The 57,671-nt window shown below is 69.1% G+C and carries 47 protein-coding genes and 2 tRNA genes (2 of these 49 cut by a window edge); 18 read left to right on the plus strand and 31 right to left on the minus strand.

Going from position 1 to position 57,671, the window contains the following annotated elements; all coding sequences use genetic code 11:
• A protein-coding gene (locus tag QHF85_RS25115) for an isochorismatase family cysteine hydrolase (protein WP_281329838.1) crosses the window boundary here: on the minus strand, nt 1–106 show its beginning. The gene continues 392 nt to the left of window position 1, outside the view; only the first 106 of its 498 coding nucleotides appear in the window; the start codon lies at nt 104–106; its stop codon lies off the left edge, out of view.
• Nucleotides 107–292: 186 nt separating this feature from the next.
• Between QHF85_RS25115 and QHF85_RS25120 the strand changes: the two genes are divergently transcribed.
• Nucleotides 293–1,687: an AarF/ABC1/UbiB kinase family protein gene (locus QHF85_RS25120; protein ID WP_281329839.1), complete on the plus strand. Its 1,395-nt coding sequence runs from the start codon at nt 293–295 to the stop codon at nt 1,685–1,687.
• Nucleotides 1,688–1,698: 11 nt separating this feature from the next.
• A complete protein-coding gene (gene selD, locus QHF85_RS25125; RefSeq protein WP_281329840.1) occupies nt 1,699–2,751 on the plus strand; it encodes a selenide, water dikinase SelD in 1,053 nt (350 codons plus the stop codon).
• Here the strand turns inward: selD and QHF85_RS25130 are convergent.
• The 3 genes from QHF85_RS25130 to QHF85_RS25140 form a co-directional block, all read right to left on the minus strand.
• Complete coding sequence (locus QHF85_RS25130) at nt 2,729–4,222, minus strand: SBBP repeat-containing protein (RefSeq protein ID WP_281329841.1); 1,494 nt, start codon at nt 4,220–4,222, stop codon at nt 2,729–2,731. The two genes, selD and QHF85_RS25130, sit on opposite strands and share 23 nt — an antisense overlap.
• Nucleotides 4,222–5,181 carry a hypothetical protein gene (locus QHF85_RS25135; protein ID WP_281329842.1) on the minus strand — a complete coding sequence of 320 codons (960 nt, stop codon included), beginning with the start codon at nt 5,179–5,181 and terminating at the stop codon, nt 4,222–4,224. The genes QHF85_RS25130 and QHF85_RS25135 overlap by 1 nt, the downstream gene beginning before the upstream one ends.
• A 94-nt stretch (nt 5,182–5,275) precedes the next feature.
• Nucleotides 5,276–6,772, minus strand: a complete 1,497-nt coding sequence (locus QHF85_RS25140; RefSeq protein ID WP_281329843.1) for a serine/threonine-protein kinase — start codon at nt 6,770–6,772, stop codon at nt 5,276–5,278.
• Nucleotides 6,773–7,008: 236 nt separating this feature from the next.
• Here QHF85_RS25140 and guaB point away from each other — a divergent pair, with 236 nt between their 5' ends.
• Nucleotides 7,009–8,460, plus strand: a complete 1,452-nt coding sequence (gene guaB, locus QHF85_RS25145) for an IMP dehydrogenase (RefSeq protein WP_281329844.1) — start codon at nt 7,009–7,011, stop codon at nt 8,458–8,460.
• Here guaB and QHF85_RS25150 read toward each other — a convergent pair.
• Nucleotides 8,448–9,242 (minus strand): hypothetical protein, encoded by a 795-nt coding sequence (locus tag QHF85_RS25150; protein WP_281329845.1) that lies wholly within the window; start codon nt 9,240–9,242, stop codon nt 8,448–8,450. The genes guaB and QHF85_RS25150 overlap by 13 nt on opposite strands.
• 86 nt (nt 9,243–9,328) lie before the next feature.
• Between QHF85_RS25150 and QHF85_RS25155 the strand changes: the two genes are divergently transcribed.
• Both QHF85_RS25155 and QHF85_RS25160 read left to right on the plus strand, forming a co-directional pair.
• Nucleotides 9,329–9,415, plus strand: a tRNA-Ser gene (locus QHF85_RS25155).
• A gap of 69 nt (nt 9,416–9,484) precedes the next feature.
• Nucleotides 9,485–9,569 (plus strand) — tRNA-Ser (locus QHF85_RS25160).
• A gap of 81 nt (nt 9,570–9,650) precedes the next feature.
• Here QHF85_RS25160 and QHF85_RS25165 read toward each other — a convergent pair.
• Entirely contained in the window at nt 9,651–10,874 is a 1,224-nt protein-coding gene (locus QHF85_RS25165; RefSeq protein ID WP_281329846.1) for an acyl-CoA dehydrogenase family protein, read from the minus strand.
• 22 nt (nt 10,875–10,896) lie between these two features.
• On the minus strand, nt 10,897–12,120 hold the full coding sequence (locus QHF85_RS25170) for an acyl-CoA dehydrogenase family protein (RefSeq protein WP_281329847.1): 1,224 nt from the start codon (nt 12,118–12,120) through the stop codon (nt 10,897–10,899).
• 193 nt (nt 12,121–12,313) lie between these two features.
• On the opposite strand from QHF85_RS25170, the gene rplM reads away from it, so the two are divergent.
• Together rplM and rpsI are read left to right on the plus strand one after the other, a co-directional pair.
• Nucleotides 12,314–12,757, plus strand: coding sequence for a 50S ribosomal protein L13 (gene rplM / locus QHF85_RS25175; protein WP_281329848.1), 444 nt, complete (start codon nt 12,314–12,316; stop codon nt 12,755–12,757).
• Between the two features lie 14 nt (nt 12,758–12,771).
• Nucleotides 12,772–13,167, plus strand: coding sequence for a 30S ribosomal protein S9 (rpsI, locus tag QHF85_RS25180; RefSeq protein ID WP_153820979.1), 396 nt, complete (start codon nt 12,772–12,774; stop codon nt 13,165–13,167).
• Nucleotides 13,168–13,282: 115 nt separating this feature from the next.
• On the opposite strand, the gene QHF85_RS25185 is transcribed toward rpsI, so the two are convergent.
• Nucleotides 13,283–13,720: a hypothetical protein gene (locus tag QHF85_RS25185; protein WP_281329849.1), complete on the minus strand. Its 438-nt coding sequence runs from the start codon at nt 13,718–13,720 to the stop codon at nt 13,283–13,285.
• A 16-nt stretch (nt 13,721–13,736) separates the two neighbouring features.
• On the minus strand, nt 13,737–15,752 hold the full coding sequence (locus QHF85_RS25190) for a M23 family metallopeptidase (protein ID WP_281329850.1): 2,016 nt from the start codon (nt 15,750–15,752) through the stop codon (nt 13,737–13,739).
• Nucleotides 15,753–15,853: 101 nt separating this feature from the next.
• Here QHF85_RS25190 and QHF85_RS25195 point away from each other — a divergent pair, with 101 nt between their 5' ends.
• The 5 genes from QHF85_RS25195 (at nt 15,854) to QHF85_RS25215 (ending at nt 21,221) form a co-directional block, all read left to right on the plus strand.
• Entirely contained in the window at nt 15,854–16,609 is a 756-nt protein-coding gene (locus QHF85_RS25195; protein WP_281329851.1) for a tetratricopeptide repeat protein, read from the plus strand.
• A gap of 3 nt (nt 16,610–16,612) precedes the next feature.
• A complete protein-coding gene (locus tag QHF85_RS25200) occupies nt 16,613–17,824 on the plus strand; it encodes a DUF2062 domain-containing protein (RefSeq protein WP_281329852.1) in 1,212 nt (403 codons plus the stop codon).
• Nucleotides 17,825–17,890: 66 nt separating this feature from the next.
• The gene (locus QHF85_RS25205; protein WP_281329853.1) at nt 17,891–19,516 is read left to right on the plus strand and encodes an amidohydrolase; all 1,626 of its coding nucleotides are present in this window, start codon (nt 17,891–17,893) and stop codon (nt 19,514–19,516) included.
• Nucleotides 19,513–20,856 carry an amidohydrolase family protein gene (locus QHF85_RS25210; protein ID WP_281329854.1) on the plus strand — a complete coding sequence of 448 codons (1,344 nt, stop codon included), beginning with the start codon at nt 19,513–19,515 and terminating at the stop codon, nt 20,854–20,856. The genes QHF85_RS25205 and QHF85_RS25210 overlap by 4 nt, the downstream gene beginning before the upstream one ends.
• On the plus strand, nt 20,853–21,221 hold the full coding sequence (locus tag QHF85_RS25215; protein ID WP_281329855.1) for a hypothetical protein: 369 nt from the start codon (nt 20,853–20,855) through the stop codon (nt 21,219–21,221). Before QHF85_RS25210 ends, QHF85_RS25215 begins: the two co-directional genes overlap by 4 nt.
• 6 nt (nt 21,222–21,227) lie before the next feature.
• On the opposite strand, the gene QHF85_RS25220 is transcribed toward QHF85_RS25215, so the two are convergent.
• Nucleotides 21,228–22,466, minus strand: coding sequence for a hypothetical protein (locus tag QHF85_RS25220; protein WP_281329856.1), 1,239 nt, complete (start codon nt 22,464–22,466; stop codon nt 21,228–21,230).
• A gap of 31 nt (nt 22,467–22,497) precedes the next feature.
• Here QHF85_RS25220 and QHF85_RS25225 point away from each other — a divergent pair, with 31 nt between their 5' ends.
• Nucleotides 22,498–23,094, plus strand: a complete 597-nt coding sequence (locus tag QHF85_RS25225) for a DUF938 domain-containing protein (RefSeq protein ID WP_281329857.1) — start codon at nt 22,498–22,500, stop codon at nt 23,092–23,094.
• Between the two features lie 4 nt (nt 23,095–23,098).
• Here the strand turns inward: QHF85_RS25225 and QHF85_RS25230 are convergent, their stop codons facing one another.
• The 5 genes from QHF85_RS25230 to QHF85_RS25250 all read right to left on the minus strand — a co-directional run bounded on the left by QHF85_RS25230 (nt 23,099) and on the right by QHF85_RS25250 (nt 29,670).
• Nucleotides 23,099–24,820 (minus strand): amidohydrolase family protein, encoded by a 1,722-nt coding sequence (locus QHF85_RS25230; RefSeq protein ID WP_281329858.1) that lies wholly within the window; start codon nt 24,818–24,820, stop codon nt 23,099–23,101.
• A 71-nt stretch (nt 24,821–24,891) separates the two neighbouring features.
• Entirely contained in the window at nt 24,892–25,878 is a 987-nt protein-coding gene (locus QHF85_RS25235; protein WP_281329859.1) for a hypothetical protein, read from the minus strand.
• A gap of 126 nt (nt 25,879–26,004) precedes the next feature.
• Complete coding sequence (locus QHF85_RS25240) at nt 26,005–26,748, minus strand: hypothetical protein (RefSeq protein WP_281329860.1); 744 nt, start codon at nt 26,746–26,748, stop codon at nt 26,005–26,007.
• Nucleotides 26,749–26,835: 87 nt separating this feature from the next.
• Entirely contained in the window at nt 26,836–28,719 is a 1,884-nt protein-coding gene (locus tag QHF85_RS25245) for an ABC transporter transmembrane domain-containing protein (protein WP_281329861.1), read from the minus strand.
• Between the two features lie 54 nt (nt 28,720–28,773).
• Nucleotides 28,774–29,670 (minus strand): Ku protein, encoded by an 897-nt coding sequence (locus tag QHF85_RS25250; RefSeq protein WP_281329862.1) that lies wholly within the window; start codon nt 29,668–29,670, stop codon nt 28,774–28,776.
• Between the two features lie 30 nt (nt 29,671–29,700).
• Here QHF85_RS25250 and ligD point away from each other — a divergent pair, with 30 nt between their 5' ends.
• The gene (gene ligD, locus QHF85_RS25255) at nt 29,701–32,280 is read left to right on the plus strand and encodes a DNA ligase D (protein WP_281329863.1); all 2,580 of its coding nucleotides are present in this window, start codon (nt 29,701–29,703) and stop codon (nt 32,278–32,280) included.
• A gap of 6 nt (nt 32,281–32,286) precedes the next feature.
• On the opposite strand, the gene QHF85_RS25260 is transcribed toward ligD, so the two are convergent.
• The gene (locus QHF85_RS25260) at nt 32,287–33,249 is read right to left on the minus strand and encodes a LysR family transcriptional regulator (RefSeq protein ID WP_281329864.1); all 963 of its coding nucleotides are present in this window, start codon (nt 33,247–33,249) and stop codon (nt 32,287–32,289) included.
• Between the two features lie 77 nt (nt 33,250–33,326).
• Here QHF85_RS25260 and QHF85_RS25265 point away from each other — a divergent pair, with 77 nt between their 5' ends.
• Nucleotides 33,327–34,169 carry a type 1 glutamine amidotransferase domain-containing protein gene (locus QHF85_RS25265; protein ID WP_281329865.1) on the plus strand — a complete coding sequence of 281 codons (843 nt, stop codon included), beginning with the start codon at nt 33,327–33,329 and terminating at the stop codon, nt 34,167–34,169.
• Nucleotides 34,170–34,175: 6 nt separating this feature from the next.
• Here QHF85_RS25265 and QHF85_RS25270 read toward each other — a convergent pair whose 3' ends face one another.
• From QHF85_RS25270 to QHF85_RS25280, 3 genes are all read right to left on the minus strand, one after another.
• Nucleotides 34,176–34,790, minus strand: coding sequence for a hypothetical protein (locus tag QHF85_RS25270; protein WP_281329866.1), 615 nt, complete (start codon nt 34,788–34,790; stop codon nt 34,176–34,178).
• 13 nt (nt 34,791–34,803) lie between these two features.
• Nucleotides 34,804–35,238, minus strand: coding sequence for an STAS/SEC14 domain-containing protein (locus QHF85_RS25275; protein ID WP_281329867.1), 435 nt, complete (start codon nt 35,236–35,238; stop codon nt 34,804–34,806).
• Nucleotides 35,239–35,363: 125 nt separating this feature from the next.
• The gene (locus QHF85_RS25280) at nt 35,364–35,810 is read right to left on the minus strand and encodes a hypothetical protein (RefSeq protein WP_281329868.1); all 447 of its coding nucleotides are present in this window, start codon (nt 35,808–35,810) and stop codon (nt 35,364–35,366) included.
• 175 nt (nt 35,811–35,985) lie between these two features.
• Between QHF85_RS25280 and QHF85_RS25285 the strand changes: the two genes are divergently transcribed.
• Together QHF85_RS25285 and QHF85_RS25290 are read left to right on the plus strand one after the other, a co-directional pair.
• On the plus strand, nt 35,986–36,219 hold the full coding sequence (locus QHF85_RS25285; protein ID WP_281329869.1) for a hypothetical protein: 234 nt from the start codon (nt 35,986–35,988) through the stop codon (nt 36,217–36,219).
• A gap of 450 nt (nt 36,220–36,669) precedes the next feature.
• Nucleotides 36,670–37,611 carry a hypothetical protein gene (locus QHF85_RS25290; RefSeq protein WP_281329870.1) on the plus strand — a complete coding sequence of 314 codons (942 nt, stop codon included), beginning with the start codon at nt 36,670–36,672 and terminating at the stop codon, nt 37,609–37,611.
• A gap of 25 nt (nt 37,612–37,636) precedes the next feature.
• On the opposite strand, the gene QHF85_RS25295 is transcribed toward QHF85_RS25290, so the two are convergent.
• From QHF85_RS25295 to QHF85_RS25350, 12 genes are all read right to left on the minus strand, one after another.
• Nucleotides 37,637–38,236, minus strand: coding sequence for an SRPBCC family protein (locus tag QHF85_RS25295; RefSeq protein ID WP_281329871.1), 600 nt, complete (start codon nt 38,234–38,236; stop codon nt 37,637–37,639).
• Between the two features lie 140 nt (nt 38,237–38,376).
• The gene (hemH, locus tag QHF85_RS25300) at nt 38,377–39,270 is read right to left on the minus strand and encodes a ferrochelatase (RefSeq protein WP_281329872.1); all 894 of its coding nucleotides are present in this window, start codon (nt 39,268–39,270) and stop codon (nt 38,377–38,379) included.
• Nucleotides 39,271–39,329: 59 nt separating this feature from the next.
• Complete coding sequence (locus QHF85_RS25305; protein WP_348652761.1) at nt 39,330–40,874, minus strand: DUF2330 domain-containing protein; 1,545 nt, start codon at nt 40,872–40,874, stop codon at nt 39,330–39,332.
• A gap of 41 nt (nt 40,875–40,915) precedes the next feature.
• Entirely contained in the window at nt 40,916–42,835 is a 1,920-nt protein-coding gene (gene cysN / locus QHF85_RS25310; protein WP_281329874.1) for a sulfate adenylyltransferase subunit CysN, read from the minus strand.
• 1 nt (nt 42,836) lies between these two features.
• Complete coding sequence (gene cysD / locus QHF85_RS25315; protein ID WP_348652762.1) at nt 42,837–43,748, minus strand: sulfate adenylyltransferase subunit CysD; 912 nt, start codon at nt 43,746–43,748, stop codon at nt 42,837–42,839.
• 99 nt (nt 43,749–43,847) lie between these two features.
• On the minus strand, nt 43,848–44,966 hold the full coding sequence (locus QHF85_RS25320; RefSeq protein ID WP_281329876.1) for a hypothetical protein: 1,119 nt from the start codon (nt 44,964–44,966) through the stop codon (nt 43,848–43,850).
• A 396-nt stretch (nt 44,967–45,362) separates the two neighbouring features.
• Complete coding sequence (locus tag QHF85_RS25325) at nt 45,363–47,951, minus strand: hypothetical protein (protein WP_281329877.1); 2,589 nt, start codon at nt 47,949–47,951, stop codon at nt 45,363–45,365.
• The gene (locus QHF85_RS25330; protein ID WP_281329878.1) at nt 47,948–50,596 is read right to left on the minus strand and encodes an AAA family ATPase; all 2,649 of its coding nucleotides are present in this window, start codon (nt 50,594–50,596) and stop codon (nt 47,948–47,950) included. Before QHF85_RS25330 ends, QHF85_RS25325 begins: the two co-directional genes overlap by 4 nt.
• A gap of 42 nt (nt 50,597–50,638) precedes the next feature.
• Nucleotides 50,639–51,385, minus strand: coding sequence for a hypothetical protein (locus QHF85_RS25335; RefSeq protein ID WP_281329879.1), 747 nt, complete (start codon nt 51,383–51,385; stop codon nt 50,639–50,641).
• A gap of 8 nt (nt 51,386–51,393) precedes the next feature.
• Nucleotides 51,394–54,156: an OmpA family protein gene (locus QHF85_RS25340; RefSeq protein WP_281329880.1), complete on the minus strand. Its 2,763-nt coding sequence runs from the start codon at nt 54,154–54,156 to the stop codon at nt 51,394–51,396.
• 4 nt (nt 54,157–54,160) lie between these two features.
• On the minus strand, nt 54,161–54,568 hold the full coding sequence (locus tag QHF85_RS25345; protein WP_281329881.1) for a hypothetical protein: 408 nt from the start codon (nt 54,566–54,568) through the stop codon (nt 54,161–54,163).
• 19 nt (nt 54,569–54,587) lie between these two features.
• A complete protein-coding gene (locus QHF85_RS25350; RefSeq protein WP_281329882.1) occupies nt 54,588–56,204 on the minus strand; it encodes a hypothetical protein in 1,617 nt (538 codons plus the stop codon).
• A gap of 214 nt (nt 56,205–56,418) precedes the next feature.
• On the opposite strand from QHF85_RS25350, the gene QHF85_RS25355 reads away from it, so the two are divergent.
• Nucleotides 56,419–57,671 carry the 5' portion of a choice-of-anchor L domain-containing protein gene (locus QHF85_RS25355; RefSeq protein ID WP_281329883.1) on the plus strand. Its footprint extends 70 nt past the window's final position, so 1,253 of the gene's 1,323 nt are visible here — the first part of the coding sequence; it begins with the start codon at nt 56,419–56,421; its stop codon lies off the right edge, out of view.

The following is a 57,671-nucleotide window of genomic DNA, read 5'->3' on the forward strand; positions in this document are numbered from 1 at the left end:
TCGCCGCATTGATGTACTCGATCGCGCTCGTCAGCGAGCGAGCCGTCTCGGGGCTCTCGTCGAAAAATTGCTTCTGTACGTCGATGACCAGGAGGGCAGGTTTCATCGTGGGGTCCTCATCCGCAGGCTCGCTCGTGCACGCCCGCTCACGCGAGGCGCGACGGTAGCGCGGCGGGCCGACAGCCGTCTACGTCACGATTTCCTCGATGCGAGGGGCCATGTCCCTTGACGATGCTGGTCGACCAAGCCCAAGTAACGGTGCGGCAACCAAGGCGCCGCGCCCCGCCCCCGCATGGCCGACGACAAGCCCAAGGACAAGCCGCCGACCTCCCGGCTCGGCCGGATCGCGAGGCTCGCGAGCCTCGCCCCGCGCTCGATCCCCTTCGCCCTCGAAGGCGCGAAACGCGCGCTCTCGAAGAGCCCTCGCACCGAGGACGAGGAGGCCGCCGCGAAAGAACGCATGGCCGTCGAGGTCAAGAAGACCGCCGAGGCCATGCTGAAGACGCTCGGCGAGATGAAAGGCCTGCCCCTGAAGCTCGGCCAGATGGCGAGCTACATCGACGGCCTCGCCCCGCCCGGCCACGAAGACAAATTCCAGGCGGCGCTGAAGAAGCTGCAAGACAAGGCGCCGCCGCTCTCGGCCGAGTCCGCCGCGCAGATGATCCAGACCGAGCTCGGCGCGCCGCCCGAGGAGGTCTTCGCGAAGTGGGAGCGCGAGCCGTTCGCCGCAGCGAGCATCGGTCAGGTGCACCGCGCCGTCACGAAGGACGGCGCGCGCGTCGCCGTGAAGGTGCAATACCCCGGGATCGACAAGGCGATCGAGAACGACCTGAAGAGCATCTCGCTGCTCGAGACGATGATCAAGCCGCTGTCGCGCAAGCTCAACGCGACGCAGACGCTCGACGAGATCCGGCAGGTCTTCATGGCCGAGCTCGACTACGGGCGCGAGGCCGAGATGGCCGACCTCTTCCGCCGCCTCAACGAAGGCGAGCCGGACATCCTGATCCCCGAGGTCCACCACTCGCTCACGACGAGGCGCGTGATCACGACGAGCTTCGCCGACGGCGCGCCGTACGGCGACTTCTGCAAGGAAGGCAGCCAGGAGGCGCGCAACCGCGCCGGCGAGGCGATCTGGCGCTTCACGTTCCGGTCGATGCTCCGCTACGGCGCGCTCTACGCCGACCCGCATCCGGGCAACTACCGTTTCCTGCCCGACGGGCGCGTCTGGTTCCTGGATTTCGGCTGCGTGAAGATGCTGCCGCCCGACCTCGTGAACGACATGAAGCGGTACATGCGCGCCGCGCTCGACGGAGACTGGGTCGAGTTCGATCGCGCGTGCATCGAGGTGCTCGGCTACGACCCGAACGACGAGACCTGGGATCTCTACCGGAGCTACACGATGGAGCTCATGATGCCGCTCACGACGAAGGGCACGTGGGTCTGCTCGCGCGAGAAATCACGCGAGACCGTGCAGTTCCTGGCGCGCGGCATCAAGAGCCTGGCCTTCAAGGAGGGCGAGGCGATCCCGAACATCCCGCACGTGCCGAAGATGCCGCAGGACTTCACGTTCGTGAACCGCCTGCAATGGGGCCTCGCCTCGGTGATGGCCGGGCTCGGCACGGAGGCGTCGTTCCGCACCATCAGCGAGGGCTGGATCCGCGACGGCGTTCACCCCATTCCCGCGTAGAGGGACGAACCATGACCGTACGGCTCACCCAGGTCGCCAAGCGCGCCGGCTGCGCGGCCAAACATCCGCCCGGCTACCTCTTCCCGCTCCTCCGAGGTCTGCCGCCGATCACCGATCCGAACGTGATGATCGGGACGAGCACCGCAGACGACGCGGCCGTCTACCGGCTCTCGGCGGACACGGCGCTCGTGCTCACGACAGACTTCTTCACGCCTGTCGTCGATGATCCGTACGACTTCGGCGCGGTCGCCGCGACGAACGCGCTCAGCGACGTGTACGCGATGGGCGGCAAGCCGCTGACGGCGCTGAACCTCGTGGGCTTCCCCGACGACACGCTCGACGCCTCGATCCTCGCGGAGATCCTGCGCGGCGGCGCCGAGAAGGCCCGCGAGGCAGGGATCGATCTCGTTGGAGGTCACACGATCAAAACGGACGAGCCGATCTACGGCCTCGCCGTGACGGGCGTGGTGCACCCCGATCGCGTGGTGTCGAACGCCGGAGGTCGTCCGGGCGATCTGCTCGTGCTGACGAAGCCGCTCGGGATCGGGATCCTGACGACGGCGGCCAAGCAGAACAAGGATGCGCTCGGTGCGATCGGCAAGGCGATCCGGCTCATGTCGACGCTGAACCGCGGCGCGTGCGAGGCGATGACGGCCATCGGCGCGCACGCAGCGACGGACGTGACGGGCTTCGGGCTGCTCGGGCACCTGCGGAACGTGGTGGCCGCGAGCGGATGCGGCGCGACGGTGTGGCTCGACGCGGTGCCCGTCGTGGAGGAAGCGTGGACCTACGTGAAGGAAGGCATCGCGCCCGGTGGGACACACGCGAACTGGCGCTTCCTGAAGGATCACGTGAGCTACGAGGACGGGATCGACAAACCCGCCGAGCTCGTGCTCTCCGACGCGCAGACCTCGGGCGGGCTGCTCATCGCGGTGGAGCCGTCACGCGTGGACGCGCTCATCGCCGAGCTCGAAGCGCGTGGCACGCCGGCGCGTGCGATCGTGGGCAGGCTCGACGACGGGCCGGCCGGAAAGATTCGCGTCACGGCGCGAGCGACAGGATGAACCCGTCGGCGTCGCCCGTGCCCGGCAGCGCCTGAGCGCCGCTCGGCAAGAGCTGGTTCTCGTACCAGCCCGCCACGACGGCGCTGCCATCCGAGAGGGCCGCGATGGCCGAGGGGACTTGCTGCTGCGGTCCGCTCAAGCTCACGGCCCAGACGACCGAACCCGTCGGATCGAGCTTCGTCGTGAACCCGTCCCACGCCGAGTCGGCGAGGTCGACGTTCACGAACGCGTTCTCCCCGAAGAACTCGAGCGCGCCGGCGTAGAGGCCCGTCACGAGGACGTTGCCTTCGCCGTCGATCGCGACGCCGCGTCCGCTCTGCGTGGCAGCTCCTCCGAAGCGGCGGCTCCAGCGATGTTTGCCCGCGGCGTTGTAAACCGCGACGAACATGTCGGCGCCGCCGCGGCTCTCGAGATCGACGCCGCCGAAGTTCACCGTGCCCGTCATCTCCCCGGTCATCGCGATCTCGCCCTCGGGCCCCGCCGCGACGCCGTAGCCACGTTGCCGGGTGTTCATCGCGCCGAACGAGTCGCCCCAGATCGCCTGGCCGTCCGCGCCGATCTCGACGAGGAACGCGTCGCCTTGCCCCTTCGCCGGGATCGCGAGCGGCGGGAACGCGAGCAGCCCCTCGGAGGCGCCGGTCACCACGACCTTGCCATCGCCCACGTGCGCGACGGAGATCGTCGGGTTGCGGTAGTCGAGATCCGCGGCGCGGCCCGGGCGGATGGCCCAGACGTTGGTGCCCCCAGGATCGAACTTGGCGACGAAGAGATCCTGGTCGGACACGGGCGTGACGGGGCCGAGGCCGAAGTCGATCGCGCTCTTGGCGAAGCCGACGACGATGATGTTGCCTTCGTCGTCGACGGCGACGTCCGTCGCGATCTGGGCTTCCCCGTCGCCGAACTGCTTGACCCAGAGCGCGTTGCCCGACGGATCGAACTTCGCGACGAACACGTCCGCGACGCCGTTCGCGTTGAGCGACGTGCCCGCGAGATCGAGCGCCCCCTGGAAGCCGCCGGCGACGACGACGTTGCCCGCGACGTCGATCGCGGCCGACACGCTGGCTTGCTCGCCGGTGCCTCCGACGCGCGCGCCCCACAGCGGGACGTCGCCGTCGGTGGGGTACCGAAGGACGAGCGTGTCGGTGCCGCCCGTGGTCGTCAGGGGCGAGCCGGGCAGACCCACGACGTCGAGCGTCACGTTGAACTCGACGGTCGTCACGATCGTGTCGCTCTTCGGGTCGAAACTCACGTCGCGGCCACGTTGCGCGGTGGCGGATGCATCGCCGAAGGTGCGGGCCCACGCGACGTCGGTCCCGACCACGGTCGACGGTCCGCCCGGCCCTGTCGTGGGACCCGTATTGCCGCCGCCGCCGTCGCCGGGCACGGCGTCCGGGGCCGCGCATCCGAGCATCGTGATCATCGCCGCGAGCGAGATCCCGAGCCGCGTGCCTGCGAGGTCCGCGCGCTTCATCAGAACCGACCTCCGATCCCCGCGCCCGCGCCATCCGGGCCGACCCACGGCCACGTCGTGAGCTTCGCCGTGCGCGATGCGCCCGTCTTCGGCGCCATGACAATCCCGACGACGGCCGCAGAGAGCGCCGCGACGCCGCCGATGCCGAGGCCGATGAAGAGGCCGCTATCGCGGTTCTTGCGCGCGTTGTCGTCCGCGGGGTCGTACACGGCCTCGGACGGACAGTGCTTCGTGACGTCGCCGTCGCAGATGCCTGCCTGCTTGCCCTCGACGTACGCCTGATCGATCCGGAACGCCGCCGCGCCTGCGAGCAGCGCGATGCCGGCGCCCCCGGCCGCCCACGCCCAGATCGGGATGCGCCGGCCTCCCGCGGCCTCCTCGTCGGTGCGCAGCGCGATCGCCACGTCGACGACCTTGCCCTCGGTGACGTCCACGGTCTTCGCGAACGGCTCGTAGCCGGGCGCGTCGGCGCTGATCGACTGCGGGCCCAGATCCACGGGGATGACCGTGCCGAGCATGGCGACGGGCACGTCCTTGCCGTTGTGCGTGACGCGCAGCCCCGCAGGCGCGCCGCCACTCACGGCGATCTTGATGCGCGGCAGGCGTGGCTCGATCTTCGCGAGCCCCTTCTGCGCGACGTCCTCGAGCGCGCGCTTGCGCTCCTCGCCTTGCGTCTCGCGGTTCAGGACGATCGCGCGCTGGTAGGCCGACCACGCGAGCGCGAGCTTTCCTTCGTGCTCGTAACATCGCGCGATGTTGAGCAGCGTGCTCGCCGCGGGGTAGAGGATCATGCTCGCCTCGAACTTGGCGCAGCCCTCCTTCCAGTTGCCGCGATCGAGCAGATCCCGGCCCGCCTGAAAGAGCGCGGCCGCCGCGGGATCGGGGACCGACGCGCTCTGTGCCTCCGCCGCACGCAGCGGCGCGAGGGCGATCGACGCTCCGAGGCACGCGACGAGCACGGATCCGACGCGCGCACGAACAGCGCTGCCCGGGCGGGTTTTCCGCGGGGAGCGAGCGATTTCTGTGCACGACAGCGCAGCGGGACCGCGTGGCTCAGAGCTCACGGAGCGGATCATACCCCGATTGCTTCTTCGTCGTGCGCTTGGTCGAGGGGTTCGTCGGGGTGGTCGTTGGACTTGCCGCCTTGCCGGTGGTGGTTGCGGCCGCCGGTGTATTGGCGCTCGTGGGCGAGGGCGCAGGCGCCGCCGTCGTCGCCTCGGCCGTCGCGGCGCTCGAAGGCGTGCGGGCTTCAGGCGTGGCCGCGGCGACGACCGGAGCGCTCGTCGTTGGGACGCCGCCTGCGGCCGGCGCGCTGGCCGTCCCGCTCACCGGGCCCGAGAGGCGAAGGACGATCGCCGCGACGCCGATCCCCACGACGAACGCGACGAGCAGCACAGCCCCGATCGCCTTGCGGTTCGACTTCTTCGTCGTCGGGGTCGCTGCCTGGGGCTTCGCGTACGGTCCGTACGGCGCCGCGCCCGGCGGCCGGAACGCGGGCGCGGGCGGGAGCGGCGGCACGGGTGCGGGCATGCCCGGACTCGACGAAGGCGCGCCGGGGACGGGCGGACGATAGAGGCCGCCCGCGAGCTGGCGGACCGAGGTCGCCGTGACCCAGTCACCGGAGGACGTGAGCGGCCGCGAATCGAGCGGGACGCCGAGCACCTGCGCGAGGGCGAGGACGAGGTCCGTGGCCTTCGTATAGCGCCCGTCTGGCTTCGGCCACGTCGCGCGGGTGAACCAGGCATCAAAGGCCTGCGGCAGCTCGACGCCGTAACGACGCGCGCGCACCGAGGCCGGCTCCTTCGCGCCCTCCACGATGCGCAGGAGCAGCGTGTAGAGCGACTCGAGTGTGCGGCTCTCTTCGAGCCAGTACGGCTCGCCGACGAGCAGCGCGTAGGCGATGTGGGCGAGCGCGTAGAGGTCGGCGCGATGATCGATCGTGCCTTCGCCGAGGATCTGCTCGGGCGACATGTACGGCGGCGTTCCGAGGTTGATCGTCTGCTGCTTCATGCCGCCGTGCTGGCCGGAGGCGAGCACCTTGGCGATGCCGAAATCGAGCAGCTTGACGCGGGGCGTGCCGTCGTCGCGGTACGTGATGAAGATGTTCTCGGGCTTGAGATCGCGGTGGACGATGCCCGCGGCGTGCGTCTTGTCGAGCGCGCGCGCGGCCTGCGAGAGCACGAGGACGATCTCGGGCGGCGAGAGTTTTCCCCGGTCGCCGAGCACGTTCGCGAGGTCGTCGCCGCGGAGGAGCTCCATCACGAGGAAGGGCGCGCCGGTGTCGGCGTCGACGTCGGCGTCGAACGTCTCGACGATGTGCTCGCTGACGATGTCGGCGGTGACCGTGGCTTCGAGCTTGAAGCGCTCGCGCATCTCGGGGCTGCCGACGAGGCCTGGCAGCATCACCTTGAGCGCGCGGCGGCGCAGCGTCTTCTGGTCGATGACCTCGTAGATCGCGCCCATGGCGCCGGTGCTGACGCAACGCACGACCTCGTAATGGCCGTGGAAGATCTTGCCGGGGGCGAGCAGCCCCGCATCCGGTTCCGCCAAGGGATCTTCCTTCTATGCGCGCGGTGTTCCGCTTTCAATAGTCGCGCCGCGCCGCCCGGCATCTCCTGTGAACGACCGTCCAAAGCACCCGAAACGGGCGCGCTGAGCCGCCAATTTTACGCAATTGTTACAAATATTTACCATTATGCCGTGGGCACCGACACAACGATGCCCCCGGATCCGTGGCGTCCGCGGCGGGGCCGCGCTAGACCCGCGCCTCCCGTCCCGAGGAAGTGATGCTCGACGACAAGCTCCGCGAATGCCTGACCTTCGACGACGTCCTCTTGGTCCCGGCCTATAGCGAAGTGCTGCCGAACCAGGTGGACGTGCGGGCGCGCTTCAGCCGGCGCATCCCGCTCAACATCCCGCTCGTCAGCGCGGCGATGGACTCGGTCACCGAAGGACGCGCCGCCATCGCCATGGCCCGCTCCGGCGGCCTCGGCATCATCCACAAGAACCTCACGGTCGCGCAGCAAGCGCGCGAGGTCGAGCGCGTGAAGCGCGCCGAGAGCGGCATGATCACCTCGCCCGTGACCGTGCGCCCCGACGAGTCGCTGCGCGACGCGCTCGGCGTGATGAACGAGCACGACATCAGCGGCGTGCCCGTCGTCGAAGGCGGCAAGCCCGTCGGCATCCTGACGGCGCGCGACATCCGCTTCGAGAAGAACCTCGATCAGCCCGTCAGCGCGCTCATGACCCGCGAGCTCGTGACAGTGCCGCCCGGCGTCTCGAACGACCGCGCGAAGGAGCTGCTCCACGCGCACCGCATCGAGAAGCTGCTCGTCGTCGAGAACGGCAAGCTCATCGGTCTCATCACGATCAAGGACCTCCTGCAGGCCGATCGAAACCCGGACGCGCTGAAGGACGAGGCCGGCCGCCTGCGCGTCGGCGCAGCGCTCGGCCCGGGGTCGGACTCGGACGAACGCGCCGAGGCGCTCGCGGCTGCGGGCGTCGACGTGCTCGTCGTGGACACGGCGCACGGCCACTCGCGTGGCGTGCTGGAGACCGTCAAGCGCGTGAAAAACCGCTTCCCGCACCTCGACGTGGTCGGCGGGAACGTGGCCACGCCCGAGGCCGTCGAGGCGCTCGTCGACGCGGGCGCGGACGCGGTGAAGGTCGGCATCGGGCCGGGCAGCATCTGCACGACGCGCATCGTCGCGGGCGTGGGCGTCCCGCAGATCACGGCCGTCTCCGACTGCGCGCGCGTCGCCGATCGACACGGCATCCCGATCATCGCCGACGGCGGCATCAAGTACTCGGGCGACGTGACGAAGGCGCTCGCCGCGGGCGCGTGGAGCGTGATGGTCGGCTCGCTCTTCGCGGGCACGGACGAGGCGCCGGGCGACCTCGTGCTCTACCAGGGCCGCAGCTACAAGGTGTACCGCGGCATGGGCTCGCTCGGCGCGATGCGAAAGGGCTCGAAGGATCGTTACGGGCAGGGCGGCGCTGCGGACGAGAAGCTCGTGCCCGAGGGCATCGAGGGCCGCGTGCCGTACCGCGGCTCGCTCGGCTCGATCCTGTTCCAGCTCGTCGGCGGCTTGCGCTCGGGCATGGGCTACACGGGCTGCTCGACGGTGGCCGAGCTCCGGCAGAAGGCGCGCTTCGTGCGGATCACGTCGCAAGGGCTCCGCGAGAGCCACGTGCACGACGTGATCATCACGGAAGAGGCGCCGAACTACCGCACGTGACGAGCACTCGTCGGGGGCAGCGGCTTGTCGCGGCCCTCGGTGAGATCGAAGCGGTAGAGAAGGCCCACGCGGAAGAAGATTGAGTTCGTCGTCCCGGCGCCGGGCGCGCAGCCGTCGATGACCTCGCTCGAGAGGCGGTAGGCGTCGAACGAACCTTCGCCGGTGAACGAGACCGTCTTTCCGAGCGGCACTTCGACGCCCGCGATGGCGCGCAGGCCGAGGTTCAGGCTGTCCGTCGCGGAGCAGGAGAACGTCTGTCCGCCGCGGAGCCCTCCATCGACGAGGAAGACGCCGTCGGCATGCGCGCTCTGCCAGACGGCGCCGAGGCCCACGCCGAAGAACGGCACGATGGGCTCGAGGCCGGAGAAGCGCATGCGGACCGAGGCCCACAGCGTGTCGGTCGAGCGAGCGATGTGAACGGCGCCGAAGGGCACGACGCCGCTGTCCTCGCGGCCGAGGCCCGCGTGCTCGTACGTGAGCCCGACCGAGAGCGGGGACAGAAGGTAGGCGAGCCCGAAGCCGAACGTGGCCCCGCTGCGCTGCGTGATCGGGAAGAGGGGGGCGTCGCCGACCCGAACGCCGCCGCCGACGAAGGCCGAGAGGTCGACCGCGGTCTGTCGCGGCTTCTTCGACGGGGCCGGGGGGAGCGACGGGGACGGCGTGGGCGCGGGCGCGGGCTCGGCGGTCTGGGCGCGCGCCTCTTCGGCTCCGAGGAGGGAGACGAGGAGCGCGGCTGCGCCAAACACGCGGGCCGGCCGGGCCTTCGGGGAGAGCGGGAACATGCCCCGAGCCTTACGCTGGATATTTCTTCGTTGGCAAGGACGGACGATGCTTGACCAGGCGGCCGCCTTTTGCCATCTTCGCCCGCGGAGAGGTGACCGAGAGGCCGAAGGTGCCTGATTCGAAATCAGGTGTACCCTCACGGGTACCGCGGGTTCGAATCCCGCTCTCTCCGCACAGACCAGCGTAAACGTGACGCGCGCCGATGGCCCCCAGCTACCGGCGCGTTGTCACGAGTGCGCTTGGAGAGGTGACCGAGTGGTCGAAGGTGCACGACTGGAAATCGTGTGTACGGCAACGTACCGCGGGTTCGAATCCCGCCCTCTCCGCTGAGAAATCCCGACGTCTGAAGCAAAAAGGGTCTGCCGCGAAGCAGACCCTTTTTCGTTTTGTTCACCAACCGTTGGACGTCAAAACGACTTCAGGTTCGACACGATCCGCTTCGAGATGACCACGCGCTGGATGTTCCCGGTGCCCTCGAAGATGTCGTAGACCTTGATGTCGCGGAACCACTTCTCGAGCAGCGCGTGCTCGTTCGAGAGCGTCCCGTGCGCGCCGCAGATCTCGATCGCGTCGATGCAAGCGAGCGTCGCCGCTTGCCCCGCCGCCGCCTTCGACATGCTCGCTTCCTTCGCGTTCGGGATGTTCATGTCCGCGAGGTACGTCGCGCGGTGCACGAGCAGGCGCGCCGCCTCCAGCCGCCGGCCGATGCGCGCGAGCTTCTCCGCGATCGCCGCGTACCTCGGGATCGGCCGCGCGAGCACGTAGTTCTGCTTCACGAAGTCGCGCGCGTACTCGTACGCCGCGCGCCCGATGCCCACGGCCATCGACGCGACGAGCGGCCGCGTGTTGTCGAAGGTCTTCATCGCCGTCATGAAGCCCTCCTTCGATCGATACGCCTCCTCGCCGCCGAGCAGGTTCTCCTCCGGCACGCGACAATCTTCGAGCACGAGCTCCGCCGTCTCGTTCGCGCGCAGGCCCATCTTGTCCTCGATCTTGCCGACCTCGAACCCGGGCGTCCCCTTCTCCACCACGAACGCGCGATGCCCCGCGCGCCCGAGCGAAGGATCCACGGTCGCGAAGATGACGGTCCACACCGCGCGTCCGCCGTTCGTGATGTAGCACTTGCGCCCGTTCAGCACCCAGTGCGCGCCGTCCTTGCGACAGCTCGTGCGGATGCCTGCCACGTCGCTGCCCGCGCCCGGCTCCGTCAGCCCGTACGCGCCCCACTTGAGCGGGCCCGTGTCCATGTCGCGGAACATCCCGAGGAACCGCTTCTTCTGCTCCGGCGTCCCCGTCGCACGCACCGGCGGCGCGCCGAGCCCCGGCCCCGGCATGCTGAGCGGGATCGCCGCGTCCGCCCACGCGAGCTCCTCGGCCGCGATCACCGCCGTGCGGTTCGACTCGGAGGGCTTGCTCGGATCCCGCTCCTTGCGCGGCGCGCCCTCCTGGAACTCCGCGATGTCGTCCGAGCGAAAGCCCCTCGACATCATCATGAAGTTGCGCAGGAACGACTCCGGCACGTCCTTGTTGCGATCCATGTCGAGGCTCATCGGCCGGATCACGTGACGTCCGAGCGAGTGGAGCGCGTCTTTCAGCTCCTGTTGCTTCTTGCTCAAAGCAAATTCGATCATCGTCGGCTCCTCGTTCGTTCCGTCAGGTGAAGATCGCCTGGGTGTCGGGGGTGGGCAGCACGAGCGCGGGGTCGAGCCTCTGCCCGAGCTCGATCGCGCTCGCGAGCTGATCGAGCTGCTCGGCCGTCGGCGCCGCGAGCATGAGCTGCTTCGCATCGCGCATCAGCTTCTCGGCCACGAGGTCGCGGATGAAGCCCGAGCCGCCGAAGAGCTGCACGCAGTCGTCCGCCGTGCGCATCGTCGCCTCGAACGCGTGCGCCGCCGCGCGCGCCGACGCGAGCAGCGCCTCCCGCTCGGGCAGACCCGCGTCCCACGCCGCCGCCGCTTTCCACACGAGCCAGCGCGACGTCTCCACGTCCATCGCCCGATCCGCGAGCGTGAACGCGACGGCCTGGAAGTGACCGATGGGCTTTCCGAACGCGACGCGCGTGTCGCAGTGCTCGCGCGCGAGCTCGAACGCGAAGCGCGAGAGCCCCACCGCCCGCGCCGCCACGACGAGCGCGTGCTTCACGAAGAAGCGCAGCGCCGCGCGGGTAAAACCTTCCTCGCTTCCGTCGCCGTGCAGCCGATCCGCGTCGCGCACGACCGCGCCTTCGAGCGCGACCTCGCCGAAGCTCGCCGCGTCGAGCCCGAGCGTCTTGTGCCGCTCGCCCACGCGCAGCCCCGCGTTGTCTCGCCGCACCACGAACGCGCCGATCCCGTCCCACCCGCGCTCGGGCTCCACCTGCGCGAACACGAGGAACCGATCGGCGATCGCTGCGTTCCCCACGAACGCCTTCTTCCCCGTGATCCGGTAGCCCTCGTCGATCCGCTCGGCCTTCGTGGAAAAACCTTCGTGCGTGCGACACGGCGCGGGCTCGCTCCACGCGACCGCGCCGAACCGATCCCAGCCCTCTTCCTCCGCGAACCCTGCGAGCAGCTCGACGGCGCGCTCCGGTCCGCCGAGCTCGATCACCGCGCGCCCGAATGCGCCGGGCCCTGCGAGGCCGAACGCCGCGGCTGCGTCGGCGGCGCCGAGCTCCTCCTCGATCAGCACGGAGGTCACGAGCCCTTGGCCCTGACCACCGGCGGCCTCGGGGGTCGAGACGAGCCCGAGCCCCATCTCGTGCGCCGTCCGCCGGATGTCTTCGGGTACGCCCCGGGCGTGCTCGAGCTCGCGTGTCCGGGGCAGAAGCGTGGCTTTCGCGAATTCCGCCACGGATTCCTGCATGAGCCGCTGGTCTTCGGTCGGTTCGAAGGCAATCATGGGTCCGAGCAAGGTCCGTCAAGGGCGGCCTGCCCGTCAACGCCGCGGGTTTTACGCACCGGGCTGTGGGGAAGACGGGTGGATCACGAACGATCCGATGCGGTTTTGACCTTGTCGATCCTTGACAGACCGCCACCCCGCCTGTAGAAGTTGCGACCCTTTCAGCTAGCCGGTGTCCCTCGGAGTCCGAGCGATGAATCCTGTCCCCAAGTCGTACAGCGCCAAGCCTGCAGAGGCGCTCGCAGATCGTAAGTGGTGGGTGATCGATGCGGAGGGCAAGCCCCTCGGCCGCCTCGCCTCGCAAGTCGCGACCATCCTGCGCGGCAAGAACAAGCCCACGTTCACGCCCCACGTCGACACGGGGGATTTCGTGATCATCGTGAACGCCCAGAAGGTGGCGCTCACGGGACGCAAGCTGGAGCAGAAGCAGTACGTCCGGCACAGCGGTGAGCCGGGTGGCTTCCGAACCGAGGCCTACGGTCACCTGCTCGAGCGCAAGCCCGAGCTGCCGATCGTGAAGGCGGTCAAGGGCATGCTCCCGAAGAACGTCCTCGGTCGCGAGCTCATCACGAAGCTCAAGGTGTACGCCGGACCGGATCATCCCCACGCGGCGCAGAAGCCGCAGCCCCTTGCGTGAACTGAGGCCGATCCATGCCCGAGAACAATCGCATCTACGCTACCGGTAAGCGCAAGACGGCCGTCGCGCGCGTGTGGATCTCGCCGGGCTCCGGCAAGATCTCGGTGAACGCTCGCGGCGCGAACGACTACTTCGTGCGCGAGACCAACCAGATGATCATGCGCCAGTCGCTCGAGCTCCTGGAGCTCGTCGACCAGTACGACGTGCAGGCCACGGTGGCCGGCGGCGGACACAGCGCGCAGGCCGAGGCGATGCGCCACGGCATCGCGCGCGCCCTCTGCCTCGCCGATCCCGAGCGCCGCGCCTCGCTGAAGCGCGCCGGCTTCTTGACGCGCGACGCGCGCAAGAAGGAGCGCAAGAAGTACGGTCAGCCGGGCGCCCGCAAGCGCTTCCAGTACTCGAAGCGCTGATCGCTTCCCGCTCGATTCCCAGAACCCCCTCTCCGCAAGGACAGGGGGTTTTGGTGTTTTGTCCACAGGCGACCGCGGATGTCGACGCGACGCGCGTCTTCCGGTTCGAGCTCGATCAGCCGGCTTTCGCCACGAGATCGGCGCGCTGCGAGGCGAGCCAGGCCCGCCCGGTTGCCTCGTCCGGGAAGAAGCGCACCTGCACGGTGGTGCGCGAGAGCGAGCGCATCGCCCGGACGGCGAGGTCCGAGAGGACCTGCACGTAGTGGTTGCCGCCGCAGATCGCGAGCGCGCGGTTGTGCGTCCCGAGCGCGGGCTCGGTCGAGGCCTTGCGCGCGTCCATGGTCGAGCTCAACTGCCGCGAGATGTCGACCAGCACGAGCAAGTACGGCTTGCCCGCGTTCCACTGGCCCTCGGCCGCGCGCAGCGCCCGGAGGTGGTGCCCGTCGACGACCCCGCCGAGGCGGTAGATCACGAGGTCGGGCTCCTCCGCCTCGAGCACGCTGTCACCCGCCTGCGCGATCCGTGTTGGCCTGGCCGATTCGTTGCGGCTCAAACGAACCTCGCCGCGCTCAATGCGCTTCGGACTCTTCACCCGGATCATCCGGGGGCGCCTCGGGCGTAGGCCCGGCCGGGGGCTTCTTGCCGGGGCCCGCGATCGGCGTCGCCGACGACGGTCCCATCGGCAGGCCGTTCAAGAGCGGCGCGGGGATCGGAATCCCGCCGCCTTCATCGTCGTCGCCCGTCTCCTCGACAAACCCGGGCGGCTGGGCCGCGGCCGGCTCACCCGCCGGCTGCGAGGGCGGCGCGCCCGGCGCGACAGGCGCAGCGCTCCCCACTGCGGGCGACGGCGGCGCGCCCGGCGCTGCGGCCGCGGGCGCGGGCTTCTCGGGCGGCGGCTCCGGCAGCGGGATCGCGTCGAGGCGTCGATCGAGCTCCGCCTTCGCCTCCAGGAACGCCGCGCGATCCATCGGCGGCAGCACGCGCTCGCCGTCCATCTGCAGCGTCAAGGCGTCGAAGAACTTGCCGTCCTTCTTCGCGCTGAAGTGCAGGTGCGGGCCTGTCGATCGGCCCGTCGAACCGACGTACCCCACGAGCTGGTGCACGCCGAGCTTCATGCCGACCTTGATGCCGGGCGCGAAGCGCGAGAGGTGCGCGTAGCCCGTCTGGACGCCGTTCGGGTGCATCATCGTCACCAGGTTCCCGCTGGGCCCCGCGGGCCCCACCCAGTCGACCGTGCCCTTGTAGGCCGAGTACACCGGCGTCCCCGTCGGCGCGCCGAGGTCCGTGCCGTTGTGCGGCATCGGCCTCTTCAGCACGGGATGCATGCGCTTCGGGTTGAAGTGCGACGTCACCGGCGCGCCCGGGACCGGCGAACGCCAGCCGCCCGAGTAGGGCTGTTTGCCGTGATCGTCCCAGTAGCCGCGCGCCTCCTGCCCGTTGAAGGAGTAGATGCGGATCGGCTTCTCCGCGGGATCGGCGGGCCTGTACTCGAGCGCGACGATCTTCTTGTATCGCGCGAACATCCCGAGGGCCGTCTCCTCCACCGCGATCACACGCACGGTGGAGCCTTCCTCGAACGCCTCCGACGAGATGCGACCGCCGAGCGCGTCGTCGATCGTCGTGAGGATCCCGTCCTCCAGGCCGCCAGCCAGAGACGACGCGACGACGTCCTTGCTCACGTAGAACGCGCCCACGACCTCGGCCTCGGCGACCTTCATGTCGAGCCGCGTGCCGGCGAGGATGCCGTTCTGATCCTCGCGCGCCTGGTAGACCTCGAGCGACGAGACCTCGTACTCGAAGGCGCGCAGGCGCTTCGTCGCGCGATCGAGCGCCGCGAAGAACTTGTCCTTGCGGCCGCACTTGTCGAACTTCCGCGTGCCGTCGAAGGCCTTCATGATCCGATAGGTCTGGGCCTTCGGAACGTCCTTCTCCGCGAGCGCCTCCACGAAGCTCTTGCGATCGATCGTCCCCGACACGATCAGCACCGACGGATCCTTCGCGAGCTCGGACAGGCGCCACGGCCCCGGGACCGGCTCGCGCTTCTTCTTCGGCTGCGCTTTCGACCCGCCTTGCGCGTTCTCCGGCGTCGAGGCCTGGTGCGTGAGCGCGGCGCCCGCGATGAGCGCGCGCTCGTTGCGCGGCGGCACCACCTGGATCAGGAGCGCGATGATCGACGTCACCGTCGCGAGGCCGAACAGGCCGCCGAAGATCGCCGTCATGCGCGGCGTGAGGTACACGCCTCCGTGCGCGCGCGGCAGCGGCCTCGCCGACGGGCCTTCGAGCCCCGACGAGGGCGGCGTGCCAGCGCCTCCGCCCGCGAGCCCCGACAGCCCCGAGAGCGGCCCTCGCGGCGCGGCGGGCGGGCCCTCGGCTTCGCGCCTTCGCAGCGGCACGACGAGCCGAGGACGCTTGGACCTCGAAGCATCCGCGACGCTGCCTCCCGGCTCGGGCGACGGATCGTTCATGTCGTCGAGCTCGGGCGCCTGGGGACCTGTGCGCTCTTCGACGGGGATGATCGGCTCCGGGACGTCCGCCACGGGATGCACGTACCCCGAGCAGACGGAGGCGGCAAGGGCGGCGTGCACGCACGCGCTTTCCCTTCCGCCTCGGTCGAAGTACTTGAAAACGTAGGCTTTTTTGCTGTCGCGCATCGCCGAGCCGGCCTGGCCGACGTAAGCTTTGGGGCATGGATGAGCGCCTCAAGGACCTGCTCCGCGTCGCGCGAGAGCACTACCAACGACGGGATTACGACCGCGCCGAGCCCGCCCTGAGACAAGCGCTCGCGCTCCATGGCGAGCTCGCCGACGTGCACGACATGCTGGGCGTGATCCTCCATGATCGCGGGGATCTCGTGGGTGCGCGGTTCCACTTCGCGAACGCCGCGCGCATCAACCCCGCCTACACCGAGGCGCTCATGAACCTCGCGGTCACGCACGCCGACCTCGGCGACTACGAGGCCGCGCGCGAGGTCTACCGGCGCATCCAGTCGGAGCACACGGGCACCACCTCGGACCCGTTCGTCCGCGGGAAAATCGCCAACATGCACGCGGACCTTTCGCAGGCCTACCTCGACGCCGGCAGCCCCCGCGACGCCATCGCGGAGCTGCGCCGCGCCGTCGACCTTTGCCCGCGTTTCCCCGATTTGCAGGCTCGCCTCGGCAACCTCTACCGCGACCAGGGCAACCACGCCCTCGCCCGCGAGCACTACACCGCGGCCATCGAGGCGAACCCGCGGTACGCGCCGGCCCACGTCCTGCTCGGCCTCACGATGCTCGCCCTCGGCAGCCCCGATCAGGCCGTCGCTTGCTTCCGCTCGGCGCTCTCGGTCGACCCGGACAACAAGAGCGCGAAGATGTACCTTCGCCTGGTCGAGGCCCAGCGCAACGCGCGCGCGGCCCGAAAGACCAGCAGCTCCCGCGAGGGCGCATCAACTCCGACATAAAGCTTGGCGACCTTTTCCCTCTGGCGCGAGGAGCTCCGGCGCGCCTTCCGTGACCTCCAAGGCGAGGACCTTTCTCCCGCGCGGCTCGGCGCAGCCGTCGCCGTCGGCCTGTTCATCGGCTCGCTGCCGGTCTTCGGGTTCCACCTCCTCCTCGTCCTCGTCGTCTGCTTGCGGCTGCGCCTGCACGCCGTGCTCGCGTACGCCGCGGCGAACGTCTCGAACCCCTTCTTCGCGCCGTTCCTCATCACCGCGGAAATCCAGGTCGGCGCGCGCCTGCGCACCGGCGCATGGCTCCGCCTCGAACATCCGATCGAAGCTGGCTACCGCGCCCTCGCGGACTTCGCCGCCTACATGCTCGTCGGCGCTCCCCTCGTCGGACTCGCCCTCGCCGCCGCCGGCTTCGCCCTCACCGTCGCGTTTGTCCTTTCCAAACGCGCCATCCGCCCCGCCTCGGGCGCGCTCCCGCCCTACCGCCTCCCTACGAGCGCGCCTCCCTGGATCGTCGCCGCCGAGCGCGTCGCCTCGCGCTTCGCCTCGCCCGAGAGCCCTTCCGCCGCTGACAAAAGCCTCTTCCACTACGTCCGCATCAAGCTCTCGCTCGACCCTGTCGCGCGCCTCATCGCCGACATCGAAGGCCCGCGCGACGGCGCGCTCGGCGACGTGCTCGACATCGGCACGGGCCGCGGCCAGCTCCCGATCCTCCTGCTCGACCTCGGCCGCGCCACGCGCGCGCATGGCCTCGACTGGGACGAGACCAAGATCGAGGCCGCGCGTCGCGCCGCCGCCACGCGCCCCGACGGCGCCCGTCCTGCCGCGGCCACGTTCGCGCGCGAGGACGCGCGTCGCTTCGAGGCCACGCCTGCCGACACCGTGCTCCTCATCGACCTCCTCCACTACTTCACGCTCGAAGAGCAGGACGCGATCCTCCACTGCGCCGCCGATCACGTGAGACCCGGCGGCCGCCTGCTCGTGCGCGAGGCCGACACCGAGCGCGGTGCCCGCAGCTTCGCCACCTTGCTCGAGGAAAAGATCTTCACGGCCGTACGATTCAACCGCGGCGAGCGTGTCCGTTTCCGGCCCGCGCGGAGCATCACCGCGCTCCTCGAAGCGCGCGGCTTCCACTGCGAAGTCCTCCCGGCCTGGGGCTCCACGCCCTTCTCCAACGTGCTCGTCGTGGCGCGACGCCCCTCGCTGGAGAATGCCCCCGCAGCGTGATCCCGCAGCAAGCGGCGATACGCGTGTACCCCGCACGTTCGTCCGGGTGTGATACCGTCCCGCCCGATGTTTTCCCGCCGCGCATTCCGGCTCCTTTCGCCGCTCCTGCTCGCGCTGCCCGCCTGCGCCTCCTCGACCTCCGCGCCTCCGAGCTCGCCCGCGAAGGCCGAGGCGCCTCCGCCCGACGTCCCTTTCCCCTGGGAAGCGCGCCCCTCCACGGCCGCGGGCACCGAAACGCCTGCCGCCGCGTCGCCGCCGGTCCTCATCCGCAATGCGACGCTCTGGCTCGCCACGGGCAAGACGATCTCGCGCGGCAGCATTCTCCTGCGGGACGGCAAGATCGCCGCGGTCGCCGAGGGCGACATTCCGCCGCCCGAGGGCGCGCGTGTCCTCGACGCGGCCGGCAAATTCGTCACGCCTGGCATCATCGATACGCACTCGCACCTCGGCGTCTATCCGATGCCGGGCACCGTCGCGCACCTCGACGGCAACGAGGCGAGCTCGCCCGTCACGCCCGACGTGCAGACCGTCGACGGCTTCTGGCCTCAGGATCCGGCCATCGAGCGCGCCGTCGCCGGCGGCGTCACCACGCTCCAGATCCTCCCCGGCTCGGCGAACCTGGTCGGCGGCCGCGCCGTCACGTTAAAACTCCGCCCTGCCCTTTCTCCCCGGCAGATGCATTTTCCCGGCGCGCCGGACGGCCTCAAGATGGCTTGCGGCGAGAACCCCAAGCGCACGTACGGCGTCGAGCGCCATTCGATGCCCGGCACGCGCATGGGCAACCTCGCCATGCAACGCAAGGCCTTCCTCGACGCGAAAAAACACGAAGAAGACTGGCAGCGTCATCGCATCACCGAGGCGAACCGCCTCCGCGACGACCAGAAAAAACGCGCCGCGTACGAGGCCCAGCTCGAATCCCGAAACAAGCAACAGGCGCAATGCAAGGACGACCCTTATTTCTCCTCCTGCGCCGAATGGCAAAAAGACTGGGACAAACCCCTCGAACCCCCGAGGCCGAGCGACCCGGGCGCCGCGCCTGCGCGTGACCCTGCCAAGGAGACGCTCATCGGCGCCATGCGCGGCAGCGTCCTCGTCCACGTCCATTGCTACCGCGCCGACGACATGCTCGCGATGCTCGCGCTCGCCGACGAGGTCGGCTTCCGGGTGCGGAGCTTCCACCACGCGCTGGAAGCGTACAAGATTCGCGACGTCCTCGCGAAAAAGGGCGTCTCCGTCTCCACCTGGGCCGATTGGTGGGGTTTCAAAATGGAGGCGTACGACGGCATCCCCGAGAACATCGCGCTGCTCCAGGAATCGGGGGCCCTGCCGATCGTGCACACCGACTCGCCCGAGGGCATCCAGCGCATGAACCAGGAGGCGAGCAAGGCGCTCGCGAGCGGCCGGCGCGCCGGAATGCCCCTCACGGACGAGGAAGCCATTCGCTGGCTCACGTACAACCCCGCCTGGGCCCTCGGGATCGAACAACGCGTCGGCACGCTCGAAGTCGGCAAGGACGCGGACGTCGTCCTCTGGGATCGCCATCCCTTCTCGGTCTACGCCTCGGCCGAGGAGGTCTTCATCGACGGCGCCCCCGTGTACCAGAAAGGCAAAAAACGCCCGCCCTGGAGCGATTTCGAGCTCGGCCAGGACACCGGCCGGCCCACGACCCTTCTGCCCGGAGGTGCGCCGTGACGAACCCCCGTTCCCCGCGAAATACGTTTGTCTCGTCCCTGTTCGTCCTGACCACCTTTTTCACGACGACGGAGGCGTTCGCGCAGCCCGCCCGCCCCGCGCCCGCCCCGGCCCCCGCCGCGGCGAAAACCGCCGAGCCTGCCGCGGCCGCGCCGATCGCAATCGTCGGCGGGCATGTCCACACGGGCACGGGCGAGGTCCTCGATGACGCCACGATCCTCGTGGAAAAAGGCCTCATTCAAAAGATCGGCAAGGGCCTCGCCGTCCCGACCGGCGTCGCCACGATCGACGCCAAGGGCGCCATCGTCACGCCCGGCTTCGTCGACGCGCTCACGTCGATCGGCCTCGTCGAGGTCTCGCTCGAAGACTCCACGCGCGACGACGATCGCGGCGGCAAGGACCCCGTTCGCGCGGCCTTCCGCGCCGCCGACGGCTACAACCCCGCCTCCACCCTCATCGGCATCACGCGCGCCGAAGGCGTCACCTCCGCCGCCGTCGTCCCTTTTGGCGGCCTTTTTTCCGGACAATCCGCCTGGGCCGACCTCGACGGCGACAGCCGCGAATCGACCCTCGCCCCGGGCCCCCTCGCGCTCCACGTCCACCTCGACGGCAGCCTCAACGGCGATCGGGGCGGCCCCGCGTCGGCCTTGCTCCTCGCGCGTGAGGTCCTCGACGACGCCCGTACCTTCCAGAAAAACCGCGCCGCCTGGGAGCGCAACCAGAGCCGCGCCTTCTCGGCGAGCCGGCTCGACCTCGAAGCCATGGGCGACGCGCTCGCCGGCCGCGTCCCGGTCGTCTTTCACGTCGACCGCGCCGCCGACATCCTCGCGGCCGTCGCGCTCGCCAAGGAATTCGGCCTCCGCCCCGTCATCGCGGGCGGCGCCGAGGCCTGGAAGATCGCGCCGCGCCTCGCCGAATCGAAGATCCCGGTGATCGTCAATCCCCTCGAACCCGGCCCCACGAGCTTCGACACCCTCGGCATGCGCGACGACAATGCGGCTCTCCTCCACGCCGCCGGCGTCCCCGTCGTCATCACCACGGCCGACACCCACAATGCGCGCAAGCTCCGCCAGGTCGCCGGCAATGCCGTCCGCGCGGGATTGCCGCACGCGGCGGCCATCGCGGCGATCACGAGCGCCCCGGCCGCGGCGCTCGGGCTCGGCGCCAAATACGGTACGCTCGCCCCGGGCAAGGTGGCGAACCTCGTCGTCTGGTCCGGCGATCCGCTCGAAATCGCCTCGCGCCCGCTCGCCGTCGTCATTCGTGGCAAGAAGGTCGACCTCGCGAACCGCCAATCGGCCTTGTTCACGCGGTACAGAAAACTCCCCATCGCCCGGTGAACGCGCCCGCCTCGCCTCGGTTTCGCGTTCGCCTCTTCCTCGAACGCCTCGCCGTCGGCCATTTCTTCGGCTATCCGCTCGCCTTCGTGTGGGCCATCGCCTCGATGCCGCTCACGATCCACCTTCATTTCGCGCGCCTCTCCGAGATCGAACACGATACCGAGGCGATGGGCCAGCTCGTCGTCCGCCTCGTCGCCTGGCCTGCGGGCGTCGTGTTCGTCCTCTCGCACCTCTTCGCAATCGCGTGGGGGCTCGCGCAGGAGAAGAAGCGCGGGCAATGGGTCTTCTTCGGTGGATTCGGCGTGACCCTCGGGGCGGGCGTCCTCTTCGGCGCGGGGAGCTGGCTCTGGCTCTACCTGCGTTGATCCGGTCTATCGAATTTCGAGATACCTCAGATCCACGCTCTCCTGCGGACCGTCGTTGTCTCCGAGCAGCCACGCTGTCGAATCCTTCCCCACGGGCTCGACCGGCCCGAGCTTCGACACGGTCGCGTCCCCCTTCGTCGCGCCCTTGATCGAAAGGAGCCGCCGGTTCGGCAGGTATTGCACCCGCACTTCGAGCTCCTGATCCCGCGACCAATCGAGCCCCTCGATCCGCAGATTGTCGGGCGATCCCACCTTGAGCAGCGTCAGCGTGCCTCCCATCGCGCCCGCCTTCATCCGAAAAAAGATGCTATCGTCCTCCAGCGCGACGAGGTCCTGGTCGACGACCTGTTCGCGCTGCGCGTAATGCGGCGCGTACCGGATCGTCACGTCGAAATACCCCGACGGCGCCAGCGTCTCCATGTCGACGTGCAGCAGATCCGCCTCCCGGAGGGCCGGCGCCCCGGTCGTCGGAAGGAAGCTCGAAGGATACGTCCCCACCTCCACCTGCGCTCCGAATGCGAGCAGCGTGGACGGGCTCACGATGGCCGGCGCATCCCCGATCGCCTGCGATTGAATCCGGAGGACCCCGGCGTCCCCGGCCGGCTTCGTCACTTCGAGCCGCTTCCACACGCCCTTGTCCGCGTCGATGGTCGTGAACGAGTTTCCGTACGCGAAATACGCAAACGGCGGCGCCTCGCCGTCCACGGCCTGGATCCACGCCGAGGCGATCGAGCCCTCCACGGGTGCAAAGGGGGATAACTGATTTCCCTGATTGATCAGGAGGGTCCCCTCCATTCCGCCCGCGGGATCGAACCCACCTTGCATGGTGCCCATCCCCTGTTCGAGCGGCGCCTGCCAGCCCACGCCTCCCCACTGGCTGCGCGGATTCAAATTCGTCCGCTCCGTCTCCATCGCGAGCCCCCAGCCCGTCCCCACGTTGCGCGGCCGCGGCTCGTTCTTCTGGTAGCCCATTCGCAGCGCATTCGGCCCAATCTGCGACGTGCGCGGCGTATCCGTCCTGTTCATGTAGTACAGCCAATCGGGCATCGTGTAGACCATCTCCGGCCCGGGCTCGGTCGCCTCCCAGATCAGCGCATCCCGCGGCGGCAGGCTCCCGGGATCATCGTCGAGCGAGAGCTCGGAAGGCAGCCCGCCCACGATCTGACAGCCAAACGTCGACGCCCCGAGGGCCACGATCCACAAAGCTCGCTTTGCTTTCCCCGCGCGCATCTTGCTAAGCTCCACGCGCCCGAGGATACACCACCCGGAGGCCCCCATGAAGCGACGCGCCCCCGCAGCCGAGAGAAATCGCGATCCCATCCTTGACGTCCTCCGGCGTGTCCTGCCGGACGGCGCCTTTGCCCTCGAAATCGCCAGCGGCTCAGGCCAGCACGCCGCCCACTTCGCGGCCCACCTCCCCGGCGTCACGTTCCAGCCGACCGACCCCGATCCCGACGCGCTCGCCAGCATCGACGCATACCGCGCCGAGCTCGATCTCCCGAATTTCCTCGCCCCGCTCCAGCTCGACGCCGCCGAGGACGCCTGGCCCGTCACTCGCGCCGACGCCATCGTCTGCATCAACATGATCCACATCGCCCCCTTCCGCGCGTGCGAGGGCCTCTTCCGCGGCGCCGCGCGCATTCTCCCCGCGGGCGGCGTACTCTTCACGTACGGCCCTTATCGATTCTCGGGCTCGTACACGGCGCCGAGCAACGAGGCATTCGACGCCTCGTTACGGGAGAGGGACCCGTCCTGGGGCGTGCGCGACCTCGACGACCTCGCGCGCCTCGCGCGGCAAACGGGCTTCGTGCACGAGGAGACCGTCCCCATGCCCGCCAACAATCATTCGCTCGTCTTCCGCAGGACGGCCTGACCGATCATTCGCATTTCACGAGCGGCGCGAGCGGCGCGAAATCCCACGCCGACAGGTTCATCTCGTCGTACGTCGTGAGCTCCGACGAGAGGATCTGCGTGATCTCGGCCCACGTCTGCCCGAACTTGTTCGTCGTCGTGCCGCCCGTCTCGGCCACGCAGGCGAACTTCGCCGCCCCGCAGACATCGAGCGCCTCGCAGCCCGGCGCCGCGGGCCCGAGCGCCGCGAGCACCGCGTCTCCATAAAGCGGCACGCCATTCACCACCACGAGCGACACATCCTTCGGCCGCGCCGCGAGCACCGCATGGAAAGGCATGCTCCCGTCGCCCGCGATCACCGTCACGTCCGCCTTTTTCCCGACCTCGAGCGATCCGAGCACATCCGACAGCCCGAGCGCCTTCGCCGCATTCACCGTCACCATGCGGACCAGCATGGCCGGTGAGAGCACGTCGCCGAATGCCTCGTTGTCGACCTTGTTGGCGAAGCGCAGCTCGTCGAGCAGATTCTGGCTGCCCCCGAGCGACCAATCCGGCGCCAGCGCCACATTGATGCCCAGCGACAACGCCAGCGGCACGTCCGTCGTCTTCGTGAGGTCTGTCCCGCCGCCATAAAGAAACACGTTCGAGCGCGGCGACCACACGAGGCTCATGCCCTTGTCCGCCATCACCCCGAACTCGTCGGGCCCGAAGGCCGTCCCGTGCACGATCGTCGTCTCCGCGGCGTACAAACACCCGTCCGGGTTCGTCGACGTCCCGAGCGTCGTGAACTCCTTTTTCGCCGTCTCGTCCACGCCCTCGCCGCAATGAATGACGTACGCGTCCGTCTTGTCGACGATGAAATTGCTGCAAACCGTATCCCCGCTCGACGGCGGGAACAGCGTCGAGACCTGCACCTTGTCCGCGGTGAGGTCATTTCCCTTTTGATCGATCGTCCTCGCGAGCGACCCATAACACGTCTTGTCGATCGGGTTCGCCGCGCCGGCGATGCTCGTCGTCCCGGCGACGAGGCCCTTCATTTCGCCGTACTTGTTCATCTCGCAGCCGAAGCCCGGGTCGAGGTTCGGCGTCCCCTCGCCGTTCAGGTATTGCTTCGCGTCGACCATCGCGCCGTAACGCGGCTCGGCCGTCCACTGGTTGTGGTTGCCGTACGCCTTCGTCGGGCTCCAATCCGACTCGTCGAAGATGTCGAACAGGATGTGGTTGTGCGTGTCGATCATCCCCGGCAGGATGACCCCGTGCGTCTTGACGACCGTCGCGTCCGCGGCGCCCGGCGCTTCCTCGCACGACGGGCCCACGCACGTCAGCGTGTCGCTCTCGATGAGCACCTCGCCCGCGAATGCTTTGTCCGGGGTGACCACACACCCGATGAGCCGCAGCTTTCCGGGCATCCCCACCTTCACCACCTCGGGCGACCCCATGTCGGCCACGCAATCGGTGTCGACCGGGATGGCATCGGCGCCGCCGCCCCCGCCGCCGCCGCCCATGCCGCCCGTTCCGCCCGCGCCGCCCATTCCCCCGACGCCGCCCATTCCTCCCGCGCCGCCCGCGCCCCCGACGCCTCCGACGCCGCCCGCGCCGCCCGACCCGGCGTCGCCGCCCGCGCCGCCAAACCCCTCGTCGACGTCGACCGGAAGGGGATTGCTCGGCGTGAGGATCTGCTCCTCCGAGCAACCCGCGACCGAGACCAACCCAAGAGCCCAAAGGACGAAGGTTCGGGAGGAGGCCACGAGTCGAATGTACAGGTTTTCCTTCCGAACCGCACTCCGTTTTTCGTGACATCTTGGTGGCACGCGGCGCGTCAATTCGAGGCGCGCACCACCAAAAGCGGACCTCGCAGCCGGCTTCCATCGAACCGATCGTCGAGGAACGCAGCCTTGCCCTCCTTTTCCACCAGGATGGCGCGGACGCCCTGGTCGGTCGCGACGAGCGCCCGGTCCCCGACCGTGGCCAGGTCTCGCGAGAAAAATGTACCCGCGCGACGAACCTCTCCCTCGAGCGCGACCGCGGTCACGCCGAGGACCTCGTTTTCCTCCCCGAGCTGCACGATCCACGACGTATTCGTCGACAGCACGATCGCCGCCCCGGAGAGCACCGCCGCCGCCTCGATCCTATCGATCCCCGGACCGACCCCGAGCATCACGGCCTCCTCCGCGCCCTCGGCGCCCACCTTCCGCAGGGCGACATCACCCCCGACCACGTCCCAGAGCAGCCCGGAATCGGCCGACAGCGGAACGAATCGCGCCGTCGGCGGCCTCTCGCCGGGCGACCCCAGGTCGAGGCCCGTCGCCACGACCAACCCGTTTTCCGTCAGCGTCCCCGACATCCGGATCAATCGGTCATCGTCCACGCCATACGAAAGCACCTCCACCCGGTCTCCCTCCCTCCACACCGAAGCGGGCCGCGGCGCGTGGACCCCTTTTGCGATCGTCCCCTCCCGCAGCACCTTCCACCGCGACCCGTACGTCGCGTGCTCGAACACCCAGAGCCCCTCGTTCGTCGCGAAAAGCGCGCCGCCTCCATCCACCCACGCCGCGTGCGCGCACGCCCCCACCGCGCCCTCGTCGAACGGACACACCCGGATCTCGCCGCCCGACGCATCCTCATTTTCTTCGAGCACCCACAATCGCGAGCCGTCCGGATCGACGGCCATGTCGCGCGGCGTCCCTCCGCCCCCTTCGGCCGAGCTCCGCACGGCCCCGGTCTCCGCGTCGAAGACCACGACCTCCCCCGCGAGGCCAAACCCCACACCATACCACACTTCATCCGTGGAAGAAATACGTTTCACCTCCAACGGATTCTCCTCCCGACACGCCGACACACCCAAAACCCCGAGCACCAGCATGGACCATCGCGTCATGCCCCCTTCATCGACGCGAGCCCCTCGGCGGTTGCGCGGAATTTTCTTGGAAAGCTAAGGACAGCGGATCCGCGTGGGCAATGGCTCGCACCGCGCCACGCCCTTGTGGAGCACGCAACAGGACTCGTGCGCCCCGTGGCACGGACAATCCTTCGGCTTCGTACCGTCGCCGCAGAGGACGCCGCGTGTCTTCTCGAACTCGGCCTGCTCGGCGCGCAGGAGCGGCAGCTCCTTCGACGAGAGCTGCGCGAGGGCCCGCGCCACCTCGGGTTTTCGTTTCTCCGCGGAAGGCAACGTCTCGAGCAGCGCCCGCGCCTTGCAAACCGCCGCGCGCGCGTCCATCCGCGCGTCCGCGAGCGCCGCGCTCCCCAATCTCGTCCGCTCGCTCGTGGAGAGCTGCGCGGCGTTCGCCGCCTCGATCGCCTGCCCGACCGCGCCCGGCTCCACGGACGGCTCGGGGCGGGTCGGCTCCGCGGACGTCTCCGCGCGGCTCTCGCGCCATCGATCCTCGATCTCGCGCACGAGCCCGTCCTTGTTCTCGGCGACGTGTCCATACGCCACCACGGCCACGACGACCGAAGCGAGCGCCACGGCCACGCGCACGAGCTCCATCCGCGTATACGCGAGCCACCGCCCACGCCGCGGCGCCCGGCCCTCGCGCGTGCTCCGCGCCACGAGCTCGTCCGCGAACACCGGGTGATCATCGAGCGTGATCCACGCGTCCTGCCCCTCGGGCCGCACGCGCGTCGACGAGGGCAAACCCCGCTTGATGGCCCAGAGCACAGCCTCCTCGCTCATCGGGCCGATTTTCTTCTCCCCGTCGTGGAGCTCCCACCCGGACATGATGATTCAGGGTGAGGCTACCACGAGTCTAGCGGCCGGGGCTCAAAGAAGCTGCGCCCCCTCGGATGTCGGGACGATCGCCAATGCACTGCCCGCGTGTCCCCTCATCCCCTCCCGCCCCCCTTCCAGCTGCCGCTCTACGAGCTTCCGATAAAGCCCGCCTTGCTGCATCAAGGTCGCGTGATCACCGCTCTGGACGATCTTCCCGTCCTCGATCACCACGACCCGGTTCGCCCCCATCACCGTCGACAATCGGTGCGCGATGATCAGCGTCGTTCGCCCCTTCATCAATCGGTCGAGCGCTTCTTTCACGAGGTGCTCGCTCTCCGCGTCGAGCGCGCTCGTCGCCTCGTCGAGCACCAGGATCCGCGGATCCTTCAGCACCGCGCGCGCGATCGCCACCCGCTGCTTCTGCCCGCCGGACAGCTTCACGCCCCGCTCCCCCACGAGCGTCGCATACCCCTCCGGGAACTTCGACACGAACTCGTGCGCGTTCGCCGCCCGCGCCGCGGCCTCCACCTCGGCCTCCGTCGCGGTTGTCCTGCCATACCGAATGTTGTCCGCCACGCTGCACGAAAACAGCATCGGCTCTTGCGACACCACCCCCACGTTGCGCCGCAACCATTCCGGCGACAGCTCCCGCAAATCCTTCCCGTCGAGCGCGATCCGCCCGTCGGTCGGATCGTACAGACGCAGAAGCAGCGCCGCGATCGTCGATTTCCCCGACCCCGACGGCCCCACGAGCGCCACCACCTCGCCCGGCGCGATCGCGAGGTCGAGATCCCGCAGCACGGGCATGTCTTTTCGCGAGGGATACGCGAAGCTCACGCGCGAGAGCTCGATACGACCCTCCACCGCGGAAGGCCGCGTGCCCTCCGTGAGCGGGATCGTCGGGGGCCGATCGATCAATTCGAAGACCCGCTCGGCCGCGCCCGACGCGCGCATCAAATCGGCCCAGAGCTCGCTGATTCCGCCGAGCGAAAACGCCACCATCAGCGTGTAAATCAAGAACGACGTCAATCCGCCGGGCGTCATCGCGCCCTGCGACACGAGCCGCCCGCCGTACCAGAGCACCAGCGCGAGCGCCGCGAACGCCGCGAACCCCGAGATGCTCATGAACACGGAGCTCGTCACGATGCGCCGCCATACCACCGCGAATGCGTCCCATACCGCATTCGCGTATCGCCCCGCCTCCGTCTTCTCCGCGGCGAACGCCCGCACCGTCCGGATGCCCGCGATCGTCTCCTCGGCGACCTCGTTCGCCCGGGCGAGCGCGTCCTGGGCCTCGCGCGACAGCTTGCGCACGCGGCGCCCATACGCGACGGCGCCGAGCGCCACCGGCGGTACCACCCCGAGCATCACGGCCGTGAGAATGGGTGACGTGTACACGAGGAACCCGACGCCGCCGAGCACCTGCGCCGCGAAGCGCAGGCCCATCGAGATGTTCACGCTCACCGCGTTCTGCACGAGCGTCGTGTCCGCGGCGAGCCGGCTCGTGAGCTCGCCCGTCTTCCGCTCGTCGAAAAACGCGATCTCCTGCGCGAGCAGATGCTCGAAGAGGTCCCGCCGCAGGCGCGTCACCACCCGCTCGCCCGCGCTCGTAAAGAGCACGAAACGAAGCGCCGTCGCGACCGCTTGCACGGCTGCCACCACGATGAGCGCGAGCGCCGCGCGGTCGATCGTCCAGAACCCGTCCGCCTTGCTCACGGCGCGATCCAGGATCACCCGGAATGCCTGCGGGACGAGCAGCCCCATCAGCGTCCCGATCACGAGAAACAACGTCCCGGCCGCGAGCCGGCTGGTCTCCGGACGAGCGAGCCCGAGCAAGCGGCCGAGGGACGCGTTCTTCGGGGGTTTGGGGGCGTCGCTCGGCTCGTCCGAGCGTAGCTCCCGAGCGCCGACCGCGGGTTTGTCCGGATCTCCCATGATCCGGCTTATGTACCACGGAGCGCGCCCGCGGACGACGCTGCTCGGTCTTCGTTATCCTGCTTTCCTCACGCGCTCCCGCCGGGGCGCGGCCTTCTTCACCGACGGACGCGGTCGCTCCTCCGCGGGCGCCTCCTCGGCCGCGGGCGCCTCCTCTTCCTTCGGCGTGGCCGCGGCGGGCGCCTTTTGCTTCAAGCTCTGCTTCAGCGCCTCGAACAGATCGATGATCTGCGCCTGGGGCTCGGCCGGCGGCAGCGCGATTTCCTGCCCCGCCGCCTTCTTCTCGATGAGCCCCGTCAGCCGCTCTTGATATTGGTCGTGGTAGTTCTCCGGGTGGAACGCGTCGGTCGACAGCTCGCCGATGAGCCGGTCGGCGAGGTCCTCTTCTTGCGGCCGGAAGTCCACCTTGGCCGGCGGCGCGACCTCCTCGAACGGCCGCACCTCGTCCGCGTAATACACCTGGTGCATGATGAGCCCGCCCTTGTACGGCCGCAGAAGGACGAGCTGATCCTTGCCGCGCACGCCATAACGGCCGACCGCGAACGTCTTCGTCCGCTCCATCGCCTCCGCGAGCAGCTTGTACGCCCGCGCGCCGCCCTTGTCCGGGCCCAGGTAATTCGTCTTGTCGACGTAAAGCAGGTCGACGGTCTCTGCCGGTACGAACTCGACGATGTCGATCCGGTCCGTCCGCTCCGCGCGCACCGCGTCGAGGTCCTGGTCCGTCACCTCGACGTATTGCTCCCGCGCGTACTCGAACCCCCGCATCGTGTCCGATCGCTCGACCACCTCGCGGTCGTACGGACAGAACAATTGCTGTTTGACGCGGGTCCCACATTTCTTGTGAAGCATGTGGAAACCGACGCCGTGGGAAGACGTGGCCGTGTACATCTTGACCGGAATGGAAACCAAGCCAAACGAGATGGTCCCGGTGCCCGTGGATCGCGCAGCCATGCGCATCGATCCTTGCAAAGGTCGTGGACGATGCCCAAGGACCCTGTGGACGGACCTCCGAAGCTCGACGCATACCGGAAAAAGCGTGATCCCGGTCAAACCCCCGAGCCCTTCGGAGGCCCCGCCGGCTCGCCCGGCGCGACGAGGGAGGGCGCGTATGTCGTGCACCTGCACGACGCTCGGCGCCGCCATTACGATCTGCGCCTCGAGGTAGGCGGCGCGCTCGAGAGCTTTTCCGTGCCCAAGGGGCCCACGTTGCATCCGGGCGAGCGCCGCCTCGCCGTCCGCACCGAGCCGCACCCCCTCGAATATCTCCATTTCGAGGACGTCATCCCCGAGGGCAATTACGGTGCCGGACCCATGATCGCGTGGGACACCGGCCGCGTTCGGTACCTGGACGAACCCGCCGAGGAACAGTTACGCAAGGGCAAACTCGAGTTCGAGCTCTCGGGCCACAAGCTCCACGGCCGCTTCCTCCTGGTCCGGCTGAAGGATTCCGACAAGGACTGGCTCCTCTTCAAGAAGCACGACGCCTTCGCGGCGCCGGGCAGCGACATCGTCCAGGAAAAACCCCGCTCCGTCCTCTCCGGCCTCGACGTCGACGAGCTCGGCCACGCCTCGGACATCGCCGAGGCGCTCGAAGCGCGCGCCGCGGCGTTCGGCGCGCCCGTCGGTTCCATCGAGCCAAACATGGTCCCCATGCGCGCCTGCCCGTCGCCGAAGGGCCCGGTCGGCTCGAACTACGTCTTCGAGCTCAAGCTGGACGGCGTCCGCTGCATTGCCCGGAAAAACGGCTCGGACGTCCTGCTCCAGTCGCGGAGCCTGCGCGACGTCTCGCGGGTTTATCCCGAGGTCGCGCGCGCCGTCGACAAACTCCCCGCCGCCCGCCTCGTCCTCGACGGCGAGATCATCGCCCTCGACCAGGCCGGGCAGCCGAGCTTCCAGCGCCTCGCCCAGCGCATCCACCTCGCGAACAGCGCCGACATCCGCCGCGCCGAAACCCAGATCCCCGTCCTCTTCGTGGTCTTCGACCTGCTCGCGATCGGCGACCGCGACCTGCGCCGCCTCCCGCTCCACGCGCGCAAGGAGATCCTGCAAAGCCTCGTCCGCGCGCCCGGTGAAATCCGCACCCTCGACATGATCGAGGGCGACCCCACGATGCTCTTCGATTTCTGTCGCGAGCGCCGGATGGAGGGCCTCGTCGCCAAGCGCCGCGACGCCCCTTATCGCCCCGGCCCCGCGCGTTCGTACGACTGGATCAAGCTCAAGTGCCAGCGCGACGACGATTTCGTGGTCGTCGGATATACCCTCGGCGAAGGCGGCCGCGCCCGGCTCGGCGCGCTCGACGTCGCGGCCTACGAGGCCGGCGAGCTGCGCTACCGCGGCAAGGTCGGCAGTGGCCTCGACGCGGACGCGATCGGAGCCCTGCTCGCGCACCTCACCCCGTTGCGTACGGACAAACCCACCGCGCGAGGCGCTTACAACGCCGCGCCGCGCGGCCGCGTCCACGTCCGCCCCGAGCTCGTCGTGTCCGTGCGTTTTTCCGGGTATACCGACGAGGGCAATCTACGTTTCCCGGTGTTCCGCGGCATCCGGGACGACGTCGCGCCCGAGGAGTGCGTGGCCTCGCCGCACGCCGATCGGGAGGAGGCCGAGATCGAGCGCCTCGCGGCCGAATCCGCCCGCACGGGCGGCGCCGCGGGCGGGCCCGCCCAGGTCCCCGTCAACAACCCCGACAAGCTCCTCTTCCCCGCGGACGGCATCACCAAGCAGGACGTCGCGGACTATTACGCCGCCGTCGCGCCCGTCCTCCTGCCGCACGTGCGCGACCGGCCGGTGATGCTCGTGCGTTATCCCGACGGCATCGACGGCAAGTTTTTCTATCAATGGAACGTCCCCGCGGGCCTGCCCGCCTGGGTGCCCACGCTCCGCGTCCGCCTGCCGGGGCGCGAGGACTTGCTCGAGGTCTTTCACATCCGCGACGAGGCCACGCTCCTCCACGTCGCGAACCTCGGCACGATCCCCATTCACGTGATCGCCTCCCGCGCCCCGCACCTCGAAGAGGCAGATTTTTTCAACATCGACCTCGACGTCAGCGGCGGGACCTTCGCGAACGTCATCACCCTCGCGCGCTCGCTCAAGGACCTGCTCGATCAGATCGGCCTCACGGGTTTTCCCAAGACCTCCGGCCAATCGGGCCTGCACGTCTTCGTCCCCCTCGGCCCCGCGGTCTCCTACGAGACGGCGCGCGCCCTCGCCGACCTGCTCGGCCACTTGCTCGTCCGAAGGCACCCCGACATCGCCACCATGGAGCGCTCGAAGCAGCGCCGCGGCCCGCGCGTTTATGTCGATACCGGACAAACCGGCGCGTCCCGCACCATCGTCGCTCCCTATGCCGTGCGCGCGGTCCCCGGCGCGCGCGTCTCCACGCCGCTCACCTGGGACGAGGTCGACGACGCGCTCGATCCGCGCGCCTTCGACATTCGCACGGTCCCCCGCCGCGTCGCGCGCATCTTCGACCCCATGGCGGCGTTGCTCACGGAAACCCCCTCCGTGCTCGCGGCCATCGAGCGGCTCGAAAAGCTCGCCCTCGGCCGCCACGTCGCCTGATTGCACTCAAGGACGCTTCCGGACGGGCGCCTCCGCCCGCACGAGCGCCCCATGGCTCAGGCGCCCCTCGCGCGCGGTCGCCACGATGAAATCGATGAACGCGCGCACGGGGCGCGAGGGCTCCACGCCCTTCGGATAGAGCAGCGAAAAGGGGCGGCTCTTGCCGCGAAAGGAGCCGAGCACCTCGACGAGCGTGCCGCGCGCCACGTCGTCCTCCACCAGAAAGTCGTACACCTGCACGAGCCCCACCCCGGCCCGCGCGAGCGTGACGATGCCGAGCACGTCGTCCGAGCATCGATAAGGTGCCTCCGGTTCGAACCTCTCCGGCGCGGGTGTGAATGTCCACGGAAGCACGCGGCCCGAGCGCGGCATGACGAATGCCACGCAGGTGTGCTCTGCGAGGTCGTCGGGCGTGCGCGGCGCGCCGTGGCGGGCGACATAAGAGGGGCTCGCATAGACGCCCAGCGCGAAATCGCCGAGCTTACGAGCGACCAGCGTCTTGTCGTCGATGGTGCCCATCCGGATGGCGAGGTCGTAGCCGTCGCGCACGAAGTCGACGTTTTGGTTCGAGACGTTCACATCGACGGCGATGCCAGGATAACGCTCGCGAAATGTGCCGAGGGAGGGCAGCAGGCGGTGATGCCCGTACGTGGTGGGCACGCTGATGCGCACGCGCCCCTCCACGGCCTTTTTTCCGCTGGCAAGCTCGCGTTCGCCGGTGGAGAGGAGCGAGAGGGCCTGCACGCAGAGGTCATAATAACGGCGCGCGGCGTCGGTCGGCGCGAGGCTGCGGGTGGTCCTGCGGAACAACGTGACGCCGAGGGCGCGCTCGAGCCGGGCGACGCTCCGGCTGGTGGCTTGCGGCGTGACGGAGAGGACCCGCGCGGCCTTGGTGAAGCTGCCGGTCTCGTACGTGCGGCAGAAGGCTTCGAGGTTGGGGAGGGTGCCCGCGAGGCTCGGCGCCGTCATCGTTCAACACGATAGTACAAATGCTTCGACGCGGGGTCGTCTACCGGACGCCGAGGGGGACGATTATCAAGAGGGGCATGTCGAACCCCGAAACGGAGCGGCCGGTCGTCGGTCGCGCCTTGCCCGTGTGGCTGCTCGCCGCGGGCCTGCTCGCGGCGTGCGGCGGACCGGCGACGTCCCCCGCGACCCCCACGGGCGTTGTTTCTGACAAACCTGAGCCCAAGGAGGGCAACGTGATGAAGCCTGTTTTGCTCGCGATGACCAGCCACGACAAGAAGGGCGATACCGGCGAGAGCACCGGCGCCTACCTGCCCGAGATCGCGCACCCGTACGCGGTGTTCACGCGGGCGGGCATCGCGGTCGAGTTCGCGTCGGTGCGCGGCGGACGCGTCCCGCTCGACGGCGTCGACCGCGCCGACGCGGTGAACGCCGCCTTCCTCGACGATCCTGAGGTGACGCGACGCTTGCACGAGAGCACGCCCTCGAGCGCGGTGGATCCCTCGCGTTACGCGGCCATCTTTTTCGCCGGAGGGCACGGTGCCATGTGGGATCTTCCCGACGATCCCGCCTTTGCGAAGGCCACGGCGCGGATCTACGAGGCCGGCGGCGTGGTGGGAGCGGTCTGCCACGGCCCCGCGGCGCTCGTGAACGTGCGCCTCTCGAATGGCGCGTACCTCGTCGCCGGCAAGCAAGTGAATGGCTTCACGAACGAGGAGGAGCGCGCGGTGAAGCTCGAAAACGTGGTGCCCTTCCTGCTCGAGGATCGCCTCGTTGCGCGGGGCGGGCGCTTCGTCGGCGCGCCGAAATGGCAGAAGCAGGTGGTCGTGGATGGCCGCCTGGTCACGGGGCAGAACCCGGCGTCCGCGGCTGGCGTCGCCGAGGCGATGGTCGCGCTCCTGCGCGAAACAAAGGCGCCCTGATCCCCCTCAAGGTCGCTTCCAGACGAATTCCTCGGTCGGCACGAGCGTCACGTTCGTCAGGCCGAACTCGTCACGCAGGACGAGCACCCGCTCGGTCGCCACGAGGCAACCGCCGAATCCCCAGGGCACGAAGACGTCCTCGCCGCTCCACGTCGGCTCGTCGATCGTCATTCCCTCGACGAGCACGACCTCGGCGCCGCCCATGCATTGCAGGCAATCGGGATCGCCCTCGCGCGTCACTTGGCTCCGCTTCGGGTCGATCTGCGTCATTCCGTATCCGGCCATCGCAAGGTGATACCGGGAATGTGGTGCCGCCGTCTCCGGGTGCACCTTCCGGATCTCGACCTCCTTCAGCCCGTGGAGCCCCGAGAGCTTCTTTTCGCGCCACGCATCGAGGAACCGCTCGGAGATCAGCACATCGAGGCCCGGCCCGAACGCCACATCCCCGAGCGCTTCGCCGCGCGCAAAAACCTCTGCGCGGAGCGGCGGAATCCATTCCTTGTCCGTGAGCGCCCGACCGCAGGCCGGGCACGTGAGGCCCTCTTTGAACTGGGGTTCCAGCGGCGCGAAGGCCGTCTCGTGGCTCGACCCGGCTCCGCTCTGCAAGACGAAGAACTTCATGGCTCCCTGCCTCTCACGACGATCTGCCCTCGCTCTGCCGCTCCTTTTCGACGAACGCCCGCGCCTCGACCTCGGTGGCGCAGAAGAAAAGGGGGCTCATCCGCCGACTCGGACGCAAAAGCGGAATTGCCTTCATCACGAGGTTTGCCATGAGCCGCTGCTGAAAGCTGCCCCCGAACACGGCCGTGGCCCGGAGCCACCGTGCAGGGTCGAGCTTCAGGGGAAACTTGCGGGCTGCCTGGCTCACCTCCCCGAGCTCCGAGATATCCGCGAGCCAGAAGATCGGCCGCCCTGCTCTCCCGGACAGCTCCTCGAGCCTTTCGAACATGGCCTGCGTATCGGAGAGGCCGACATCGCCCACGATACGAAGGAGGAAGAGGTCCGGCGCTTCGAATCGATACCGATGCGCCCCGAGCGGCGACCCATCCTCCGGAAACTCTGCTTTCACCGCGCCTCCATGCCTCGACGTACCCTCCCCCCGTACCTGAGAGCCTCGCCCTATCGGGAAACATACCGACTTGCGCAAAGCCCGGCCAGCGAAGCAGGAACACGGCTCCCGCCGCAAGAACGCCTCTACGACGAGCCGCTTGAACGGCGCCGCTGCTCTTCGGCGATGGCCCGCGCCTCGGCGACCGTGGCACAGAAGACCATGTTGCCCTTCCCACGCTCCGGCCGGAGGACGCGCATGGCCTTGACCACCATGTTCGCGAGGTGCCGCTGGTGAAAGCTGCCCCCGCAGACGATCGAGCCGCGCAGGTGCGGCTTGAGGTCCCGCGCGATGGAGACCTTTCCTGCCTCCTCGGTCACCCGCCCGAGCCGCGAGATGTCCGTGATCCAAAAGAGCCGCCTCCTCAGGCGCGCAGCAAACTCCTCCACGAGGTCGTACATGCGCGCCATGTCGGCACCGGAGACGTCGCCGTCGTCGCGAACGATCAAGAGATCCGGCTCCTCGAAGCGATAACGGTGCGGACTGCCCGCCCGGAGCGGCAACCAATCCTCCCAAACCTCCGGCTTGCCCATGCCTCGACGCAACCTCCGCGTACCGTGAGCCCTCGTCTCGGCTGGGGAAGATACCGACTTGCGGCGTGTGCGGGCTAGCAAAGTGGGAACACGAGCGCCCACCACAGACACGTCTGCGCGCGCGCTCTCTGCAGTCGTGGTAGGAGGGGGCGAACGCACCACCGAGGAGTTCATCATGCGACGCGCCCTCCAGACCTTCGTGCTCAGCTCCTTCCTTGGCCTCGTCCTCGCCGCTTGCGGCGGCTACTCGGACGAGCAGGCCCAGACCAAGTGCGACCTCGAACGCACCTCCAAGGCCGCCTGCATGAACGACGCGGCCTACCAGCAGTGCCTGAGCTGCTTCGAGGAGTGCGGCGACGGCTGTGCGATCGCCGAGTCCTGCCCCCTCCAGTACATCTGCTCCGAGTAATTCTCCCCACCCGTCCATCCCTCGGACCGCGGTGTGGTTTGGAGCACGAAACCCACGCGCGTCGAAAAAAAAGAACGGCCTCGTCGCTTTCGTTCGGACGAATGGCCTCCTCAACACATGTAGGAAAACGGGGGAGGTCTGATCGGCGCAAGCCGCCCAGGCCTCCCCAGGGCTCGCGAGGACCTCGGTCTTCGCTGCCCCTGGTCGGCCGTGGTGTCCGAGCTCTGCTCGGCGTCTGGGCAAAAAACCGCGCGTGCAAGGGTACCGCGGCCGACCAGGGGCAGGCCCCAGGAAGGCGCAGCTGTCTTACCGCCCTGGTCACGATCAACTCGGCTCTGTGCACCTGGCCAAACCAAAAAGTGCATACGCCGGAAAGAGTCTCGTTGCCTCGGCCTTTCGGACAGTGAAACCTTCTTGGGGTTTGCCCCGTCCAACTCGCCGTACGACGCCATGACCTTCGACCCCTTCCTCCACGACGAGCCGCCCGACACCCGCCACGACGCACCCACGAGGCGCGCAATGGAAGGGCTTTTCGTGGACGAAGTCGCGTCGAGCGATGGGCCGGCGACCCGCGCCATGAGCCCGGACGAACGGGAGATGGCGCTGCTCGATCAAGAGGGAGATCGATACGAAAGTAACGCGGAAGCCTGGGACGACGAACCCGCCGAACCCGTCCTGCCCCCGGCATTCGCCGACTCCGACGATGACGACACGGCCCTCGCGGCGCTCGCCGGGTTGTCAATACGGTCTGATCGGAAAACGTTACCCTCGGCTCGCTTTACACAGCTCGGCGAGCCCCTCGCCCCGCCCCGATTCGCCGACCTCGGCTGGGAAAACGCGGTCTGTACGGACGAACCCGAGGCGTCTTCGGACGAAACCCCGATCCCGGGCTCGGACGAGCCGCCGGTCTCCTCGCCTTCCATCTGGGGACGCGTGCAGCAATTCGTCGCGCGCCTCGCCATGAAGCGCACGCCGCCAAACCCGGCGGCCTCGCACGCGCGGAGCACGGCGCGCGCAGTCGCGGACATCGTGTGGACGATGGAGGACGCGGACCTCGAGGTGCTCGCATCGCATATCGAGCGCGTGGTCTCGCTGCGCCAGCTCGGCCCCGAGGCCTACGCCGAAGCGAGGGTCCTCGATGCGCTCGGCGCGCTGGAGTCGGAGGACCGCACCTCGGGCGGCATCTCGCTCTCGGCGCTGCGAGCGTACATGCCGGAGGTATCGCGCGGCGCGCTCGACGGGGCGCTCTTGCGCCTGGAAGAGCGCCGCTTCCTCGCGCTCGCCCCCGCGGACGACGTGCCGGAGCGCGACGCGCTGCGCGACCCGAAGCGAGGTCTGCTCGGTCGGTGCGCGCTCCTCGCGCCTTCGACGATGGGGAGCTCGCGCAGCTAGCGCCGCGCGCTGCCCCCCAAACCCGTCACTTCAGCTTCGACGCTTCCTCGCCGACGCGCTCGAAGAGCTCCGGGATCGCCTTCTTCTGGGCGGCTTCGCGGATCCAGCCGGGCAGCGCGGTGTTCGGCTCGGCGTGCACCGTGTACACGACGAGGCTCTTCTTGCCGCCGTCGTGTGGCTTCACTTCCCAGCTCCCCTGGTTGAACTTGTAGTCGCCGCGCAGGAGCTTCCAGCGCCGCGACATGCCCTGGTCGCTCACCTCGTGCACGGCCTCGGTGACGGCCGTCAGGTTCGAGAGCGGGAAGGGCATCGCGATCGTCACCTCGCAGGTGTGCTTGTTCCCTTCCTGCTTGACGAGCCGCGAGGCCTCGATGCGCGGCATGCGCTTCTTGTAGCTCGCGCACTCCGAGACCACCTGCCACACCTTCTCGGGCGGCTGATCGATCACGGCCTTCGCCACGACCTTCGGCGTGTCGCTGCCCTTCACCTCGATCACGCGGATGTCGGGCGGCGCCGAACCTCCGGCGAGGGCATCGGGGCCGAGCAACGTCGTGCCGACAAGGGCGGCGCCTCCCACGAGGGCGAGCGCGTGGCGCGCGAAGAGGGACGTTCGTTCACGTTCCATCGTGTGCGGACCTCCGATCCGTGACAGTTCGAGAAGTATCAGCGGAGCCGCTCGCGGGACAAGCCCCCGCAGCATGGAGGCACGCAAAGATCCGGACCGTTCGCCATGTACGTTTTCCGGGAGGCTGTCGCCGCCAAACCTTACCGGTCGAGCTCGCGCCGCACGACGGCCTCGAGCGCGTCGATGAAGCGCGGCCGGTCACACACCGCCTTCGCCCGGTAGAACCGCCCGATCCCCGCCTTCGCGGCGATCTGCGGCGCCTCGATGTCGAGGTCGTAAAGCGTCTCGACGTGCTCGGCGAGGAACCCGATCGGGGCGACGAGCACGGACTGCGCGCCCTTCTCCGCGAGGCCCGCGAACGTCTCGGCGAGGTCCGGCCCGAGCCACGGCTCGGCGCTCGCGCCCTGGCTCTGGAAGGCGATGCGCGTGGAAAGACCACGCGCTTCGAGCCGCGCCGCCACGGCGCCGGCCATCGCGCGGAACTGGACCTCGTACTTGTCCCCCATGGCGATCACCCGGCGCGGCAGGCTGTGCGCCGACAGGACGATCGGCACCGTCGCCCGCTCCTCCGCGGGCACGGCGGCGAGCGCCTCGTCGATGGTCTCGACGAACGCGTCGATCAGCGCGGGCTCCATGCCCCAGGCCGGCGCTGTGCGGACGGTGAGCTCCGGGTGATTCGCGGCGGCCTCGCGGACGGGCCCGTGATACACGTCGACCGACTGCGGCGCGAGCGGGAGCGAGAGGAGCGTCCGCACGCCCTTCGCGACGATCCCGGGCAGGACCTCGCTCGGATACGGATGCCAGAGCCGGCCCGAGACGACCACCGGAATGCCGATCCGCGCTTCGAGCGCGCGCGCCTGGGCCTCGGTGACGGCCATGAGCGGCGAGCCGCCGATCGCCTTGAACCGGTGCGTCACCTCGGCGACGAGCTCGGGCGGCGTCGGGCGACCCCGACGGATGTTGTTCAAAAACGCGGGGATGTCTTCGGTGCGGGAGACGGTCCCGTGGCAGGAGACGAGGACGGCGGTCGACATGGGGCTCGGCTATAGATAAAGCGAACGAGGTCCGCTGGCGAGCGGCGTGGAGCGCGCTTCTACGATCGGTCTGCCCGCCTGCGTCGGACGAGGCCGGAGGCCAGCGCGAGGAACCCGAGGGCCACGCCGGCCGAGCCCGCGCCGGCCCCGGCCGCCTCGCAGCCGCATCCGCCCTTGTCCTCGGGTGCAAGGCATTGGCAAGACTCGAATCCGGTCCCGTCCTGATTGCAGGCCTGCGCCCCCGGAGTTCCACCCGGACACGCGCATTCGACCTGCTCGCCTGGGGTACACGCCGCGTGCGTTCCGCCGCTGCCCCCCATTCCGCCGCTGCCACCCATTCCGCCGCTCCCCCCGCTCCCGCTCGGCATTCCTCCCGCGCCGCCGCTGCCGCTCGCCATCCCGCCCATGCCGCCCATGCCGCCGCTCCCACAGGGATCGGGGCACGCAGGTGGGGTCCCCTCGGTCGCGCCTTCCTTCACCACGATCGTGCTCGGCACAGCCATTTGATTGGCCGACGTGCCCACGGTGAGGTCGTTCATGAGACCGGCGGGCGCGAGGTTTCCTTCGAACCGCGTCACCCACGTCGCATTCGGGTCGAGCCCGTCGAAAATCGCGTCCATGTCGGCCGTGCAGCCGCTCGACGCCTCGCCCGCGTCCTTCCCCCATCCGCTCGCCGCTGGCTGCATGGTGGCCAGGGCGAGCATGTCGCTCTTGAACGTGCTCACCGGAAAAGGCGCGGCGTGCTCGACGACCCATCCTCCCCCGCCGACGACATTGAACGCATCCTGCCGCAGCGCCGCGTAATTGCTCATGCCCGTGTCCCAGTTCCAGACGAGGTTGTCCAGAGAAACGGCCACCGAAGGCATGTTCTGGGTATCCGCGCGGGCGCCGGCGACGACGTAGAGCCGCGTCGGCAGGACCATCGGCGCCCCGGCCCGCGAAAAGCGCATCGGCAACGTGGGAACCGATCCTTGCAACGTGACACGAATCGGGCGCGCCACCGACACGCCCGCGGGCGGGACCATCTTCAGCGCGACGAAGCCATACCCCTGCACCGTCGCGAGCGAATCGATGAGCGCCGACGTACCGGCATCGACGGCGAAGCCGCCCGCCGCAAGCCAATCCTTGATGGATTGCGCGCTGCCGGGTTGCGTGAAGACGAGCTCGTACGGATCGACCGTCCCCCGCGCGGGGACGACCTCCGCGGGCATTCCCCCTCCCCCGCCCCCTGCGCCGCCCATGCCTCCCGCGCCGCAGTCCGAAGGAGGACACGCAAGCGGCGGCGGCGCGATCACGGTCTTCGTGACGGCGTCGAGGTTGTTGAAGAGCGCGTCGGAGGAGAGAGCGACCGTGGCCGGCCCCGGAACGGGCAAGACCCACGCGAACGACTCGGGGACGGGCCCAAACTCGATCTGATCGACGACCGTCGTTTTCTGCGGGGAAGTCACGAGCAGCGTTCGATGCCGTGTGACGTTCGAAGACCCACCCGACACGAAATACCCGCTCGTCGCCGTCGCAGCGGGAGCAACTCCGACGGCCAGCGCGAAAACAGAGGCAGAAAGAAAGGAGACATGAGCACGACGCATGACGCCATCGGAACACATCCCCGAGGCTTGTCAACGCCGGCGCCGCGCGTGCCCCGCGCCTACACGATCCTCCCCCGCCGTTCGAGCTCCCGCACGATACGCTCGGCGCATTCGGCGATGCTCAACGCATGGCTCGGCAGGACGAGGTCCGCGTCCTCGGGCGGCTCGTACCGGAAATCGAGCCCCGGCACGTTCGAGACCTTGCCCGCCTCGGCGTCGCGGTAAATCCCGCTCCGATCGACCTTGCGGCACCATTCGAGCGGCGCGGCGAGGTGGACCAGGAAAAACCGCTCCGGGCCCACGAGCTCCCGCGCGCGCTTTCGCACCGCGTCCTCCGGCGCGACCAGCGAGGCCACGCAAAGCAGACCCGCATCGTTCAGGAGCTTCGCGACCTCCATCGAGCGGCGCAGGTTCTCCGAGCGGTCCGACGCGGAGAAGCCGAGGTCCCGGTTCATCCCGTGCCGCATCGATTGCCCGTCGATCGCGACCACCGCGCGGCCGAGATCGAAGAGCCTGCGCTCGACCTCCCGCGCCACGCTGGTCTTTCCGGACCCCGCGAGCCCCGTGATCAGGATCGTCGTCGGCCGCTGCCCATATCGTTTTTCGCGCTCCTCGCCCGTGACCGCGCTCTCCGCCCGCGTGAGCCTGCCTTGCGCCGGATCGTCCCAGCGCCCCTCCGCGCTCTCGACGATCATCCCCGCGCCGACGGTGCCGTTCGTCACGCGGTCGATCACGATGAACGCGCCCGTCGCCCGGTTCTTCGTGTACGCGTCGAACAAAAGCGGCCGGCTCGTGCGCAGCTCCACGCGGCCGATCTCGTTCAACGCGAGCGCCGGCGCGTCGCTCTTCTCCAGCGTGTTCACGTCCACGCGGTGCACGACCCGCGTCACGCTGCCCGGCGTGCGGAGCGGCCCGTGCTTGATCCAGTATTCGCGCCCCGGCACCATCGGCCGCTCGTCCATCCACACGAGCATCGCCAGGACCCGCGTCGAGATCTCGGGACGGTTGTCCGAGTGACACAATACATCGCCGCGGCTCGCGTCGATCTCGTCTTCGAGCGTCAGCGTCACCGACATCGGCGCCGCGGCCTCGGCCAGATCGCCCTCCCACGTCACGATCCGCGCGACCTTGCTCGTGCGCCCGGACGGCAGCGACACGAGCTCGTCGCCGACGCGCACCGCGCCCGACGCGATCGTCCCGGCAAACCCACGAAAATCCAGGTCCGGCCGGTTCACGTATTGCACGGGGAACCGCAGATCCACCGTGTTCGACGCCTCGTCGAGCGGCACCGTATCCAGCAATTCGAGCAGCGGCTCGCCTTCGAACCAGGGCATGGCCGCGCTCTTCTCGACCACGTTGTCGCCCGCGAGCGCGCTCATCGGGAGGAACCAGTGGTGCCGGTCGGGCAAGAGCGCCGCGAAATCGAGGTACACGCGCCGGATCTCCTCGAACACCTCTCGCGAATACCCGACGAGATCCATCTTGTTCACGGCCACGACGACCTTGCGGATGCCGAGCAGGCTCGTGATGAACGCGTGCCGCTTCGTCTGCGTCGTCACGCCCTTGCGCGCGTCGATCAGGATCACCGCGAGCTCGGCCGTGCTCGCGCCCGTGGCCATGTTGCGCGTGTATTGCTCGTGGCCCGGCGTATCCGCGATGATGTACTTGCGCCGCGCCGTCGAAAAATACCGATACGCGACGTCGATCGTGATCCCCTGCTCGCGCTCGCTCTTCAGGCCGTCGACGAGCAGCGCGAGGTCGAGCGCGCCGCCCTGCGTGCCGAAGACCTTGCTGTCCTTGGCGACCGCGGCGAGCTGATCCTCGTAAATGCCCTTCGTGTCGTGCAGCAGCCTGCCGATCAGCGTGCTCTTGCCGTCGTCGACGTTCCCGCACGTGAGGAAGCGCAAGAGCTCCTTCCGCTCGTTCCGCGCGAGGTAGGCCTCGATGTCGGTCCTGGCGAGGTCTTCTTCGTGGCTCATCTCAGAAGTACCCTTCGCGCTTCTTCTCTTCCATGCTCCCCGATTGATCGAAATCGATCAGCCGGCCCTGGCGCTCGCTCTGCCTCGCGAGCAGCATCTCCTGGATGATCTCGGGCAGCGTCGTGGCCTCGCTCTCGATCGCGCCCGAGAGCGGATAACAGCCGAGCGTCCGGAACCGGACCTTCTTCATCATCGGCGCCTCCCCCGGCCGGAGCGGCAGCCGCTCGTCGTCCACCATGAGGAGCACCCCGTCGCGCTCCACGACCGGGCGCGGCGCCGCGAAATACAGCGGCACGATCGGCAGTTTTTCCTGGTGAATGTATTGCCAGACGTCGAGCTCGGTCCAGTTCGACAGCGGAAACACCCGGATGCTCTCGCCCTTGTGAACCTCCGTATTGTAGAGGCTCCAGAGCTCCGGGCGCTGGCTCTTCGGGTCCCAGCGGTGGAACTTGTCGCGGAACGAAAAGACGCGCTCCTTCGCGCGCGATTTCTCCTCGTCGCGCCGCGCGCCGCCGAACGCCGCGTCGAAGCCATACTTGTCGAGCGCTTGCTTCAGCGCCTGCGTCTTCATCACGTCGGTGTGCACCTTGCTCCCGTGCGTGATCGGACCGACGCCGGCGCGCCGCCCCTCCTCGTTCGTGTACACGAGCAGATCCACCCCGAGCTCGTTCTTCACGTAGCCGTCGCGGTAGGCATACATGTCCCGGAACTTCCACGTCGTGTCCACGTGGAGCAGCGGAAAGGGCAGTTTTGCCGGGTGGAATGCCTTGCGCGCGAGGTGCTGGAGGACCGTGCTGTCCTTCCCGATCGAGTAGAGCATCACGGGTCGCTCGAAGCACGCGACGACCTCGCGGAGAATGTGGATGCTCTCGGCCTCGAGCATCTTGAGGTGCGTGAGCTTTCCCTGGGGCATGCTGATCTCGACGCGCTGGGTCAAAGCCCGAGCGTCGAGGCAGAACATCCCGCGAAAGCGCCGTCTGTCAAGGGCGCTGAGGCGACGCCGCGAGCTTGCTCACGCCGCGATCGAGCACAATCGATCGCGGAGCGCGGCAAACGAAGGCGCGTGATGCCCGACGAGGGAGACGGCCACGTTCGCCGCGCGCTCCCGCGTGGCGCGAGGCGCGTCGCTCCCGACGACCCGGAGCGCGAGCTCGGCTTCGAGCGGCACGTCGCCCACGAGGCCCGCGAGCTCGAACGCGCGCGCGGCGAACGCGCCCGGGACCTGGCCGAGCATGCCGAGGACGCGCAGGGCGCGGGCCGCGAGCGCGAGATCGTCGAGCGACGCGGGAGAGGCGCGCAGCCGCTCGTCGAGGCCCTCCACGACGAACGAGGCGCGCGCCCGCGCCGCGTCGAGTTGCCCCGAGGCCGCGAGCGCCTCGGCCCGCTTCTGCTCGAAGATCGGACGCGTGGACAGAGGCTCGCGCGCGACGGCCGACGCGAGGAACACGAGCGCCTCGCCGAACAGGCCCATGCGACAGAGCGCGGTCGCCGTCGCCTCGCGGCGGAAGGCGTCGAGCGCGGGGGGATCGTTTTCATCGCGGACGCGAGCGACGGCGAGGGCCACGTCGTACCGCGCCGCCGCGATCAACGTCTCGAGCGCTGCGGCGATCGCCTCGGCCGAGAGCTTCGGCCCGAGCAGCGGCGCGAACGCCGACACCTCGGCGAAACGCGCGGGCGTCACCACGAGCGGGCCCGCTTCGAGCGAGCCGCCGAGCGGCAAGGCCGCGAGCTTCTCGAACAGGAACAGCGCCTCGTCGTCGTGGCCGAGCGCGGCCTCGATGCGAGCGAGGCCGAGCACGGCGCGGAGCGCGAGGGCGAGCGCCGCGAGATCACCATTTCGATCGAACGACGAAGCGAGCCGTGCGATCGACGCGAGGTAGAGGCGCCGCGCGTCGATCGGCCGACCCAGGAGCGACGCGATCCGTGCACACGCCTCGAAGCAGAGGGCGAGATCCGGGAGGCGGCTCTCTCTCGCTTCGAGGGCGTGGTCGAGGCGCGCTGCGATCTCCTCGCAGGCGGGCTCGATCGGCCCGCGCGGAGACTTCTCGCGCGGGGTCAGGAATTCGTCGCAAAGAAAAGCGCTCGACCTGCCGCCCGGAGCGGCTGGCCATGCAAGGGCGATGGCGCTCATGAGGGCCGCCTTTCTGGGTGCGTCCGTTTCCAGGCATTGCCTGGTGAAATTGGCCTCCGAAGAGGCGTGCGCCCCCGGAGAGGCGCAATCGGGGCAAGGTCTCCCAGCCCCGCGGGTGCTGCATTGGATTGTGGCCGCGCGCTGCGGACGTCAACGCTCGGTGGATTCGATCATTACGGGATCCACCCTGGAATGGCAACGAAATTGACCCCTCGGATGGGACGAGAAATGTCCGATCTCGGCCCGCACGTCGAGGGCGCTCGACGCCGCCGCGCGAGCGCGCGCACTTCCTTTCACCATGCAGCCTGTCAGCCAGCCTGCGAAGAAGCGGGCCGGCAACGTCATGGTCACCCTGAACCACGACGGACAGCGTGAGGTTGCCCGCGTGGCGCCTCGCTACTTCGCGCCCCGCGGCCCCGTCACGGCCGCGTGCACGGCCCGCATCGCCTCCGCCACCGCGCCCGCCTCATCGCGCATCACCGCGAACCACCGCGCCGGCGTGAGCATCGAGTCCGGCAGGAGCCGCTCCAGCAAATCGATCGCCTCGGCCCGCCGTGAAAGATCGGATCCGCCGAAATCGGACACCACCTCCGCGATCGTCGAGAGGACGACGACCACGGCCTCGCCATCGGACGAGCGGCCCGCGGGTGCATTCTTGCCATTCTCGGCGGCAGGCGCCGGAAACCACCGTACAAATCGCCCTTCGAGCGCGCGCCGATCCTTTTCGATGGCCTCGCGCAGCGCCTTCGATCCCTCCCCCTTCGCCGCCGTATCCGCCGCGACCCCGAGCGCCGCCTCCGCGCGCGCCGCCTCCGCGCTCGCGTCCGCCTCGGCCGTGAGCGCCTCGATCGCCGCCGCGCTTCGTCTCTCTGCGAGCGCGCCGAGCTCGTCCACGAGCCCGCCGAGCTCGGCGCGGAGCCTCGCCGCCCGCGCCTCGACCGAGAGGTTCTTTTCGTCCGCGGGTCCTTCCACGTGGATCTTCGGCCCCGTGAAGAGCTTGCCCTCGCAGATCTCGACGAGCGCGTCGTCGTCGAGGAAATGATAAAATGCCCGCTCCCCGCGCGCCCGCTGCCTCGCGACGAGCGCCCGCAGCGCCTCGTTCTCCTCCCCGAGCGCGACCACGCTCACGGCGATCGGCACGTCCCCGACCTTCTCCCGCGCCGCCTGGATCACGTCTTCACGCACCAGGGCGTCGCCGTCGGTCACGAGCACGATCTGCGCCCGCGCGAGGTCCGGATCCTCGTCCTTCGCCGCCCGGATCTGCTCGAAGCTCGACAAAAGCGCGTTCTCGATGTCCGTGCCGCCCTTGCGCACCTTGCCGACGACGTCCGCCATCGCGGTGATCGCCGCCTTCCCATGGCCGATCCGCGTGATCGGCCCGATCTTCTTCGTGAAGTATCGATAATGCAGGGTGAGGCGCGTCGACCGATCTCCCTCGGCGAAGCGCTTCACCAGCATGCCGAGCTCCGCGAGCAAGATCGCGTCCCGCACCCGCGCCCGCGCGCCCTTCTTGCCGTCTTCGAGCATCGAGCTCGACCCGTCGAGCACGTAGATGCGCGCCTCCCCCACGAGGCGCGTCCGCGTCCGCTTCTTCACTTCCTGCTCGACGTACCGCCGCGCGAGCAGCCGCCCCTCGGCGAGCGCGAGCAGGACCGTGCGCGGATCTTCGACCACCGCGTGCGGGATGTCCGTCACGTCGCGCGCGGGCATGAGCAAGAGATCCGGCGTCGGGTGACGGACGAGGCGCGCGCGCGTCTCGACCTCGGTCACGCGCACGGGCGCGAGGGGAACGCCGACGTCGACCGTGCCGTCGATCGAGCAGAGCGCCGCGTGCGTCTCGGCCTCGTTCTCGGGCGCGAGCCATTGCAAGGCGAGGAGGCGATACTTCTTGTCCTCGTCGCTCTCGTTCTTCGGCGGCTTCTCCTGCGATTTGCGCGCCTGCACATACCCTTCCGCGATCGCGGCCATCGCCGCGCCGCCGAACATCTCCTCGCTCGACCGGCGCAAGCCGCGGAGTTTGTCGGCCTCCGCGTCCTCCCCCTCGCCTTCGCCGAGCTTCTTTCGCGCGCGCGAGGCCGCCTCGGAAAACGCCTCGTCGCCGGCCGCGAGCGAGGCTCCATCGAGCGCGACGAGCGCGGCGTGCAGCCTTTGCCGTTCGCCCCGCGCGAGGGCGTCCTTCGCCTGATGCAAGAGCCCGCGATGCGGCGAGAGCCCCGCCGCTTCGAGCCGATCGATCCGCGCGATCTCCATGGCGAGGTGGCGCCTGCGCACCTCCACGCCCTCCTTGCCGAGCGGCAATGCCGCGGACGCGTCGAGCAAGAGCTTGCGCGCGGCTTCCAGCAGGCGGCGTTTGCGCGAGAGAAACTCCGTCTCGCCCCGCGCCGCGTCGAGCAGATGGTCGATCGCGAGCAGCTCCACCTCGACGAGCCGCTCTTCCTCGGCCGAAAGAGGTTTGTCGAGAAAGCCTTCCGGCGCGCCGGGGCCCTCCGCCGCGCCCGGCTCGCCGTCGCCGGCGGCCTTGGGTTTGTCCTTCGCGCTCGTTTCCCCGGGCGTGCGAGGCGTGATCGCGAGCGGCGGCGCGATCCGCACCGGATCGATCGCGGCGGCGACGCGGCGCGCGGCCTCGTTTTTTTGATCACTCGCGGCGCGCGCGGCCCGCACCGTCACCTCGTAGAGCCTTCGCACCCACGCGGCGTGCGCGAGCGGCACCCGCCCGTGCACGACGAGCGTTCGTTCGAGCGCGATCACGTTGTCTTCGAGCTCGCGCACGGCGCCCGTGACCAGCGCCTCGGGCACGGGTTTGCCCCCGGGCGCGCGCAGCGCGTCGAGCAGCGCCGCGACGCGGGCCGTACGCAGCGCCGGGCGATACCCGAGCGCACGCAACAAAGGCCGCGCGATACGCACGAGCGGGGCGCGCACGTCGTGCGGCCGCGCCGTGAGCCGCTCGATACGCTCGCCGAACCGGGAGAGCGCCTCGTCCGTCATGCGTCGCCGACCCGCAGCGCTTGCGCCCACTCGGCATCCGAGCGCTGGCGGAAGAGCTCGGTGACGCTGGTGCGCGTCCTCGCGTCGAGGGCGTCGATGCGCCGGCGCACTTCGTCGACCTCGGCCGCGTGCGCCGGGAACACCTCGGCGACGTTCCGTGCTTCGAGGGCAAACCGCGTGAGCGCCCCCTCGTCCCACAGGAGATCGAAGAACCGCGATTGCACGATTTCACGCAAGCGCTCCGCCGAGCCGCCCGCGCGCTCTTCGAGCTCCCGCCAGAACCGCTCGAGGTAATCGAGCGCCCGACCGATCCGCGCGAGATCCCCGGCGACGACCCGCCCGCGCACCGCCTCCGGCAGCTTGCCGCACGCGACGGCGATCGCCGCGGCCGCCTCCGCGGGCGAGGGCGCGTCCCGCACGCCTTCGGGCGCGACGACGAGCGCGATCTCGGCGAGCGTGTAGGCCGAGGACACGCGCTGCTCGGCCGCACGAAGGCGGCGATATCCGTCGTGATCGTGGGTTTGTCCCGCGCCGACATTCGGCGCCACGTCCCCGCGCAGGAGCGCCTCGCCCGCCCACCCGAGGAACGCCTCGGCGGCGATCGCCCGCGCGAGCCCGGCCTTTCCGAGCACGGAGACGAGCGCCTCGACCTCGCGCACGAGCGCGGGCCTATCGCGCGCGTCGAATCCTTTGAACACCGCCTCGATCAGCGCGCCGAGGCGCGGCCCCGTCACCTTCGCCTTGAGCGTCGAGGGCGCGCCGCGCACGCGTTCGAGGCGCGCGGCCATCGCGTCGAGCCGATCGAGCTCGGGCGCGATCGCCGCGAGCACCTCGGCGAGCCTGCGCGAAGGCGCGCTCTTCAAGGCGCTCGTCACCACGCTGCGCAGCGAGATGTCGAGCAGGATCGTGATGTCGTCCTCGGCCGCGGCCACGGCGCGCTGCCAGGCTTTTTCCTCGCCGGTCTCGTGCGCCGCGCCCTGGCCGAGCAGATCGCGCCTGAGCTCGTACAAGGCTTCGAGCGCCTCGATCCGCGCGCGCGCCCTGCCTTGCGCCTCGGTGCCGTCGTCGATGATCGACGCGACGAGATCCGTCGAGGAAGCGCCCGCCGCGTGCCCCGCGGCCTCGTCGACCATCACGAGCGCCCGGCCGCGCAGCCAGCGCGCCGTCGCGCGCGTCCCGGCCGTCCCGTCCTCGATCTCGGCCGCGAGCCGCGACAGATCCTTCACGACCTCGCCGATCGGCCGCGTCCCTCCGCCCGCGGCCGCGTCGATCCCGCGGCGCAGCACGAGCGCGGTCAGCGCCACGGTCGCCTCCTTGACGAGCACGCTCGCGCGCGCCGCGTCGATCGATCCCGCGCGCGCCTGCGCCCCGAGCTCGCGCATGACTGAGATCAAGCGCGTCGCGTCCCTCGATGCGACGGCTTGATCGAGCATCGTACGAGGTTTGTCCTCGGGCGGCGGGGGCGGCTCGGATTTGCGTTTCTTCTTTTTGCCCGCGTCGGCTGGCACGGTCACGGCGTCGGGCTTCGGCGCCTCTGCCGCGGTGGGCCGGGGTTTTACGTGAATGGGCGGCATCTGCGCGAGGCACGATTCGAAGATCGAGCGCTCGGTGCGCACGATCCCGAGCTGCCGCCGCTCGTTCGGATCACTCTCGCGGCCGATCAGCGCCTCGGTCTGGTCGGGCGTGGGGCCCGAGAGCAAGAGGTGCAGCCGCAGCCATTTGAAATCGGACGGCAGGACGTCGAGCGCGCGCTTCGGATTGTGCAGGATTCGGTCGGCGACCACGGCGGCCCGGAGCACGCGCCCCGAACGAACGGCCGTGCGCGTGGAGATGTAGCGCGTCGGGACAAACTCCGGATCGGCGCGCACGGCGGCGTTGAGCTCGCGATCGAAGCGTTCGAGCAAAGTCGCGAGGCCGTCGCATACCGGATCCGAGACGTGCACCTCGTCGACGAGGTGCTGGAGCGCGTCGAGATCCTGGACGCTCAGCGTGGATTCGAGCAACTGCCGCGACGAACCCCCGACGTGCCGACGGAGCACGAGGCCGAGCTGATTCGGATCGGCGAACCCGCGCGGGACGAACGAGACGAACGCGATACGATCGACGAACGCGAGCAGGGTCTCCCGCGAGCTCGAAAGCACGTCGGCGATGTACCGGTTCGTCGTCATCAATGCGCACTCGATGCGCCCCCGCCTCACGCGCCCGCCTTGCTTCACCTCCCGCTCGTGCAGCACGTTCAGCGCGGAGCGGAGCAGCATGTCGCGGCCGTCGAAGATCTCGTCGAGGAACGCGTGGACGGCGCCGAGCATCCCCTCGTCGGTGAAATGCTCGGTGCGCCCCGTCTCCATGAGCGTCTTGAAATCGATGGGCCCGATGAGGTCGGTCTGGACCGTGCTCTCGCCGATCTGCCGCGCGTAGAGGCTCGGCTCGCCCGTCTCCTCGTCGAGGATTCGCCCGAAGACCGCGGAGGCGAGCTGGCTCTTCGCGGTCCCCGGCGGGCCGGTGACGAGCAAGTGCTCGCGCGAGAGCAGCGCGAGCGCGAGCTGGAGGAGCAGGTCGTCGCGCTCGAGGAAGATGTGATGCAGCTCGTCGAAGAAGGCGCGGAAGCGATTGGAGGCGGCTTCGAGGCGGATCGGATCGACCATCGCGGGCGAGGGTAGCGGCTCGCGGGGGCCGAGGTAAAGGCCTTAGAGGACGTGAAAATGAACCTCGATCGGCAGCCCCACGTGCACGGCCGAGGCCCCGAGGCTCTTGTCCGCGCTCTCCACGCGTTCGGTCTGGAAGAGGCTGTAGAGCGCGATCCCGGTGCGCACCGAGAGCGTCGGCGAGAGCTGATACCCGAACATTGCGTACAGCGACATCGCGACGCCGAACGTGCTCGAAGCCTCGTCGACCTTGCGCCCGTCCGGAAGGCGCAGCGATCGGTCGTTCGAGCCGAAATACGGCCCGATGCCGAGGCCCGGCAAGAACGCGAGCCGCCGCGTGACGGGCAGGATGTAATGGCCGGTGAACTCGAAGAGCCCCGCGAGCGCGGTCGCATTGCTGCCGTTCTCGCGCGTGAGGTTGTTGCCGAGCAGGCCGAACGAGGCGGAGACGAGCACCCGCTCGTGCACCGTCAAACCCAGCGTGGGCGTCAGCCGGAAGAAGAGCGTCGTATTGCTCTGCTCCTGGGCGAGCAGGGTATCGTTCGAGATGCCCGTGTAGCTGAACGCGCTCCGGCCGCCAAAGCTCCATTTCCACGGCGCCGTCGAGACCTCGGGCTCGGGCGAGGGGATCGGCAGGGCGGCGGGGAGCGACGCCGCGGGCGGGGGCGCCGGGGCCTGCCCGCGCTTCATCGCCTCGTAATCGGCGAAGGGATCCGGCTGCGCCGCGGCCGTGAGCGAAACGGCGGCCGAGGCCGCGCCGGCGAGCGCGCTTCCGATGAGCCGCTTCATCCTTCTCCTCATTTGACGCCCTCGACGAGGTCCATGTGGATCTCGATACGTCGATTGTCCTCGCGGCCCTGCGGCGTATTGTTGTTCGCGATCGGGTTCTCCCCGCCCTTCCCCTCCGAGATCAACAGATCCGCCGGGACGCCGCGCTGGATCAGCCCGTCGCGCACCGCCGCGGCGCGATCGGTCGAGAGTTTTTTGTTTGTCGCGGCGGCGCCCCAGCCATCGGTGAACCCGATCAACGAAACCCGCTTGAACACCGCCTTGTTCTCGACCAGCACCTTGGCGAGCTCGTCGAGGGACACCTCGCTCGCGGGCGTGAGCGTCGTCCCTTTCGAGAACTTCACGGGCGGATTCAATCGGAGCTGCGTGCCGAAGCGCGCCACGCGCGTCACGCCAGCGGGCAGGATGAACTCGGGCTGCTTCGCGATCGTGTCCTTGAAGATCTTGTCGGCCTTGTCCGCGAGGTCCTTCACCACCTCGTACCGTTTGTCGACGTACGCCGCCTGGGCCGAGACCATGTATTCGGTCGCGCGGATCCATCCCTCGCCGTCGATCGCGCGGCAATTCCGGGTCTCGCAGATCTTCTTCGTGATGTTCGCCTCGCGGAGCGAGCTGTCGGCCGCCTCTCGCAGGGCTTCGAGTTTCTCGGCCGCGATCTTCGGATCGGACGCGTCCTTCCTGGGCTTCTGCAGCGCGGCCGAGAATTGCTCCTTGGCCTTGCCGGCGAGCTCGATCGCATACCCGAAGCGCCTGTCGACGTAGGCCTGCCGCGCCGAGGCGAGCAGCTCCTTCGCGGTCGCATACCCCGCGAGATCACGCTCGCCGCACGCCTCCTTCTCGCAGACCTGCTGCCCCACGCTCGCCTCGCGAATGAGCCCGTCGGCCTTCCGCGTGCGCTCCTCGATTTCCTCGGGGCTGCCCCGATCCGCCGTGACCTCCGCGAGGGGCTCGAGGATCGCGGAGGCGTCGTCGGCCAGGCGCATCGCGTCGGCATAACGCTTCGCCTGCCAGGCCGCGCGCGATTGCGCGAGCAGCGCATCCGCCTCCTCCACGCGCTTCTTCGACTCGGGGGAGCGCAGCTTCGCGCGGTCGCGCAGCGAGAGCGCCCGGAAGACCCGCTCGTAGGCCGGCCGCCACGACGCGTCGACCACCCCCTGCTTCTGCTGCTGGAGCTGCGCGAGCGCTTGCTCCATTTGCTGCATGCGGGCCGTGAGGAATTGCTCCTCGCGCGCCGCCGACCTCTCGTCGACGATTCGCACCGTCGTCCCCGGCGGCGCCGGTGGCACGGGCGGCGGCTGCTGGACGACGTACACGGGGGCCTGAGGTTGCGGCTGCGTGGGCCGCGGTTGCGTGGGCTGCGGCTGCGCGGGCTGCGGCGCGCTCGGAGGCCGCGCGGCGGGGGCCTGTGCAGGCGCCGCGGGCTTCGCCACGGCCTTCGCGGGCTCCGGCGCCTTCACCTTCGAAAGCACGACGAGCGCGCGATTGGCGAAGTCTTCCGCCTCCTCGTACGATTTTCTCCCGAGCCATGAATCCGCATTCGAGAGCAGCAGGTTGCCCTGCAAAACCCCCGGATCGTTCGGGTTCACGGCTTGCGCCCGCGCGCTCTCGATCTGCGCCTTCTGGATCGCCACGACGGCCTTCTTGCGGGCCGCCTCCTCCGCGTCCTCCGCGCGCCGCTGGCTCGGCTGCGCTGCTGTCCCCGCCCCAGGCATCGGGACCGCTAAGAAACCGGATTTGTCGCAGGCGCGGAACCGCTCGTCGGCGCGCAGCGCATATTCGTACGCATGCTCGTAATCGGCGACCTGGAATCGCTTCTGCGCAAGCGCGAGCATCGCCTCCATCTCGCGGAACGGCCCCGGGCACCGCTGATCCTTCAGCTCGCCGAGCGCCTCCGCGCGCCGCAGCTCCAGCGATACGAGCATCTTGTCGGCGAGCTCGTCGATCGACGGCGCAGCGGCGCGCGTCCCGCCCGCACGCGGACGCGGCGGCGCAGCGCGCGGCGCCTCGACGTTCGCCGCCACGGGCGACGGATTCGTCTCCTCCGCTCGCCTCGGCTCCGTCGGCGCGAAAGGCGCGGGCTTTTCGCCCTCGGGTGTCGCCGCCCCCTTGTCCTTCTCCGTGACGCTGCCGAGCGCCGACACGAACGAAGCCGCCGCGGACTGGCCCGCATTCGCTGCCTCCGCATACGATTTCACCTCGAAGGCATCGACGGCGACTTCGAGCAACGCCTGCCCTTGCTGAAAATAGACGCCCGCCGAGCCCGTGGTCGCGCCTTTTTCGAGCGCCGTCGATTGTTTTTCGCGCGCCCGGTCGATGGCCCGCATGGCCCGGGCCGCCTCGGGCGAGCTCTTGCTTTGCTCTTCGAGCTTCCGGAGCCGCGTCTCCAGCTCGATCTTCCGCCGCTCCTCCTCGCTCTCGCCCGCGGCCTTGTCGACGACGCGCAAGAGCCGCTCCGCCTCGTCACGCTCGGCCAGGTTTTTCGCGGACGTGAAGAGCTGGATGGCCTGGTATGCGTAGAGCGCCGCTCGCTCGGAATCACCGATGCCATGCGCCGACTTCGCGCGACGCAGCAAATCACGCGCCTCCGCCACGAGCTCGGGCCGGGCAATCTTGATGTCGCCGGCGTCCTTGCGCGCGAGGAGCCGATCCGCCTCGGCGAGCGGCGCCGGAGGCGGCGTCGACGCGCACGCTGCGACGAGGAGCGCAGGAGCAAAACGCGCCGCGAGGAGGAAGGCGCCCGGGAGCCGCGAAAGGAAGCGTGATCGTGCCATACCATCACTCCGGGGTTTCATCGGCCGTCGGCGCGAGCGCCTGCTCCCTGCGCTTTCCGAGCTTGTCCTCCGCCCGGCGCCGCGCGTAATGCGTCTGGATCATCGAGAGCTGCCCCTCGGCGGTCGTGAGGTAAAGGTCGGCCCGCTCGTCGACCTTGCCTTCCTTGGCCTCGGCCTCGGCCGTGACGATCCACGTCTCGGCCCGCTGCAAATCGAGGCGGACCTCGTTCGCGAGCGGATCGGCCTTCACCTTCTCGAAGGCGCCCCGGACGCGGAGGATCCGCTCGTTCACCTCGAGCGCCGTGGCCGGATAAGGCCCGTAATTGCGACCGCAGCCGGACAGCGCAGCCATGGAGAGGCCGAAGAGGGCGGCGAGGACGATGGCTCGGGAGCGACGAACGAGCGAATGCATGGGCGTCCGAGGCCTCCGGTCAGAAGATGGCCGCCTGGAGACGCAGGCGGAACGTGTGGGCGAACTGGTTCGGCACGACCGCGGCGGCGTCGCGCCGGAGCACGGCCGTGTACACCACGGAGGCGAACCGCGAGAGGCGCAGGCTCGCAATGTTGTCCCATCGATAAATGGGCCTGTACGTCGCGCCGAGGAACTCGCCAAACTGATCCGAGTCCACGAACAGATCGAGGCGGCTCTTCACGGAGAGCACCTTGAACAACGTGAACCCGACGAGCCCCGACGCCTCCGCGCCGTAATCGAAGGCGTCCGGGAGCGCGATCAGATCGAGGTTCGCGCCCGAGCGCGCCTGGACGTACCGCCCGCCGCCGTAAAACGATTGCCGCATCGCGGCGCCGGCCCGGACGCCCAGCGTGATGCCGAGGAAATCGACGCGTGTCCCGAAGCCCGCGCCCTCCTGGAGGAACAGGGGAAACCCACCGGAGAACGTCTCGAGCTCGTCGCTCGCGAGATAATCGCCCTGCTTCACCACCTTTCCCTGCGCGTCGCGCGTCGTCGCCCGGTACGGCGCTTCGTCGCGATACGTGGTGTTGAAGACGGTCGCATACCCCATCGCGTGGGCATAAGGGCCGAGGATGCCCACGACGCGATAATTGTAGAGCAGCTCCGCGCTCACCTCGTCGACGACCTTGCGGAGCGGGAACGCCTGCTCGACGGGCGAGGTCAAGGAGAGGACCATCTCGTCGATGCCGACGTTGAGCTGGGCGAGGTGACGGCCGGAGTCGTAGGCGCCCTCGAAGCTCGTGAAACCGCCCGCCATGAAGACGTCGCCGTTGTACGTGGAGAACTGGTTCATCCGCTGGGCGAACGACACGTCGCCGCCGATGACCCATTGCACGCGCCACGGGCTCGGCTCGTAGTCGGCCTCGGGGCGCCCGAACTCGGTCCGTACGATCTTGCCGTCCTCGACGACGACGCGGTAGTCGATGAGCTCGCCGCCGCCGACCTGAATGGCGATCGAATTCACGCTCGCGTTCGGGTTCGTGCCGAGCGCGAAGAGATACCGCCCCGGCGGCAGGATCAGCGCCTCCGGCTTCGCCGCCTTGTCGACCGAGGTCGCCACGGGGCCATACACGCGGGCCCCGTCCGCGGACGCGACCACGAACTTGTCCTCGATCGGCGCCTTTCGATCGTCGACGAGGCTCACGCGGAGCACACCGAAATTTTGCGCCGCCGTGACGGTCATTCCTTTGACCACCGTCACGTCGCTCGAAGCCCGGAGCGCCTCGGGCCCCGAGCCTACGAGCACGCGATATTGGCCCGGCGGCACGGGGATCCGCTCGCCGATGTATCCCCGCGCGACCGTCTCCCCCTCGTACTGCACGAGCACGCTCGCGCCCGGCAGCCTCCCCGCGGGGCTCGGCACGAATACGGCGCCGTACCCGGTGGGCAGGGGCGTGATATCCATGTCGAGCTGATCCTGAACGGACATTCCGGATGTGCGCTTCGTCGGCGCGGCCGGTGTCGTCTGGGCGAGCGCGGGCGCGACAAAGAGCGCCCCGACGATCGAGAGGGCCACGGCGCCGGGGAGGTGATGGAATGCGCGGCCGTTTCGCGAAAAGGGAAGGAGTTGGTTCACGGCGTGGCCATTCCTCCTGGCGGCGTGTGCGTGGGCACGCGGGGGCGGTCTTTGGGCATCGTACGATCGAAGCGCGGGAAATGTCCAGGAACGGATCGGATCGGACCTGGACACCTCGCACAACGGGAGCGAAAAATTCCTGCGCGGTCTCCAGCACCGGGGTGGTTATCGCGGCATCGGATGGCGGCGTCCGATGATTCCCGGGAGTACATGCATGAGACCTGCCCTCGTTTTCTCCACGGCGGTGTCCGCCATGGTCTATGTGTCGAGCGCCTCGGCGCTCGACATCACGCCGATCGGCGATGCCAGCACGCTCGCGAGCGCGATCCAGAGCACCGGGAGCGCGATCACCGTCACGTCCGCAAGCTATAGCGGCGCGGAGAGTGCGGCGGGGACTTACACGGCGGGTCCGCTCGGCATTCCGGACGGTGCCCTCCTCACGTCGGGCGGCGCCGTGCTCGCGCTTCCCCCGAACGACAGCGGGGCCACGACCCAGGTCAACAACCTCCCTGGCGATCCGCTCTGCGACGCGCTGATCCCGGGCTTCACGAGCTTCGACGCGGCCAAGCTCACGATCACGTTCGACCTCGCAGCGGGCTTCGACGGCATTTCGTTCCAATCGATCTTCGGCTCCGAGGAGTTCCCGGAGTTCGTCGGTTCGAGCTTCAATGACGTGTACGGCGTGTACCTCAACGGCGTACAGATTGCCTTCGACGAAAACGGGAACCCCATCACGATCAACGGCCCGTTCTTCTCGTCCGTGGACGTCGTCACCGATACCGAGACCGAATACGACGGTTCGACGAAGCTCCTGACGACCCAAGCCCCGCTCGCCGGAGGCTCCACGGGCAACGTGCTCGAGATCGTCATCTGCGACGGGGGGGATTTCGTCCTCGATAGCGGCGTCTTCATCGCCGGCCTGAACGGCTGCGTCGGGGACAACTGCAGCGGCACGGTGCCCTGTGAGCTCGTCGACAACGACGGCGACGGCGCAAACTCTTGCGACGATTGTGACGACACGGACCCCACTGTGCATCCGGGCGCCGCCGAGACATGCAATGAGGTCGACGACGACTGCGACAGCGAGGTCGACGAGGGCGGCGTCTGCTGTCCGGACGCGGACGCCGACGGCGCCTGCGACGGGTACGACAACTGCCTCGGTGTCGCGAATGCCGATCAATACGACACAGACGGCGACGGCCACGGCGATGCCTGCGACCCGTGCATGTACGATTCCGAAAACGACAGCGACGGCGACGGGATATGCGGGGACGTCGACCAGTGCGAATACACCGAGCCGGAAACGGCCCCGACGGTGAAGCTCGGCGTGAACCGCTTCGCCGACACGGACGGGGACGGGGTCTTCGATACGGTATTGCCGAAGGGCGTCGGCCCGCAGAGGACCTATACGCTCGAGGATACGGGCGGCTGTAGCTGCACGCAGATCATCGAGGCGCTCGGCGTCGG

It is taken from the genome of Polyangium sp. 6x1 (assembly GCF_029946515.1).
Classification (GTDB): Bacteria; Myxococcota_A; Polyangia; order Polyangiales; family Polyangiaceae; genus Polyangium.

Bases quoted from the DNA above. Each gene is read 5' to 3' on its own strand.
- QHF85_RS25120 (WP_281329839.1), top strand. From the start codon at position 293: ATGGCCGACGACAAGCCCAAGGACAAGCCGCCGACCTCCCGGCTCGGC.
- selD (WP_281329840.1), top strand. From the start codon at position 1,699: ATGACCGTACGGCTCACCCAGGTCGCCAAGCGCGCCGGCTGCGCGGCC.
- QHF85_RS25130 (WP_281329841.1), bottom strand. From the start codon at position 4,222: ATGAAGCGCGCGGACCTCGCAGGCACGCGGCTCGGGATCTCGCTCGCG.
- guaB (WP_281329844.1), top strand. From the start codon at position 7,009: ATGCTCGACGACAAGCTCCGCGAATGCCTGACCTTCGACGACGTCCTC.
- QHF85_RS25150 (WP_281329845.1), bottom strand. From the start codon at position 9,242: ATGTTCCCGCTCTCCCCGAAGGCCCGGCCGGCCCGCGTGTTTGGCGCA.
- QHF85_RS25165 (WP_281329846.1), bottom strand. From the start codon at position 10,874: ATGATCGAATTTGCTTTGAGCAAGAAGCAACAGGAGCTGAAAGACGCG.
- QHF85_RS25170 (WP_281329847.1), bottom strand. From the start codon at position 12,120: ATGATTGCCTTCGAACCGACCGAAGACCAGCGGCTCATGCAGGAATCC.
- rplM (WP_281329848.1), top strand. From the start codon at position 12,314: ATGAATCCTGTCCCCAAGTCGTACAGCGCCAAGCCTGCAGAGGCGCTC.
- rpsI (WP_153820979.1), top strand. From the start codon at position 12,772: ATGCCCGAGAACAATCGCATCTACGCTACCGGTAAGCGCAAGACGGCC.
- QHF85_RS25195 (WP_281329851.1), top strand. From the start codon at position 15,854: ATGGATGAGCGCCTCAAGGACCTGCTCCGCGTCGCGCGAGAGCACTAC.
- QHF85_RS25205 (WP_281329853.1), top strand. From the start codon at position 17,891: ATGTTTTCCCGCCGCGCATTCCGGCTCCTTTCGCCGCTCCTGCTCGCG.
- QHF85_RS25225 (WP_281329857.1), top strand. From the start codon at position 22,498: ATGAAGCGACGCGCCCCCGCAGCCGAGAGAAATCGCGATCCCATCCTT.
- QHF85_RS25240 (WP_281329860.1), bottom strand. From the start codon at position 26,748: ATGAGCGAGGAGGCTGTGCTCTGGGCCATCAAGCGGGGTTTGCCCTCG.
- QHF85_RS25245 (WP_281329861.1), bottom strand. From the start codon at position 28,719: ATGGGAGATCCGGACAAACCCGCGGTCGGCGCTCGGGAGCTACGCTCG.
- QHF85_RS25250 (WP_281329862.1), bottom strand. From the start codon at position 29,670: ATGGCTGCGCGATCCACGGGCACCGGGACCATCTCGTTTGGCTTGGTT.
- ligD (WP_281329863.1), top strand. From the start codon at position 29,701: ATGCCCAAGGACCCTGTGGACGGACCTCCGAAGCTCGACGCATACCGG.
- QHF85_RS25260 (WP_281329864.1), bottom strand. From the start codon at position 33,249: ATGACGGCGCCGAGCCTCGCGGGCACCCTCCCCAACCTCGAAGCCTTC.
- QHF85_RS25265 (WP_281329865.1), top strand. From the start codon at position 33,327: ATGTCGAACCCCGAAACGGAGCGGCCGGTCGTCGGTCGCGCCTTGCCC.
- QHF85_RS25270 (WP_281329866.1), bottom strand. From the start codon at position 34,790: ATGAAGTTCTTCGTCTTGCAGAGCGGAGCCGGGTCGAGCCACGAGACG.
- QHF85_RS25280 (WP_281329868.1), bottom strand. From the start codon at position 35,810: ATGGGCAAGCCGGAGGTTTGGGAGGATTGGTTGCCGCTCCGGGCGGGC.
- QHF85_RS25285 (WP_281329869.1), top strand. From the start codon at position 35,986: ATGCGACGCGCCCTCCAGACCTTCGTGCTCAGCTCCTTCCTTGGCCTC.
- QHF85_RS25290 (WP_281329870.1), top strand. From the start codon at position 36,670: ATGACCTTCGACCCCTTCCTCCACGACGAGCCGCCCGACACCCGCCAC.
- QHF85_RS25295 (WP_281329871.1), bottom strand. From the start codon at position 38,236: ATGGAACGTGAACGAACGTCCCTCTTCGCGCGCCACGCGCTCGCCCTC.
- hemH (WP_281329872.1), bottom strand. From the start codon at position 39,270: ATGTCGACCGCCGTCCTCGTCTCCTGCCACGGGACCGTCTCCCGCACC.
- QHF85_RS25305 (WP_348652761.1), bottom strand. From the start codon at position 40,874: ATGTGTTCCGATGGCGTCATGCGTCGTGCTCATGTCTCCTTTCTTTCT.
- cysN (WP_281329874.1), bottom strand. From the start codon at position 42,835: ATGAGCCACGAAGAAGACCTCGCCAGGACCGACATCGAGGCCTACCTC.
- cysD (WP_348652762.1), bottom strand. From the start codon at position 43,748: ATGCCCCAGGGAAAGCTCACGCACCTCAAGATGCTCGAGGCCGAGAGC.
- QHF85_RS25320 (WP_281329876.1), bottom strand. From the start codon at position 44,966: ATGAGCGCCATCGCCCTTGCATGGCCAGCCGCTCCGGGCGGCAGGTCG.
- QHF85_RS25325 (WP_281329877.1), bottom strand. From the start codon at position 47,951: ATGACGGACGAGGCGCTCTCCCGGTTCGGCGAGCGTATCGAGCGGCTC.
- QHF85_RS25330 (WP_281329878.1), bottom strand. From the start codon at position 50,596: ATGGTCGATCCGATCCGCCTCGAAGCCGCCTCCAATCGCTTCCGCGCC.
- QHF85_RS25335 (WP_281329879.1), bottom strand. From the start codon at position 51,385: ATGAAGCGGCTCATCGGAAGCGCGCTCGCCGGCGCGGCCTCGGCCGCC.
- QHF85_RS25340 (WP_281329880.1), bottom strand. From the start codon at position 54,156: ATGGCACGATCACGCTTCCTTTCGCGGCTCCCGGGCGCCTTCCTCCTC.
- QHF85_RS25345 (WP_281329881.1), bottom strand. From the start codon at position 54,568: ATGCATTCGCTCGTTCGTCGCTCCCGAGCCATCGTCCTCGCCGCCCTC.